Origin of the sequence: Micromonospora sp. DT62 (genome assembly GCF_049847285.1) — a bacterium.
Lineage (GTDB): Bacteria > Actinomycetota > Actinomycetes > Mycobacteriales > Micromonosporaceae > Micromonospora > Micromonospora reichwaldensis.
In genome coordinates this window covers 113,823-168,249 of record NZ_JBNCOB010000007.1, presented here as the reverse complement: position 1 = coordinate 168,249, position 54,427 = coordinate 113,823, and the positions used below count along the sequence as shown (strand labels likewise).

The following is a 54,427-nucleotide window of genomic DNA, read 5'->3' as shown; positions in this document are numbered from 1 at the left end:
TCCGCCGTGGTCTCCATGAGCAACTACCTGGCATCCGCTCTGGTCAAGACGGGGTCCTATCGGCAGGCGTCCGGCTATCTCGCCGCCGCTGTCGGGCTGTGCCGAGACATGAAGGACACCACGCGGCTGGCGAAGATCCGAGCCAACCTGAGCGTCGTCCACTGGTTGAGCGGCAACTTCACACAATCCGCCGCGCTCTCCGTCGAGGGCCTACGCGAGGGCCGCCAAGTGGAGGGATCCATAGCGAACGCGCTGCCGAACCTCGGCCTTGCCCTCACCTCGCTCGGACGGTACGAGGAGGCTCTGCGCTTTCACCGCCGGCACCTCTTCCAGGGTCGGACCGTGGGTGACTACTTCCACATGGCGAACGCGCTGAGCCACCTGGCGTCCGTCAGGGTCCGCACCGGCCAGTGCGAGCAGGCGGTACGCCTGCTGAAATCGTCCCTCATGCTCTACCGGCGCACCGGCCATCGTTACGGTGAAGCCGAAGCACGGAACATCCTCGGCGTGGCCTACCGTGGGTGCGGGCTGTTCGACCAGGCGCGGCACCAGCACGAACTTGCGCTCGAACTGTCGGCCGACTCGGGCGAGAGGCACGCCGAGTGCGGCGCGCTGAACGATCTGGGGCTCACCCTGGCCCGTTCCGGCGACCCGGTCGGAGCCGCCGACGCGCACCAGCGGGCGCTTCGGCTCGCGACCCGCATCGCTCAGCCGTACGAGCAGGCCCGGGCGTTGACCGGCATTGCCGCGCTCCGTGCCGGCAGTGATCTCGCCGAGGCCCGGCGGCACTGGGAACGGGCGTTGGTCCTCTTTCGCCGCATGGACGTACCGGAGTGCAGCGAGGTGGAACGGCGCCTCGCGGAGACCCGGCCGCAGACCGTGGAATGCCACTGAACCACGGAGACGGCTTATCGATTTCTTATCGCCGGTCCCGATAGCGTCCTGCGCGTTCGGCAAGACGGGGGAGGTTCTGGCCCAGGTCAGAACCGGTTCGCCGAGACGCTCGCCGTCGGGTTCCCCCAGTGACTCGACGGCGGGGTGGTGAGGGAGGAGCGGCGCACGGCGAGTCTGCCGGGACGGCCGCACCACGGCCCGGTGGCCCGGCGCCGCTCCTCCCAAGCAGCGGAAGGCCGGCCCGGACGGGGTCGGCGGGTCGGGCTGTGACGGACGTTCGTGCGTACCGGAAAGATAGGCTCGCGAGCGTGACCGATCCCGCGCAGCTCACCCACGTCGATCCGGCGGGCGCGGCCCGCATGGTCGACGTCTCCGCGAAGGCGGTCAGCGGCCGCCTGGCCGTCGCCGCCGGCCGGCTCCGCACCACGCCCGAGGTCGTCGGGCTGCTGCGCCGCGACGGGCTGCCCAAGGGCGACGCGTTGGCGGTCGGCCGCCTCGCCGGCATCATGGGCGCGAAGCGCACCCCCGACCTGATCCCGCTCTGCCATCCCATCGCCCTGCACGGCGTCACGGTCGACCTGACGCTCACCGACGACACCGTCGAGATCACCGCCACCGCGCGGACGGCGGACCGCACCGGCGTGGAGATGGAGGCGCTGACCGCGGTGGCCGTCGCCGGGCTGGCGCTTGTCGACATGGTCAAGGCGGTCGACCCGGCGGCCAGCGTCGACGCGGTCCGGGTGCTGCGCAAGGAGGGCGGCAAGACCGGCCTGTGGGTCCGCCCGCAGGAGCGGCCGTGATCCGGGCCCGGGTGGTCGTGGCGTCCAACCGGGCCGCGGCGGGGGTGTACGCGGACACCAGCGGTCCCCTGCTCGTCGCGGGCCTGCGGGACCTCGGCTGCGAGGTGGACGGGCCGGTGGTGGTGCCCGACGGCGAGCCCGTGGGCGAGGCGCTGCGCGCCGCCCTGGCCGACGGGATCGACGTGGTGCTGACCAGCGGCGGTACGGGGATCAACCCCTCCGACCGCACCCCCGAGGTGACCCGGGCGCTGCTCGATCACGAGATTCCCGGCATCGCCGAGGCGATCCGGGCGCACAGCCGTGACAAGGTTCCCGCCGCCGCGCTCTCCCGGGGGCTAGCCGGTGTCGTCGGCCGGATGCTGGTGGTCAACCTGCCCGGGTCGACCGGCGGGGCCAGGGACGGCCTCGCCGTGCTCGGGCCGATCCTCCGCCACGCGGTCGACCAGCTCCGCGGCGGCGACCACTGACGACGCGGGAGAGCCGCGACCAAGCGGTGGGCGCGGCGCCGCTGACGGCGCGGCCGGCATGCCGCACCGTTAGGCTCGGCCGGTGAGCACGGAAACCGCCCCGGCCGCCGAGCCGGCCACCGCGCCCCCGCCCGCCGGCTGGGAGGAGGCCCGGTCCCGGGTGTACGCGGTCGGCCTGGCCGCCGCGCTCCCCGCCGTCAGCCGGCCACTCGCCGAGATCGACGGGCACACCCTCGCCGAGCCGCTGGCCACCCGTACGGACCTGCCCGCCTTCCCCACCTCCAGCGTCGACGGCTGGGCCGTGCGCGGCGCCGGGCCGTGGCGGCCGGTCGGGCGGGTGCTGGCGGGCGGCACCCCGGCCCCGCTGGCCGACGACGGGACGACCGTCGAGATCGCCACCGGCGCGATGGTGCCGGAGGGCACCACGGCCGTGCTGCGGGTGGAGGAGTCCCGTCGTACGCCGGAGGACCTCGTCGACGGCACGCCGCGGCCGGCGCCGGAGTGGCGCGAGCCGGGCGAGGAGGCGTACGCCGGGGAGGAACTGGTCCCCGCCGGCACGCCGGTGGACCCGGCGCTGATCGGCCTGGCCGCATCCTGCGGGCACGACAGTCTGCTGGTGCGGCGGCAGCCCCGCGCCGCGCTGCTGGTCTTCGGCGACGAGCTGCTGACCGCCGGCCCGCCCGGCGCCGGTCGGGTGCGCGACGCGCTCGGGCCGGCGGTGCCGGCCTGGCTGCGCCGGTACGGCTGCCTGGTCCGCCCGTCGGACGTGGTCGGACCGGTGGCGGACACGCTCCCCGCGCACGTGGCCGCCCTCCGCGCGGCGCTGAGTACCGCCGACCTCGTGTGCACCACCGGCGGCACGATGCACGGGCCGGTCGACCACCTGCATCCCACGCTGGAGGCGCTCGGCGCCGACTACGTGGTCAACACGGTGGCGGTGCGGCCCGGTTTCCCGATGCTGCTGGCGCGGCTGGCCGACGCCGACGGCCGGGTCCGGTTCGTCGCCGGGCTGCCCGGCAACCCGCAGTCCGCCATCGTCGCCCTGGTGTCGCTGGTCGCCCCTCTGCTGGCCGGCCTGGCGGGCCGCCCGATGCCGGTGCTGCCGCACGTCACGCTCGCCGAGCCGGTGCGCGGCCGGGGCGGGTACACCCACCTGGCGCTGGTCCGGTTGGACCGGACCGCCGGCACCGCGCACCCGGTCCGGCACGTCGGCTCGGCGATGCTGCGCGGGCTGGCGGGCGCCGACGGGTTCGCCGTCATCCGCCCCGGCACCTCCGGCGAGCCGGGGGACCGGGTGCCGGTCGTACCGCTGCCGCTGCTGCCCGGGGAGCGTGCCTGGTGACCACGCCGACGACCGACGCGTCGGGCCGGTCCGCGACGTTCGGCGACGTCACCGACCGGCCGCTCGACCTCGCCGCGCACGAGGCGGCGGTCGCCGACCGCCGGGCCGGCGCGGTGGTCTCGTTCCAGGGGGTGGTCCGCGACCACGACCACGGCCGCGCGGTGACCAGCCTGGAGTACGAGGGCCACCCGAGCGCCGGGCGGATCCTGCGCGAGGTCGCGGCCGAGATAGCCGCCGACCCGGACGTGTATGCGGTCGCGGTTTCGCACCGGGTGGGCCCGCTCGCCATCGGCGACGCGGCCCTGGTGGCGGCTGTCAGCACCGCCCACCGGGCCGCCGCGTTCGCGGCCTGCGCCCGACTGGTCGACGAAGTCAAGGCGCGGCTGCCGATCTGGAAGCGGCAGGTCTTCGCCGACGGCACCGAGGAGTGGGTGAACTGCCCCTGAGGGGCGGTCCACCCGGTCAGCGGCGCAGGCTCGGCGCGGCCTGCCGGCCGAACCTGTCGGCGTAGAAGGCCGGCTCGGCGCCGGGGCGCCACGGCAGGGCGGCGACCAGCAGGATCAGGGCCAGTGCCAGCGAGTTCTCCATCAGGGCACCGAAGAGGCCGTCCTGGTAGTGCGACACCTCGGGGAGCTGGTGCTCGTACGGCCAGATCGGGGAGACCAGGAAGAGCAGGTAGAGCCCGACGGCGGCGACGCCGTGCCGGAGCCCGGTCAGCGTCGGGTACCAGATCGGCGGGCGCAGCCCCGTCACCCCCGGCGGCCCGCCGTATCCGCCCTGGCCGGCCCGCTGCGCCAGCCCGCGGCTGGCCTCGCGACGGCGTACGGCGGCGTCGGCCAGCACGATGATCGCCGGGATCACCCAGACCAGGTGGTGCGTCCAGGAGATCGGGCTGATCACGTTGGCGGTGAGGCCGACCAGCGTGAACGCGGTCAGCTCGTCGCCGTCGGCGCGGGCGTTGACGGCGCGGGAGAGGCCGACCGCCAGCATCAGCACCGAGAACGCCAGCCAGAGCAGGCCGGGCGTCTCGATCGAGTCGTACAGCCGGGCGAGCAGCCCGGCCAGCGACTGGTTGGGCGTCATGTCGGCGGCCCCGACGCGCTCGGTCTGCCAGAGCACGCCGCCGAAGTAGGCCCGCGACTCGGTGCCGACGACCGCGAAGGAACCGACGGTCACCGCGATCACGGTGCCGATCGCGGTGGTCGCGGCACGCCACTGCCGCGTGATCATCAGGTAGGCGATGAACAGCGCCGGGGTCAGCTTGACGGCGGTGGCCAGGCCGATGCCCACGCCGGCCCACGCCCCGCTGTAGACGAAGCGCAGCAGCGGGCCGTCGGTCGGGGGGATGTGGGTGCCCCGGCGGGCCCGCCAGCGCAGGCCGATCAGGTCGGCCATGATCAGTGCGAAGAGGAGCAGGTTCACCTGGCCGTAGCCCAGGGTCTCGCGGGCCGGCTCGATGGCGACCGCCAGCGGCGTCGCGATGGCCACGGTGAACCAGAGCGGCCAGCCGAGCCGGTCGACGATCGGGCGGAGCAGCCCGGCCAGCACGACGGCCAGGGCGGCGATGCTGGCGAGCGCGTTGACCGTCCCGGCCAGCTCGACCGGCAGGTGCGCCATGGGCAGCATCACCAGCCCGCCGAACGGCGGGTAGGTGAAGCCCAGGGTGGTGCCGGGTGCGATGAACTCGTAGAGCTCGTGACCGCTCGCCCACCACACCACCGCGCCGTGGTAGATCTTCATGTCGAAGAAGTTGTACGGCCGCCCGAAAGCACCGATGGCGAGCCATGCGGCATAGGCGACGGCGGCCACGATGCCAGCCCGTACGACTGTCCTACGATCGATCCCACGCGTTACGCGACGGACTGGGGCGAGGCGGTCCACCCGTCTTCTGACGGTCGCCGGCATGGCGTGGCCACCCCCGTACCAAGGTCGTCCTACCCGTCCAGGTCCTGCACGGAGCCTAGAACGGCGCCTCACGTTAATGCCTCCCGCGTTATGCGACCGTGTCCGATCCCACACATGTTTTTGACATTTCCACCGCGTTAACGCCTGTCGGGTGGTTCAGGTGATTCGCGGCGTTGACACGTGAAGGCCCGGGAGGGGGTAGGTATCGACGCAGGTCAGCCAGGCAGTCGTCGGGCCGCCGCTGCCGATCGTACGGCGATCCGGGCCTCCCTGCGGGCGGTACGGACGGCTCGCTGCACGGAACGTCGGGAGTGGCCGATCCGGTGACCGGTCCGCCACCGCAGCCCCGGCCTGCCGCCGGTGTCGGCGGCGGCGAGCAGCAGCCCGCCGAAGAGGCCGAGGTTCTTCAGGAAGTGGATCTGGTTGTTGCGCCGCGCCGCCGGGTCGTCGTTGTTCCAGAAGGGATGCCCGGCGAGGGTCACCGGGACCAGCGTGCCGGCCAGGACCAGCGCCGCCGGCCGGGCGAACCGTCCGGTGGCGAGCATCAGCCCGGCGCCGACCTGCACCGCCGAGTTGACGCGGATCAGCGTCTCGGTGTCGGTGGGGATCCGGGGGTCGGTCTTCTCCAGCAGCGGAGTCACCCGGTCCGTCACGGGCTTCGCGGCCGGGACCAGCCGCCCGGGGTTCCGGAGGTTGGTGAACCCGCTGACCACGAAGATGCCGCTCAGCATGGCGCGGGCGAGGGAACGTACGGGTTTCATGGGTCAGTCATACCCCGTCGTCGGCCCGGCTACCCCCGCAACCGCCGATCCGGATCGGTGGACGTGCACCTCGCGCCACGCCGATTCGAGCGACCGTCGCTGATGGACGGCCCGTGAGGGGTAACGTGCCCCGCGTGACGACGCTGCGGCTGCGACCCGAGGACCCGGCCGACACCGGCGCGGTCCGGCGGGTGCTGGCCGGCGCGTTCGCCCGCCCCGACGTGACCACGCCGCCCGAGGTGGGGCTGGTCGAGGAGCTGCGGGACAGTGACGCCTGGCTGCCGGAGCTGGCGATGGTCGCCGAGTACGGCGGCGAGATCGTCGGCTACGCCCTGCTCACCCGGGTCCGGGTGAAGTCCGACGACCACACCGCGCCGGCGCTGGCGCTCGGTCCCGTGGCGGTCGCGCCGCACCGGCGGCGGATCGGGCTCGGCACGGCGGTGGTGCAGGCCGCCATCGAGGCGGCCACGGAGCTGGACGAGCGGCTGGTGGTGGTGCTCGGCGACCCGGGCTACTACCACCGGTTCGGCTTCGGCCGGGCCGACCGGATGGGCCTGACCAGCCCCTGGTCGGGTCTCGGCGATCCCTGGCAGGCGCTGGTGCTGCCGCCGGCCACGAGCGGCGAGGGTCCGCCGCCGCGCGGCGAGGTGCTCTTCCCGCCGCCCTGGTCCAAGGTCTGACACCGCGCCGCCCGTCGCGGCCGGTCAGGCCGGTTGGGTACGCAGGTAGCGGCCGAAGTGCGGGACGGTGAAGGCGACCGTGCCGCGTTCCCCGGAGTAGATCAGCCCCTTCTTGATCAGCGCGTCCCGGGCCGGGGAGAGGCTGGCCGGCTTGCGCCCGAGGGCGCGGGCGATCTCAGCCGTCGGCACGGCGGCGTCCATGTCGTCGCGTCCCCCGCCGTCCGCCTCGCCCTCCACCAGGGACAGCGTGGCCATGGCCCGCATGTACTCGCGTTCGGCCGGGGTGGCCCGTTCGAAGCGGGAGCCGAAGAAGCCCACGGCCAGCTCGGCCTCGGCCTCGGGCGCGGCGACCCGTACGTCGGCGGTGGTGATCGGCGAGCGGGGCGCGTGGTCCCAGGTCGCCTTCCCGTACGCCTGGACGAAGTAGGGGTAGCCGCCGGACTTCTCGTAGAGCAGGTCGAGCGCCTTCTGCTCGTACTCGACCTCCTCGCGCTCAGCCGGCGCGCAGAGCGCCTGGTCGGCGGCGATCCGGTCGAGCCGGTCGATGCGCTGGTAGCGGAAGAGCCGTTCCGAGTACGACTTGGCCGCACTGAGCACGGCCGGCAGGTGCGGCAGCCCGGCGCCGACCACGATCAGCGGCGCGCCGAGCTGGGACAGCTCGTGGCAGGCGGCGCAGAGCGCCGAGACGTCCTCCGGGCCGAGGTCCTGCATCTCGTCGATGAAGATCGCGATGCCGGTGCCGACGTCGGCGGCCACCGTCGCGGCGTCGGTGAGCAGCTCGACCAGGTCGATCTCGATGTCGCCGGAGTCGGCGCGGCCGCTGGCGGCGGGCACGTCGATGCCCGGCTGCCACCGGTCGCGCAGCTTCGGGGCGGCGGTGCCGCGACCGGTCGGCGCGGTCCGCTGGGCGAACGCCTTGAGCACGCCGAGGAAGGCGTCGATCCGGTCGGGCGCGCGGTGCCGGGGCGCCAGTTCCCGGACGGCCATGTGCAGCGCGGCGGCGATCGGGCGGCGTAGCGACTGGTCCGGTCGGGCCTCGATCTTGCCGCTGCCCCAGAGGTGGTTGATCGCCTGGGAGCGGAGGGTGTTGAGCAGCACCGTCTTGCCGACCCCGCGCAGGCCGGTGAGCATCAGGCTGCGTTCCGGCCGGCCCCGGGCGATGCGCTCCAGCACGACGTCGAAGACGTCCAGCTCGCGCCCCCGTCCGGCGAGTTCGGGGGGACGCTGGCCGGCGCCCGGTGCGTACGGGTTGCGGACCGGATCCACGTATCGCACAGTATCGGGCCGTCTAGCTGGGGGACTAGACATCCGTAGATGGGGCAACCGGCGTGTCGGGTCACCTGGATCGGTCTCGACACAAAACTAGGGCTGTCTAGCGTCCATGCTAGACAGCCCTAGTTTTGGTAATCAGCGCTTCTTCAGGCAGAGCACGTAGTCGAGGAAGTCCAGCGAGTTGTCGTGCACGTAGTTCGCGGTCGCCTCCGGGGCCCGGGTCTTGCACCGGTCGCCGTCCGCCGTGCCCGGGATCCGCAGGAGCACCTCGTACGTGTTGGGGCCGCAGGGCACCTTACGCAGCTCGGCCTTGCTGGCCGTGCCGTCGTTGACCACGCAGTCGCCCTTGGCGAACTCCTTCCTGCTGGGGCTCGGTGTGGCGGTGGTCGGCTCCACGCTGGGCTCGCTCGTCGGCTGGCCCGTCGGCTGGCTCGTCGGGCCGGCGGTGGCGTTCCCCGTCGGGGCCGCGATCGGGTCGTCGTCGCCGGCCTGCCAGAATCCCCAGCCGGCGAGGCCGAGGCACGGGCAGAGCAGGAGCACCGCCACCAGGCCGATGATCAGCGCGACCTTGCCACCGCTCTTGTTCGCGGGCGGAGCGGCCGGCGGCATCGCGTACCCGCCGGGCCCCGGCGGCGGGGCGCCCCACTGGTTGCCCGGCGCGGGTGCCGGCCCGGCCGGCGGATACGGTCCCGCCTGCGGGTAGCCCCCCTGGCCCGCCGGCGGCTGCACCCCGGGCGGCGGCGGATAGCCGGCCCCGGAAGAGGGTGGCGGCGGGTATCCGGCCCCGGAGGAGGGTGGCGGGTAGCCCGCCCCGGAGGAGGGCGGCGGGGGGTAGCCCGGTTCCGGGGCCGGCGGCTGCGCGGGCTGGTTCCACGCCGGGTCCTGCTGGCCCCACTGCGGGGTGGCCGGCGCTTCACCCCCGTACGGCGGCTGGCCCCACTGCGGTTCGTTGCCGGGCTGCGGCTGGCCCCACTGCGCAGCGGCCGGCGGTTGCCCCCACTCCGGCAGGGTCGGGTCGATGGGGGGCGGGCCGCCCGGGGTGCCGGGCGGGCGCTGGTAGGGGTCGTCCGGCTGTGCGGGTGATCCGTAGGTCGTCATCTCTTCCTCAGGGGTGCGGTGGCTCAGCGCTGCTTCAGGCAGAGCACGAAGTCGAGGGTGTCCAGCTCGCTGTCGAAGAAGTACCAGTTGGTGTAGCCGCCAACCGTGGCGCACTTCGCCGCAGCGTCCTTCTCGCCGCTGGTCGCCCCGTCGATCCGGCGCAGCACCTCGTACGTCTGCGGCGCGCAGTCGCTGATCAGCAGCTTGGGCTTGCCGCCGGCCGGCCCGTCGTTGCGGACGCACTGGCCGGCCTTGACGAAGCGCGGATCGGTGGAGGACTCGGGGGCGGGTGTGCTCGGCGCGGCGGCCGTCGCGCCCGCCGGGGACTCCGGCGGGTCGGTCCGGGCCGCGGGCGCGGGCCCGCTCGGCGTGGCGACGGGCGTCCTGTCGTCCTGGTCGAGCAGGTAGAGCGCCGCGGCCCCGCCGACCAGCACCAGCAGCATCACCGTGGCCAGCACCGCGACGACCGGGGCCGCCCGCCCGCGCCGGCGTCGCGGTGGCGGGGCGGGACCTTCCGCGTACGGGGAGGGGACGGCGGTGCCGTCGCTCCGGGCGGCGTACGGCACCGGGCCGTGCCCCGGCGGGGTCGGGCCGTACGCGTCCGCCCAGGGTTCCTGCCCCGCGGACCCGGCCGACGGACCGTACGACTCGTCGGGGTGCCGCCCGTGCCACGGGTCCGGGTTCCCGCGACCCGGTGGTCCGTAGTTCGCCATGCACGCCTCCCGTGCGAGTGGTGAGAGGCCGGCCACCAAGCAGGGACGCCGACGCCGACGTCACCGTAGCGTGTCCACCGATGAGCCCACCTCCACCGAGTGCGCAGCCGCCCGTCGACGCAGGTACCCGGTCCGGCCCGCCCGCCGGGGCGGGTCGTCCGGCTGCTGCCGCGCCGGCCCTGCTCTGGACCGCGCTGCTGCTGGTCTACGTCCTGTGGGGCTCCACCTACCTGGGCATCAAGATCGTGGTGGAGTCCATGCCGCCGCTCGGCTCGGCGGCCGCCCGGTTCGCCGCCGCCGGCCTGGTGCTGGCGATCGTGCTGCGGGCGCGGCGGGGGCGGGGCGCGCTGCGGGTGGACCGGCGACAGCTCGCCTCGGCCGCGCTGGTCGGGGTCCTCCTGCTGGCCTGCGGCAACGGGCTGGTGGTGCTCGCCGAGTCCGGTCCGGCGGGGATGGCGGTGCCGTCCGGGGTCGCCGCCCTGCTGGTGGCGACCGTTCCGCTGCTGGTGGTGCTGCTGCGTACGGTCACCGGCGACCGGCCCCGGTCGTGGACGCTGGCGGGGGTGACGCTGGGCTTCGTCGGCCTGGTGCTGCTGGTGCTGCCGACCGGCGGGGCGGACGCCGTGCCGCTCGCCGGGGCGTTGACCGTGGTCGCGGCGGCCACCTGCTGGTCGATCGGCTCCTTCCTCTCCGGTCGGATCCGGATGCCCGCCGATCCGTTCGTCGCCACCGTCTACGAGATGTTCGCCGGGGCGGCGGCGCTGGCCCTCCTCTCGGTGGGCCGTGGCGAGCTGCGCGGCTTCGACCTGGGCGCCGTGACCACCCGGTCGTGGCTCGCGCTCGCGTACCTGATGGTGGCCGGCTCGCTGGTCGCCTTCACCGTGTACGTCTGGCTGCTGCACCACGCCCCGATCTCGCTGGCCTCCACGTACGCCTACGTCAACCCGGTGGTCGCGGTGGCGCTCGGCGCGTTGTTCGCCGCCGAGCCGGTCACCGCGCCGGTGGTGCTCGGCGGCGCGGTCATCGTCGCCGGGGTGGCCCTCGTGGTGAGCACCGAGAGACCGCGACGTCCCGTCCGGGGGGCCGCGCCGGAGCCGTCGCGCCGGTAGCGTCCGCCCGTGTCGACCGGGCTGCTGGCATGCGTGGCGCTGCTCGGCGCCCTGGCCGGCCTCGCCGCGCCCCGGGCCGCCCGCCACTTCACCGCCCCGCGCGCACCGCGCGTCGCCGGCACCGTCCCCCGCGCACCGCGCGTCGCCAGCGCCGCGCCGAACGCGGTGCGGGACGCCGGCACCGCCTCGAACGCGGTGCGGGACGCCGGGTCCATGCCGCGTGTCGTCGAGGCCGCGCCGGGCGTGGTGCGCGTCGCCGGGGCGGTGCCGTCCGCCGGGTGGGGCGCGACGGCGGGTGCGGTCGCGTTCGCCGGGCTCGCGGCGGCCCTGGGGGCGGATCCGGTCCTGCCGGTCCTCCTCGTGCTGGCCGCCGTCGGGCTGGTGCTCGCCCTGGTCGACCTGGCCTGCCTGCGGCTGCCCGACCCGCTGGTCTGTGCCGCCGCGCTGGTCGTCGCCGTCGGGCTGACCGGCGTGGCGGCGACGACCGGTAGCCCCGGGCGACTGGTCGGCGCGGTGGCGGGAGCGGCGCTCTGCTTCGCCTGCCACCTGGTGCTCGCGGTGCTGCCGGGCTCCCGGCTGGGCTTCGGCGACGTGAAGCTCGCCGCCGTCCTGGGCCTGCCGCTCGGCTGGCTCGGCGGGTCGTCCCTGGCGCTCGGCCTGCTCCTGCCGCACCTGCTGCACGGTGTGCTGGTGCTCGGGCTGCTGGTGGCCGGCAGGGTGCGTCGCGACACTCCGCTCCCGCTGGGCCCGGCCCTGCTCACCGGCGCCTGGCTGGCCGCCCTGACAGCCTGAGCCGGTCACCCGCGGCCGGAAGGACCCACAGCCAGCCCGACGGGGTGGCTCAGATCAGGCGGAGCTGGCGGTCGCGGGGGCGGCGGGGTTCGGCCTCGCCGAAGCGCTCGAAGAGGCCCGGGTCGATGACGTCGAGGAACGGCGACGGGACGCACTCGCGTTCCGTTCCGTGCCGGCTGCGGCGGGCGGCGTGGGTCACGTACAGCCGGTCCTGGGCCCGGGTCAGCCCGACGAAGAAGAGCCGCCGCTCCTCGGCGACCGCGTCGGAGTCGGGGGTGCTGCCGGGCCAGCGCATCGGGAGCAGCCCGTCCTCGGCGCCGACCAGGAAGACCACCGGAAACTCCAGCCCCTTGGCGGCGTGCAGGGTGAGCAGGGTGACCGCCTCGGCGCGCGGGTCGAGCGCGTCCACCTCCGCCCCGGTGGCGAGCTGGGAGAGGAACAGCGGCAGGTCGTCGCCGCAGCGGCGGGCCAGCGGGGTGAGCAGGTCGACGGCCGAGCGGACGTCCTCCGGGCGTACCGCGCCGGAGCCGTCCAGCGTGGGCACCGCGAAGCGCTCCGCCAGCACCTGCCCGGCCAGCCGGACGCGGGCGGCCAGCGAGCCGTCGAGCCCGTCGGCGTGGCGCAGCTCGCGGGCGATGGCGGCCACCCCGGGCCGGTCCCGCAGCCGGTCGTGCGAGCGCTTCTGCACCGGGATGTTCGCCCGGGCGAGGGCGTCCACGATCGGCGCGGCCTGCGCGTCGGTGCGGTAGAGCACCGCGATGTCCGAGAACGACAGCGAGGTGGACCGGCCGTCGATCCGTCCCGAGTCCAGCGACCGGTGGGAGAGGCCGCCGACCAGCTCGTCGATGGTGCGTACGACGAAGTCGGCCTCGTCGGCGACGGACGCCGCCGGGTAGCGACCCACCAGCGGGGCCTCCGGGTCGAGCCGGGCCGGGTCGAGCCGGCGGCCACGGACCAGCGACGACGGCGCGATGGCCTGCACGGCGGCGGCCAGGATGGGGGCGGAGGACCGGTAGTTGCGGTTCAGCCGGACCAGCCGGGCGTCGGTGAAGTCCTGCGAGAAACGCAGGAAGTAGCCGACGTCGGCACCCCGGAAGGAGTAGATCGCCTGGTCCGGGTCGCCGATCGCGCAGAGGTTGCCGTCGGCGGGGCTGAGCAGGCGCAGCAGCTCGTACTGCACCTCGTCGACGTCCTGGTACTCGTCGACGAAGATCCAGCGCCAGCGCTCCCGGTAGTGCCGTACCAGCTTCTTGTCGGCCCTCAGCAGCGCGACCGGCAGGGTCAGCAGCTCGTCCAGGTCCACCAGGTCCTGCTTGCGCAGCAGTGCCGCGTAGCTGGCCTCGTCGTCGCCGGCCTCGGCGCGGGCCTCGGCCCGCTGGGCGTCGTCGGCGATCCGGAAGTCCGTCGGCAGGCCGGCGGCGTCGGCGTTCTCCCGCAGGATGGTCAGGCCCAGCGAGTGGAAGGTGCCGACGGTGACGTCCTCGGCGACCGGACCGAGCAGGCCGTCGAGGCGGTGCCGCAGCTCCTCGGCGGCCCGCCGGGTGAACGTGATCGCCAGGCACTGCTCCGGGAAGACGTTCAGTTCCGCGCAGAGGTAGGCGATCCGGTGGGTCAGCGTCCGGGTCTTGCCGGTGCCCGGCCCGGCGACGATGAGCAGCGGCCCGCCCGGCGCGGAGGCGGCCACCCGCTGCATGGCGTCCAGGCGGTCCAGCAGGCCGGTGCCGACCTCCTCCATGCCGGCGAGCATCGGCTCGAACGGCTCGTGCGGCGAGGGCGTCGGCGCGATCGGGGGTGGGGGCGCGGCCGGTGCGGCCTTGCGCTTCGGTTCGGGCTTGGCCGCCGCCGGGCGCTTGGCCCGGGGCTTCGGCGCCGGCTCCGTCGGGGTGCGCTGCGCCGGCACGGGTACGTCGAAGAGCGTCTCCTGGGCCCCGCCGGCGTTGCCGCCCAGCTCGGCCGGGTCGAAGAGGGTGATGACGCCGTACTCGCCGTCGTAGCCGGGGACCCGGCGCACGTCGCCCCGGCGCAGCCGGCCGATGCCCTCGGCGAGCAGTTCCCCGCCGACCCGGCCGATCTCGTCGAGCGGCGTGCTGGTGAGGATCTCCAGCTCCGGGCCGAGGGCGGCGATCAGCTCGTGGAGCTTCCCCTCCACCTTCTTGGACCGGGCGCCCACCTTGTTGATCTCGCCGAGCACCTCGGCCAGCGGCACCAGGTGGGTGACCTTGGGAGCGTGCGCGGGGAGGTGCCCCGACGGCCGGTCGGCCAGCTCCTCGATCCGGCTGAGTACGCCCACGGTCAGCGGCTTGCCACACTCCGGGCAGCGGCCATCGGCGGCCCGGGTCCGCTCGGGCGACCAGTTGATCCCGCAGAGCCGGTGCCCGTCCGCGTGGTACTTGCCCTCCTCGGGGAAGAACTCGATGGTCCCGGCGAGCCCGTCACCGGTACGCAGGGCGTCCCGGATCCCGAAGTAGTCGCGGGCGGTGGCGAAGACGGTGGCCTCCCGGGCCAGCGCCGGCGGCGAGTGCGCGTCGGAGTTCGACACCAGCCGGTAGCCGTCCAGGCTGCCGACGCGCCAGTTCATCTCGGGGTCAGAGGAGAGGCCGGTCTCCACGGCGAAGATGTGCTCGGCCAGGTCGGCGTAGCAGTCGGCGATCGCGTCGAAGCCGGACTTGGAGCCCAGCGCGGAGAACCACGGCGTCCAGATGTGCGCCGGCACGAGGTAGCCGTCGGCGCTGGCCTCCAGGGTGATCTCCAGCAGGTCCCGGGAGTCCAGGCCGAGGATCGGCCGGCCGTCCGAGCCGAGGTTGCCGATCCGCCCGAGCGCCGTGTTGAACCGGGCCACCGCGTCCAGGTCGGGCAGGTAGATCAGGTGGTGCACCTTGCGGGTGCGGTCGTCCCGCTTGTAGATCGTGGAGATCTCCACGCTGAGCATGAACCGGACCGGATCCGCCTCCGCCTCGCTCGCCAGCCGGGGCGGCAGCCGTCGGGCGATGTCCCGCTCCGCCTCCGGGCTGAGCCGGTGCAGGCCGGGCTCGGCCGGGTGCAGCGTCTCGCGGAGATGGTCGTACCAGGCGGGGTGGGTGAAGTCGCCGGTGCCGAGTACACCGATGCCCTTGCGCCGCGCCCACCAGCCGAGGTTGGGCAGGGTGAGGTCGCGGCTGCACGCGCGCGAGTACTTCGAGTGGATGTGCAGATCCGCGACGAACGGCGGGACGCCGCCGGGGGGTGCGGGACTGAACGGAGGCACGCCGCATCCTGTCACGCCCGCGCCATTACCCACCCGTCGCCACGCACACCCGTGACCTGAGCATCCGGTGCTGGACAACGCCGGCCGCCCGCGCTATGGGTCAGCGGGAGCGCAGCTCCACCAGCGTGATCTGCGGCTCGGCGCCGACGCGGACCGGCGGGCCCCAGAAGCCGGCGCCGTTGGTGACGTAGACCTTGGTGCCGTCGACCTCGCCGAGACCGGAGACCACCGGCTGCTGGAGCTTCACCAGCAGGTTGAAGGGGACCATCTGGCCGCCGTGGGTGTGCCCGGAGAGCTGGAGGTCGACGCCGAACTTCGCCGCCTCCGTCGCCGCGACCGGCTGGTGGGCGAGCAGCACCACCGGGCGGTTCGGGTCGCGGTCGCCGAGCGCCGCCGCGTAGTCCGCCGGGGCCGCCAGACCGGTGCCGGCGGCGGTGACGTCGTTCACCCCGGCCAGGTCGAGCACGCCGCCCCGGGCCTGGATCTCCGTCCGCTCGTTCTGCATGACCCGCAGGCCGAGCCGGTCCAGCTCCTGCACCCACTCCTCGACACCGGAGTAGTACTCGTGGTTGCCGGTGACGAAGTAGCTGCCGTGCCGGGACCGCAGGCCGCGCAGCGGCTCGGCCGCCTCGCCCAGCTCGGCCACCGAGCCGTCGACCAGGTCGCCGACGACGGCGACGATGTCGGCGTCGAGGCGGTTGATCGCGGCGACGATCCGCTCGGTGTGCGCCCGTCCGCGCAGCGGACCGAGATGGATGTCGGAGACCGTGGCGATCCGCAGTCCGTCCATGCTGCGGGGGAGCTTGGCCAGCGGGATCTGCACCCGGTCGAGCTGCGGCGGGCCGAGGGCGGTGCGGATGCCGTACCCGGTGAGGCCCGTGGCGGTGAGCCCGGCGAAGATCGCCGTCCCGCGGGCGAGCAGCAACCGGCGGGAAGGGTCGTGGTCGGGCTGCGCGACGGCGTCGGCGGCCGGCGGGTCCGCCGGCCCGGCCGCGCCCACCATGGCGGGCTCGGGCGCGGCGGCGGTGGGCTCCGCGGCGGCGACCCGGCGCCGCAGCACGAGCTTCGCCACCGCCATCGGCACTTCCAACGCCACGAGCAGGACCAGCAGGTAGAACATGACCGCGAGCCAGAGGTAGCCCGGCCACGCGAGCCAGTAGAGGCCCGCCTGGGTGCCGGCCATGGTCGCCGGTACGAGCAGCGCGAGCACCAGGGCGGTGATCCCGCCGATCCGCCGCCACCGGCCCGGGGCGGTGGTGTCCCGCACCAGGCGCTTCCACAGGTAGAGGTGGATCAGGCCGGTGACCAGCGCGATGGTGGCGACGAACGCCAGTGCCGCCAGCATGTGTGCGCCTCCCTCAGCCGCCCGCGAAGGGCGGCAGGACGTCGATCGTGGCCCCGGCCGTCAGCGGTGCCCGCCGATCATGACAGGTCACGCCGTCGACCAGGAAACTCGCCACCTTCAGGACGACGGCGAGCCGCTCACCGTGCCGGTCGGTCAGCTCCACGACGAGTTCGTCCAGGGACCGCCCGGCGGATGCAATCTCCTCGGTCCGGCCGGCGGCGGCCCGCGCCCCGGCGAAGTAGCGGACGGTCACCGGCGCTCCGGCGTCGGCGTCCCGGGCGGGCGGCCCGGTGTCAGCCAGGCGTGCCTGGGCGGGCGGCCCGGTGCCAGCCGGGCGCCTCGGTTCTGCCACGGTCAGCCTCCGATCGCGGACATCGGCCGGGCGGGCTGGAGGAAGGCCGGGTCGTCGATGCCGTGCCCGGCCCGCTTGCCCCACATCGCGGCCCGCCAGCGCCGGGCCAGCTCGTCGTCGTCCGCCCCGGCCCGCAGGGCCCCGCGCAGGTCGGACTCCTCGGTGGCGAAGAGGCAGGCACGCACCTGCCCGTCGGCGGTGAGCCGGGTGCGGTCGCAGTCGCCGCAGAACGGCCGGGTGACGCTGGCGATCACGCCGACCCGGGCGGGGCCGCCGTCGACCAGCCAGGTCTCGGCCGGTGCCGCGCCACGCTCCGCCGGGTCGGGGACCAGGTCGAACTCGCCGCGCAGGGCGGTCAGGATCCCGTCGGCGGTGACCATGGTCCGCCGGTCCCAGCCGTGCTGGGCGTCCAGCGGCATCTGCTCGATGAACCGCAACTCGTAGCCGTGGTCGAGGGCGAAGCGGAGCAGTCGGGGCGCCTCGTCGTCGTTGACGCCCCGCATCAGCACCGAATTGATCTTCACGGGGGTGAGCCCGGCGTCGGCGGCCCCGGCCAGCCCGGCCAGCACGTCCGCCAGGCGTGGGCGCCGCGTCAGCCGGGCGAACCGCTCCGGATCCAGCGTGTCCAGCGACACGTTCACCCGGTCCAGCCCGGCGGCGCGCAGCGTGGGGGCGAGCCGGTCCAGCCCGATGCCGTTGGTGGTGAGCGAGATGCGGGGGCGCGGCTCCAGCGCCGCCACGGCGGCCACGATGTCGGCCAGGCCGGGCCGGATCAGCGGCTCCCCGCCGGTGAACCGGACCTCGGTCACGCCGAGCAGGCGCACCGCGACCCCGACCAGCCGGACGATCTCGTCGTCGCCGAGCAGTTGCGGGCCGGGCAGCCAGGCCAGCCCCTCGGCCGGCATGCAGTAGGTGCAGCGCAGATTGCACTTGTCGGTGAGGGAGACCCGCAGGTCCCGGGCGACGCGGCCGTACCGGTCGGCGAGGACGCCGTCGGTCGGCGGGGCGGCGGTCACCCGTCGACGGTAGCGCGCCCGAGCCCGGCCAGGGCCGACCGGGCGGTACGGGCGACCGCATCCCGGTACGCCGCGCCGAACAGTGCGGTGTGCACCAGCATCAGGTGGAGCTGGTGCAGCGGCACCCGATCCCGCCAGCCGTCGGCCAGTGGCCACTCCTCCGCGTACGCGGCGAGGATCCGGTCCAGGTGCGGCGCGCCGCCGAAGAGGGCCAACTGCGCCAGGTCGGTCTCGCGGTGACCGCCGTGCGCCGCCGGATCGACCAGCCAGACCCGGTCGTCCGCGCCCCAGAGGGCGTTGCCCGGCCAGAGGTCCCCGTGGATCCGGGCCGGCGGCTCGTCACCGCCGAACTCGTCGATCCGCTCGACGACCTGCTCGACCAGGCCGGCCTCGGCGCCGGTGAGCGCGCCGCCGTCGACCGACATCCGGAGGTACGGAACGAGCCGGGCCCGCGCGAACCAATTCGACCAGGGGCCGTCATCGGGCGTGTTGTTTGCCGGCAGCGCCCCGATGAAGCCGTTCCACCCGGCCCCGAAGGCCGACGCCCCGGCCCGGTGCAGCCCGGCCAGCCCCCGACCGAACCGCTCGGCCACCTCGGGCGTCGGCTCGCCGGGCTCGATCCACTCCAGCGCCAGCAGCCCGGGCAGCGCCACCACCACCTCCGGTACGGCGACCGTCCCGGCCTCGCGCAGCCAGCGCAGGCCGGCCGCCTCGGCGGCGAAGAAGCCCTCCGGCGCGGGCCTTCCGGCGGTCTCCGGCCAGGTCTTGGCGAACATCGAGTGCCCGTCGTCCAGCGTCAGCCGGGACGCGGCACAGATGTCGCCGCCGGCGACCGGCGTCTCCCGGATCCGCTGGTGGGTCAGGAAGGTCGGCAGGTGCTCCGGGTGCGCCCGCAGGTACGCCAGATCCATCTGCGCAAGGTAACCCCTCCCACCGCCGTACGGGTGCCGGCCGCACGGTGTCGGCGGCTCAGCCCGCCGGCTGCACCGGCCGCACCTGGTCGGGTGGCACCGTCGTCACCGCACGTGTCGCGTTCCCGCACCGTCGGGAAACGGCGTGAGCTGCGACGATACTCTCCGTGTCTGTGGACAACCCGCGTGTCGTCCACAGGGGCCGGCGGCCGCCTCGCCCCCGCCGCAGGCTGCCAGCCATGACCCCGACCGACCGCCCCCGGCTCGCCGTCCGTTCCCCCGCCGACCTCATCGCCGCCGTGCCCTTCCTGCTCGGCTTCCACCCGACCGACAGCGTCGTCGTGGTGGCGATGCGGGGCCGCCGGATCACCTTCGCCGCCCGCGCGGACCTGCCCGACCTCGCCGATCCGCGCGACCCCGCCGGGCACCTCGCCGGCGTCATCGCCCGGCAGCACGCCGAGACCACCACGGTCCTCGGCTACGGCCCGGCGCCGCTGGTCACCCCCGCGGTCGACGCCGTGCGCGCCGCGCTCACCGCCGCCGGGCTCCCCGTGCTCGACGCGCTGCGCGTCACCGACGGCCGTTACTGGTCGTACCTCTGCACCGAGCCGGCGTGCTGCCCGCCCGACGGCACCCCCTACGACGTCGGCGCCAGCGAGGTCAGCGCGGCGGCCGTCTTCGCCGGCCAGGTCGCCCTGCCCGACCGGGCCGCCCTGGTCGCGCAGGTCGCCCCGGTGACCGGTCAGGCCCGTTCGGCCGTACGCCGGGCCACCGCCCGCGCCGAGCGACGCCTCGCGGACCTGCTCGACCGCGCGCCCGCGACCGACCCGAGCGGCGAGCGGACGCTGCGCTCCGCGGGAGCGGCGGCGGTACGCACCACGCTGCGTCGGCACCGGCGGGGTCAGCGGCTCACCGACGACGAGGTCGCCTGGCTGAGCGTGCTGCTGACCCACGTGCCGGTACGCGACCACGCCTGGGAGCGCACCGACGGGCGGGACGAGGACATCGCGCTCTGGACCGACGTGCTGCGCCGGGCCGAGCCGGAGCTGATCGCCGTGCCGGCCGCGCTGCTGGCGTTCGCGGCCTGGCGGGCGGGGCAGGGCGCGCTGGCGGCCGTGGCCCTGGAACGGGCCCTGGCCGAGCATCCCGGCCACTCGATGGCGCTGCTCCTCGACGACCTGCTGCGCCGGGGCGTGCCGCCGTCCGCGCTGGACGGCTGGCCGGCGGTGGGAACCCCCGGAGTGCTACGCCGCCGGCGCCGCCGACGCGGCCCCCGCTGACCCCCGTCAGAGCATCCCGAGCGCGGCGCCGATGACGGCCTGAGCGGTACGGCTGAGCTCCTCACCCTTGGCGTCTGTCCCGGTGATCGAGTACGCCGTCCGGAACCGGCCGTCGCGGGTGGCCGCCACGCCGGTCAGGTAGCCGAAGCGGGAGCCCGTCTTGATCCACAGGACTTCGCCTCCGGGCAGCGGGAACGCGGTGAGCCCGGCGCTGTACCGGGCCGGACCACCGGCGACGTCGGGGACCCCGGGCAGGGTGAACATCTCGGCCAGCTGGGCCGGCGGTACGACCCGGCCGGCGAAGAGCGCGGCGACGAACGTGTCCAGGTCGGCGAGGCTGGAGATGACGTTGCCGGAGGCCGGGGTGAAGGTCTGGCTCCACGTCGTGGCGTCCACCAGTTCGGTGGCCCCGTCGCGCACGACGGCCTGGTATCCGTGTGCGTGCGGACCGAGGATGCGCGGGTCGTCGCCGGGGGCGTACGTGTCCCGCAGGTGGAGCGGGCGGGCGATCCGCCGGTCCAGCTCCCGCGCGTACGGGTGGCCGGTGACCTTCTCCACCAGCAGGCCGGCGACGATGTAGCCCATGTTGGTGTAGTGCTGCTTCGTCCCGGGCTCGAACTCCCGGGGGTTACGCAGGCCGAGTCGCACGATCTGCTCCGGGGTCCACCGGTCGTACCGGTGGGCGAGCTGCCACTCGATGCCGTCCGGCATGGTCGGGCTGGGGATGCCGTTGGTGTGGTCGAGCAACTGGCGGACGGTGACGGTCGGGTAGTCGGCGGGCAGCAGCCCGGGCAGGTGCCGCTGCACCGGGTCGGCCAGGTCGATGCGGCCCTCGGCGACCAGTTGCAGCACCAGTGCGGCGGTGAAGACCTTGGTGACGCTGCCGATCCGGAAGCGTGCGTGCGGCGGCACGGGGGCCTGACCGCGCAGGTCCCGGACGCCGGTGGCGCCGGTCCAGCAGCCGTCCGGGGTGGCGATCCGGACCTGGGCACTGGTGGCGTCGGAGTTGGGTAATCCGGCGATCGCCTGCCGGAGTGGGCCGGGGTCGAGGGTGCCGGGGCGGCAGTCGGCGGCGGAGCGGGCCGGGGGTGCGGCGGCGACCGCGCCGGGGGCCACGACGGTCAGCACGGTGGCGAGCGCCGTCGCCACGAGGGCGGTCCGGCTGTTCAGGATTGTCATGACATCGAGCCTTGTCTCCCGGTGCCGGCCGGGCATCGGGGAGATTCCCCTGGCGCACCCGGATCGGACGACCGGGGAGAACCCGGTCATCCGTCCTGTCGCACCCCGCCGTCCTCGCTCGCGACCCGCTGCCGGTAGCTGCTCAGGGAGAGGCCGAGGACCGACCGGAACTCGTTGGCGAGGTGGGCGTGATCGCTGTAGCCGAGGTCGGCGGCGACAGCGGCCAGGGTCGTGTCCGGGTCGGTACGCAGGCGTTCGGCCGCCTCCTGTAGCCGACGCCGACGGATCATCGTCGACGGCGGCAGCCCGACGTACCGTCCTGCGAGCCGCTGCAACGAGCGGACGGACAGGCGCACGCGTACGGCGGCATCCTCGACCGTCCGGATCGCCGGATCCGTGTCGATGGCCTCGGCCATCGCGTTGGCCAGCAGCGCCTCGTCGTTCGGCGGTGGGGTCGCCTCGCTGAGCCACCCCGCGAAGGCGTCGACGGCCCGGCGGTGCCGGCTCTGCCGGTCGCCCGGCCCGGTCATCTCGCGGTGCACCCGCTCATGCAGGTCGGGCAGGTCCACGGCCTCGTAGCGGTCCCGCAGGGCTGCCGGGTCCGCGACGAGATGGGGTACGGCCGCCGGCCGCAGCAGGGCGCCGACGGCCCAGCCCGTTCCGGTGAGGTCACGGTGCGAACTGCCGGTCGTCGGCCCGGAGATGCCGACCGCGTCCGGTTCGACGACGAGGTTGCAGGCGGGGAAGGCGATCAGCTGCTGCCGGGAGGACCGCCCCGGCTGGATCTGCCACTCCGGGATCCAGAACCACCGCACCAGCTGGCGCACCGCGTCCGGCGGCGGGAGCCGGTCGAACGTGGGCAGCCGCGCCGGGTAGAGGACACCCCGTGGGCTCGCCGCACCCGGGGCGGGCACCTGGCGCGAATCTTCAAGCCGGCCCACGCCCGCCGTTCCTACGATCGGTCACATGACTGCAACGATCCGAGCCGCCGACGGTGAGCACACCACGAACGGTACGCCGCACGGCGCCACCAGCCTGACCCCCTTCCTGGCGATCCCCGACGCACGCGGCGCCATCGACTTCTACCGGGAGATCTTCGGTGCGCGGGTGGTCGACGTGACCGAGATGGGCGGAGTCGTGGCCCACGCCGTCCTCGACTTCGGACACGGGCTGCTGCAACTCGGCGAGCCGATGCCCGACTACGGGCTCGTCGCGGCCCCCGAGGGGGACCAGGACTGCTACTCGATGGGCCTCTACTGCCCCGACGTGGACGCCGTCGTCGCCCGGGCCGAGGCGGCCGGCGCCGTCGTCCGTGAGGCGCCGTCCACGTTCGTGTCCGGCGACCGGTTCGCCAGCATCCGGGACCCCTTCGGCGTACGGTGGTCGGTCATGACCCGGGTGGAGGACCTCTCCGAGAAGGAGAGCGCGCGCCGGGTCGCCGAATGGGCCGAGCAGCAGAACCAGGCGAGCTGACACGGGGGCACGGCATTCAGGCTGCGGCGGCAGAACCGGTGCTGTGCGTGGCGGCTCGGCCACCACGAAGTCAGTCCGCCATCACCGGTTCCGCTGCCTCCGGCTCCGCCGCCGGCGTGGGCCGGGTGGGTAGCAGCACGGCGGCGAGCACCGCGCTGGCTGCCAACACGCCGATCACGAGCCAGACCGTGGTGGTGAGGGGCAGTTGTTGTCCGGCGACACTGCCCGCCGACGCGCCGACGACGGTTGCGGCCATCTCGGCGGCCGTGAAGGCGGATCCGACCCGACCGAGTTGGCGGTCCGGGGTCTGACGTTGGACCTGGACCTGGACCAGCATCAGCAGCGCGCCACCGGGCAGACCGGCCAGGGCGATGAAGACCAATGCGGCGACGAAGTGGTGGATGAGGAAGAGCCCGGCGAAGCAGAGGGTGATCACCGCCAGGCAACCGGTGAACGACAGCCGGAGAAGCCCGCTGCGGGACAGCACGTTGCCGACGTATGCGCTGGCCAGGAAGCCGCCGCCGAGTGCCGCCATCAGGATGCCCACGTCGCCGGCGTCGCCGCCGAGGACATCGATGACATACGGCACCAGAAGCACGTTCAGAGCGGCGTTGGCCAACAGGAAGAGGCTGGAGACGAGGAGCGTCGCGCGGAGGACGGAGTGCCTGAACAGGAAGGCCAGGCCCTCCTGGACCTGCCCCCAGAAGGCGGCCAGCCAGGAGGACGTTTGCGGCTGGCGCCCATTGTCGGCCACCCGCAGCGGGCCCATCCCGAAGATCAGCACGGCGGAGAGCAGATACGTCGCGGAGTCGATCAGCACCAGACCGTCGAAACCCACGAGGGCGTAGAGCGCGCCGCCCAGGGGTGCGCCGGCGAGGCGGACGAGGCCGCTCGCAACCGTGTTCCAGGCGTTCGCCGCTTCCAGGTCACCGCCCCGACCGACGACTGCGGGCACCGCCGCCCGGGCCGCCGGCTGGAAGAAGTGCCCGATCGCGCTCTCGAAGAACATCGCCGTGTAGAGCAGCCACAGCATGCCCGGATCGTCGACCACGAGCAGTGCCAGCACGATGACCATGCGCAGCAGGTCCGCTCCGACCATGACCGCTCGCCGGTCCCACCGGTCGGCCAGCACCCCGGCCAGGGGCGCGAAGGCGATCGCGGGCAGGGTCTGCGCGACGAAGGCGAGACCACTGCTGAACGTCGACCCGGTCATCGTGTAGACGTAGACCGGCACCGCGACGATCATCAGCCAGTTGCCCAAGTTGGACAGCAGCGTGCTGGTCCAGAGCAGGCCGAAACGCCGGTTCCTGATGACGATCACCGTTCTCCTTGCTCCTCGGTGCCCCGGCCGCTGGTGCCCCACGTCAGTGGCGACGTCGGACGACGCGGCGTCTGGCATGCCAGACGGCAGTGCGGTACGAGTCAGATCGTGGCGGTGGCAGAAGCCGCTCGCGTGATGCCCGGCCGTCCGCGGCTGCGTGGACGGAGGTCACTTCCTGAGCGTGCGCACCGCGGTCGAGGACACCGCGGCCAGTTCGGGCTGCGCAGGCAGGAACACCGTGGGAACACCGAGCGACTCGTTCATCGCGGCGAGCCGGTACTCGCTCTGCAGGTCGCTGGTGTTCCGCAAGCCTCGGACGATCACTCCTGCTTCGTGGCGACGGCAGTAGGCGGAGGTCAACCCGCTCCAGGCCGCAACGCTCACGGAGGTCCACCCGACCGGCAGAACGGCCCGGACAGCGGCCGCTCGATCCTCTTCGTCGGTGCCCGGATTCTTGAGGCTGTTGACCGCGACGAGCACGACCACTTCGTCGAAGAGGCGGCGCGCCCGGTCCACCACATCCAGATGCCCGGGAGTGAAGGGATCGAAGCTGCCGGGGTAGACCGCCCGCACGCCTCTGCCGGTGCTCATGGCCCGACTGTAGGTATCGGCTGTCGGATCCGCTGGCCCCTCGCTGTGGGCAATACGTCACAGCCACCGGGACTCGCTGTGCCCCGCGCAAGCAGCGGCACCCTGGCCATGCCCTGAGCAGAATCGCTCGCTTTCCGATCTGCGGCGCGGGCAGGCTGTCGGGATGAAAGCGAGCTTCAGCGGTGAGGTGGCGACGTACTACGCGAGGCACCGGCGTGGTTACCCGCCCGAGGTGCTCGACGCCCTCGTCGAAGCGTTCGGCCTCGGCGCCGAGGACACGGTGGTCGACCTCGGCTGCGGCACCGGCCAGTTGAGCCTCCCGCTCGCCGCCCGGGTCGGGACCGTCATCGGCGTGGACCCGGAGCCGGACATGCTGGTTCTGGCCCGCCAGGCCGCCGTCGACGCCGCGACGGTCAACGCCATGTGGATGCTCGGCACTGACAACGACCTGCCCGCACTCGGTCGGCTACTCGGCGAACGGACGATCGGCGCGCTGACCGCCGCCGTCGCCATCCACTTCATGGACCGCGACGCGCTGTTCAGGGCCGCCCGGCCGCTGCTGCGTCCCGGCGGTGGCGTCGCCGTCGTCACCAACGGAGCGCCGCTGTGGCTCCAGGACGCCGACTGGTCCAGGGCACTGCGCGATTGCCTGGAACGGCTGCTCGGGCACCCCGTCACAGCTGCCTGCCAAACCGACGACGCCGGCCGCCTACGCAACCAGGACGCCCTCGTTCGCGCCGGCTACCGGTACGCGGAGTCGTCGGTGCGGTACGACGCACCGCTCACCGTCGATGACATGGTTGGCGGCGTCTTCTCCGCCCTGTCGGCCGACCAGCTGCCTTCCACGCAGGGACGAGCCACGTTTGCCGCAGAGGTGCGCGACGCCCTCGGCGGACGCGACGAGGTCACCGAGCGGGTCCGCGTCTGGCTCCAGTTCGGTACGCCCGACTGAGAGCCGCACCTCGCCCAGCCAGGCCTTCCATCTCCAGGGCCCGCCGGCATCGGAGCGCGCCCCGGATGGTCAGGCCCGCTCGGCCAGGTCGGCGACGAACGCGCGCCACGCCGCCGGCGCGAAAGCGAGCGCCGTCGGTTCGCCGGCGCTCTGCCTACCGCTGTTCGAGTGCACGCAGGAAGCGATGCATCCCCGAGGACGGATTGTCGTCAGGGAAGGCGGTGCCGTTGCGCGAGTGGGACTGCTCGAGACGTTCGGCTCGACGAGCGGCCTGCTTCCGTAGCGGCATGTAGACGTTGCTGTCGATGCTCTTCCCAGCCCGCCCGTCGAGCTTGCGACTCATGCTTTCCGCCTCGGCGGTGCTGACGAACCTCGTGAACTCGCGATGGTGCAGGATGAGCCAGAGTTCGAAGCACGGGTTCGAGATGACCAGACCGATGCCTTTGGCCTGTGCAAGCTGCCTGGCGTCGAACAGGTTCGGATGGTTCTTCGGCCACTCCGTGTCGAAGATGCACCAGCACTCGTCCACCTCCGGGTCGGCCAGTCGGTCGGCTGCCATCCGTACCAGAGTGAGGGGCACCCCTTGCTCAGGGTGGAGTTCCAGGTTCAGAGCGGTGTTGTCCGTTATCTCGGGCAACCTCTTCAAACCGTTGATGTAGTCGGGCTCGGAGTTCTTGCCTTCGCAGAACACGACGACCGTACGTAGTTCTCGGCGACTGGCGATCGTGCGCTTGAGGGACTTCGTCTCGCGGCGGCGTTGTCTCATCGTCGGTCAGCCGATCAGCCCGAGCGCTCGTAGGAACTCTGCCTGGTCGACCTGGGGAAGGGCGCCGAACCGTCCATGGAGGTAGGCGTTCTCCAGGTTCTGTGACCTGCGTACCCGCTCGCCGGCGAACTCGGCGAGCGCGCCGAGCCGGGTGGACCCGTCGAGCCGTTTCTCGGTGAGCCAGACCTCGTCCCGGTTGAGATGATTGAGCAGGCTGGTGTCGTGGGAGGTGAAGACGAGCTGCGCTCCGTACGGATTCGTGACCGGGCTCCGGAAGACTCGAAGCAGCTCTGCGGACAGGGTCGGGTGCAGACTGGCGTCCAACTCGTCGAAGACGACGATCGACCCGGACTGCAGTGCCATCAGCACGGGGCCGATCAGCCCGAACCACGTCCTCGTTCCCTCTGACTCCGCCGAGAAGTCAAGCGGAGCGGAGTTGTCGCCGGACCGGTGGACAAGACGTAGTCGACGTTGGGTCCGGGTCTCTCCGGAGCCGGAGTAGACGACTTCCTGTTCGTCGATGACGACATCTTCGATGCCCAGGTCAGCAAGGCGTAGCAGCGCCAGCGCCTGTTCGCGCCTGCTCAGGGTGGGCCATCTTCCCACCTCGTTGACGGAGGAAAGGGAGGGCTGGTCGTTGTCCTGTCCATCGAACCAGTGGGTCGTGTCCGCCCTGCCGAAGAAGCGCTGCATCGATCGCCAAGTGGGGAAGATCCCTCCAGGAAGGGTTCGTCGCGACACTTGGCCGAGCACTTGAATGCGCAGCAGAGCATTGGCGAACCCCGACACAAGAGGTTCCTCGAAACGTCGTGCGACAGAAAGTGCCAGCGTCCGCTCGGTGAGGAGCTCCCGGGTGCCAGACAATGCTCCGAGGCCGCGCTGAAGCTTCAACTCGGAGCCCTCACGCTCGAAGATCCTGCGGCGTTTCCTCTCCGGATAGTGGAAGAGGCCCTCATACAGGACCTGAGTGGCGTCGATCTCCAAGACGTACTCGAAGCGCACGCCGTCGACCGTCATCTCGATGACGAATTCGCTGGACTTCGCCGGCCCGCTCCCGAAGGCGAAGGGCTCCAGCGGAATCTCGTCCTCCCAGAAGCGGACCGAGTCTTCCACCGCGTCGCGCAGCCAGGCGAGGGCGCCGACGACGTTCGACTTGCCGGATGCGTTAGGTCCGTAGACGGCAGCCAGCGTCAGGAGGCTCTCGCCGAGACGGGGCTGCTCCCGAGCTGCTTCGCGATCGCGGTCCACAGCCACCATCGAAAGCTCGACACCCTCGGTGATCGACCGGTAGTTGCTGGCCTCGAACCTGATCAGCACGGGATCACGCTACCCCACCGCGAAGCGTCGACACCGTCGACGCTTCGTCGATTCTTTACGAAATCCAGCCGTAAGCTGCAGCAAGGGCGAGGACACGTGGGTCATACCGCCGCGCCAGCCTGCCGCTTGGCAGCAGCGACGGGCGCAGAGAGCTGCCGGTGGACCAGCGACACCCGTGTTGGCTCGGCTATGTGGTCGGGCAGGAGACCTGCCGGTTCAGCCAGGCGAGCAGGATCTGTGCGTACTGCGGGCTGATGCCGGCCAGGTTCTCGGCCTCGTGCAGGGTGGGTGCGTGGTCGCAGCCGGCCAGCCGGGCGATGGTCAGCTCTGCCGCAACGGCCGCCCGGCGCCACACCGTCAGGCTCTCCTCGATCGGGATCCAGGCGTCGGTGTCGCCGTAGCAGAGCAGCACCGGGCAGGTCAGCGCCGCGAATACCGGTTCCGGATCGAAGTCCATGTCGGCCCAGGCATCGGGCTCCGGCACCTCGCGCGGCAGGAACGCCAGCGGGAACCAGGGCCGCTCGACGGCGGCGTCCAACTCCGCCTGGGCGACCGCCCGGGACAGCCCGCCGCGAAGGTACGCCTCTGCGACGCCACGCAGCCGGTCCAGTTCGGCGAGGTCGGCGTCGCCGTACCCGTGGCGGCGAAGTTGCTCGGCGGTGCCGTACCGCATCTGCCGGGCGGGGCTGACCCCGCTGCACCCGACGAGCACGAGGAGGTCGACCGGGTGGCGGCTGGCGGTCAGCGCCGCCGCCCAGGCCCCCTGGCTGAATCCCCACAGCCCGACCGGGACGTCACCGACCTGCCGGCGCAGCACGTCCAGGGCCGCCGCCGCGTCGTCGGCCTGGGCGTTCATCGGCACGTCGCGTCCGTCGATCCGGGGGCGCCGGTCGTAGCGCAGCACCGCGATGCCGGCAGGCGGCAGCAGCCGGGCCAAATGCTCATAGAGGAAGTACGACCGGTTGTCGGCGTGGGAGCCGTGCAGCACGGCGAGGGCGCCCCGGGCGGGCCCGGCCGGCAGGTTCAGGGTGGCGGGGAGTTGCTGCTCGCCGACGCTCAGCTCCATGCCGGGCAGTCAAGCACCGACCGGCCGTCTCCGTCTCCCCCGGTGGAGGAACTGGCGGCGCGCCGATGCGGTCCACCGCCAGGATCGGGCGGCCCTTGCGGCTCGCGTGGGACTGTCGAGCTGATGTCGCAGACGATTCACCGCCATCTGGTGTCGCAGCGAACCAGGCACCGCGTGATGTCACAGACGACTCAGCTCGACAGCGTCGCGCGACCTGTTCGCCCGCGGGCAGACTCCGCCACCGCCGCACAAGGCGCGAATCACCCGGTCGAGGCTGCGTGACGAGTCACCGGCTCGACTGCTGGCGGTCACGAGCCGTCTCCCGCGCGGCGCTCGGGTTTGGCTGGGTGTCCGCGATCCTGCTCGCCCGCGCCGGGCCCGACGTGCGCTTCGGACGTCAGGCCCGCTCGGCCAGTTCGGCGACGAACGCGCGCCACGCCGCCGGTGCGAAGGTGAGCGCCGGGCCGGCCGGGTCCTTCGAGTCGCGGACGCCGACGACGCCGGGAAGACACCGCCACCGGAAGCACCGCGATCGGGAGCACCGCCACGGCGGGCACCGGCAGGCTGGTCTCCGTCGAAAGATGTAGTGGACGTTCGTTCCGTAGGGCGAGTCGACAGGATCGACGCCGGCACAGAATGGTTCCGTGCCCCAACCCACCGCAAGCACCGCATGAGCGTCGGACTGCTGCTGTCGCTCGCCGGCCTGGCCCTGGTCGACAGCACGAGCATCGGCACGCTCTTCATCCCCGTCTGGCTGCTGCTCGCTCCCGGTCAGGTCAACGCCCGCCGGATCCTCGTCTACCTCGGCACGATCGTCGTCTTCTACTTCGGCGTCGGGCTGCTGCTCGCCCTCGGCGGCAGCCGGCTGGCCGACGCCCTCGGCGGGGCGATGGACAACCGGCCGGTGCTCTGGGCGCAGCTCGTCCTCGGGGTCGGGCTGTTCCTGCTCAGCTTTCGCTACGACAGCAAGCGGCGTCCGCGCAGCGGCGGGGTGCTGCGCTGGCGGGACCGGGCCACCGCCGGCGACTCCTCGGCGCGGTGGCTGGTGGGGCTGGCGCTGCTCGCCGCGCTCGCGGAGGTGGCGACGATGCTGCCGTACCTCGGCGCGGTCGGCCTGCTGACCACCTCGGGTCTCGGCGCGGCCGAGATGGTGGGGCTGCTCGCCGGCTACTGCCTGGTCATGGTCCTGCCGGCGGTGCTGCTGCTGGCGGCCCGGATGGCGCTGCCGAGGCTGGTCGAGCCGGTGCTGGCCCGGCTCAACGCCTGGATCATGCGAACCTCGGGCAGCATGCTCGGCTGGATCCTCGGCATCGCCGGCTTCCTGGTGGCCCGCGACGCCGCGTTCCGGCTCGGGCTGTTCGGCTAGCGGGCGGATCAGGTGGTGATCCGGTCGGGGCGGGCGTAGACGTTCATCGTGGAGCCGCGCAGGAAGCCGACCAGGGTCAGCCCGGCCTCCTCGGCCAGCTCCACCGCCAGGGTGCTCGGCGCGGAGACCGCCGCAAGCAGCGGCACCCCCGCCATCCACGCCTTCTGGGTCAGCTCGAAGCTCGCCCGCCCGGAGACCAGCAGGACGTGCCCGGCGAGCGGCAGCCGCCGTTCACGGACCGCCCAGCCGACCACCTTGTCGACGGCGTTGTGCCGGCCCACGTCCTCGCGCAGCACCACCAGGTCGCCGTCGGCGGTGAACAGGCCCGCCGCGTGCAGGCCGCCCGTGCGGTCGAAGCCGCGCTGCGCCGCGCGCAGCCGGTCCGGCAGCGCGGTCAGGACCGCCGCCGGCACGGTCAGCGGGTCGTCGCCCACCGAGAAGACCGATCGGGTACGCACGGCGTCGATGCTCGCCTTGCCGCACACCCCGCAGGAGCTGGTGGTGAAGAAGTTCCGGGCCGGATCGACGGCGGGTTCGGGCACGCCGGGCGCCAGCACCACGTCCACCACGTTGTACGTGTTGGGTGTCTCCGCGCCGGCGCAGAGCTGCGCGGTGCGCACGTCGTCGGTGGAGCGGATCAGCCCCTCGGTCAGCAGGAAGCCGATCGCCAGGTCGAGGTCGTCACCCGGCGTACGCATGGTCACCGCGAGCGGCCGTCGCCGGCCGGGGCCGGCCGCGCCGACCCGGATCTCCAGCGGTTCCTCCACGGCGAGGCTGTCCTGCCGGCGTACCGAGGCGCGGCCCGTGTCCGCCGCGTCGAGGTCGATGCGGAGCACACCGCGCCGGTCAGTCGCCCGTCCCATCCCGCCATCCTGCACCCCGCGTCCGGGACGCCGCGCGGCGACGGCCGTCCGTCGACCCGCTGCGTGGCGTCGAACGCCGGTGTTCGACTCCGAGCAGGCGGCCTCGACCCGCCGCCACACCGCCCGGCCGAGGCGTCGCGCGGCTACCGTGACCGGATGGACGCGTACGCGGCGGTGGTGCTGGCGGGTGGGGCCGCGCGTCGGATGGGGGGCGTCGACAAACCCGCCCGGACGGTCGGCGGTCTGTCCATGCGGGACCGGGTGCTCGCCGCGGTCGCCGACGCCGCGCCGCGCATCCTGGTCGGCCCGGCCGGTCCGGTGCCCGCCGGGGTGCGGCTGACCCGGGAGGAACCGCCGGGCGGCGGCCCCGTCGCCGCCGCAGCAGCCGGGCTGGCCCTGCTCGACCCCGGTACGCCGGTGGTCGCCCTGCTCGCCGCCGACCTGCCCCTGCTCACCCGCGCGGCGGTCGGGGAGTTGCTCGACCACCTCGACGCCGGTCACGACGGCGCCTGCCACGTCGACGGCGACGGGCGGCGGCAGACCCTCTGCGGCGTGTGGCGGGTGGCTCCGCTGCGCGCCGCCCTGGACCGCCTCGCCGCCGAGCGCGCCGCCGGGCAGCCCGACGGGTCCGCCGCGCCGCTGGCGGGGGCACCGATGAGGGCGCTGCTCGCCGGGCTGCGGGTACGCGAGGTGCCGTGGGTCGGTGCCGGCCCGCCGCCCTGGTTCGACTGCGACACTGACGAGGACGTACGCCGGGCGGAGGAGTGGGCGCGATGACGGTCATGGACGACTGGGTGACGGCGGCCTGTGCCGAGCTGGACCTGGACCCCGCCCAGGTGCCGGTGCCGGCCGTGCTCGACCTGGCCAAGGACGTGGCGCACCAGGTGCTGCGGCCGGGCGCGCCCGTCACCGCGTACCTGCTGGGGCTGGCGGTCGGGCGGGGCGCGGACCCGGCCGGCGCCGCGGCCCGGCTCAGCGCGCTGGCCGCCGACTGGCCGGTCGGGCTCGGCGCCGAACGCCCGGGTGGGACACCCGCCTGACCTCCGCTGTCCGATCACGGTCGGGCTGATTCGTCTCCCCCGTTGCGTGGGTAGGGTGACCGTGACGGACGGAGGCGATCATGACGGCAGACCACCCCTCGGCGCCGGGCGGCGACTCGCCCGGCACCCTGCCGGCGCACCACGAGCCGATCCTGCTCGACGAGCCCAGCACGGCCGACCTGCGGGCCAAGGTCACTCAGGCGTGGCACGAGTTCGCCCGGGCACTCGCCGAGCGGTTGGCTGCGCTGCCCACGGGGACGCACGTGGAGCTGACGCTCGACCCGACCGCCTCCGGCACCGGCGACGCGGTCTACTCGGTCAGCATCGACGTCGGTGAGGAGGGCCGGCTGGCCGCCCGCGCGGTCGGCAACGCCACCCTGCCGGAGGGCTACCGGCTGGACCGGGCCGCCGTGGCGGACATGATCGCGCTCGGCTGGTCGCCGCCCGGCGTGGTGCCGGGCTCCGGCGAGCACTTCGGGCTGGACAGCGGCACCGCCGAGGCCACCCGGCTGGCCGCCCTGCTCACCCGGACGCTGCGCGACGTCTACGGCGCCCCGCACCCCGCCTTCCTCGTCTACCTCATCCACGACGCCAAGGGCGAAGCGCTGCCGGCGGAGCCGCTGGGCACCGCGCGCAGCGAGTTCGGCCCCGACCGCAACGTGGAGGCCGACCTGGACGAGGCGCTCGCGGCGGCCGCCGCCGCCCAGGCGCCCGAGCACGACACGGCGGCGCTCGCCGAGCAGGTCCGCACCGTCGTCTCGACCATGCTCAAGTCGGAGCCGGACCGGTTGCAGGTCGACTCCGACGGCGACATCAACATCCGCGCCGGTTCGGCGATGGTCTTCGTCCGGGTCCGCGACAACCCGCCGCTGGTGGACGTCTTCTCGCCGGTGCTGACCGAGGTCGAGCCGACCGAGCGGCTCTACGTGAAGCTCTCCGAGCTGACCAACCGGATGCCGATCGGCCGGCTCTACTGCGCCGACGACACCGTGTGGGCGTCCATCCCCGTCTTCGGCCGCAACTTCCAGGCCACCCACCTCATGCTCGCGGTCCAGGTGATGACCGGGCTCGCGGACGAGCTGGACGACCGCCTGCACGGCGAGTTCGGCGGGAAGCGGTTCTTCGGCGAGGGCGACAAGCCCGTCAAGCGGGACCAGGAGGAACACCGCACCGGCATGTACCTCTGATCCACGCCCCACCCGTGGTGGTGGCGGGTGGAGCCCGGAAACCCCGAGAAACCGGGCCCCACCCGCCGGGGAGGGAGGATCAGGTCACAGGGAGCCAGTCGAGGCTCCGGGCGGTGGTCGGATCGGTGGCCCGCAGGCCGGCGGCGGAGACGGTCCAGAGCACGTCCCCGACCAGCAGCGACCGCAGGACCGGGCTCGCCGGGCCGGCGTGGGAGACCGTGCCGACCTCGCCGATGTCGGTCCCGGACACCCGCAGCAGGCGTACGTCGTCGCCGACCGGCAGCGCCACCAGGCCCGTCTCCGGGTGGTGCAGGAACGCGTGCGTGTCGTGCTCCAGCGCGGAGTACGCCTTCGGCACGTGCCACTGGTCGAGCCGGCTCGGCCGGGCCGGGTCGCGTACGTCGAACAGCGAGACCTGGAGCCCCTGCGCCCGCCCCCGCCGGTCGGCCTCCTGGCCCACCCCGAGCAGCCGGCCCTCCGGCAACGGGTGCAGGTACGCCGAGTATCCGGTGATCTTCAGCTCCCCGGTGACCCGGGGCGCGGTCGGGTCGGTCAGGTCGACCGCGTAGAGCGGATCGGTGAGCCGGAACGTGATCACGTACGCGGAGCCGCCGAGGAAGCGCACAGAGTAGATCCGCTCGCCGGGGCCGAGGCCGGTGACCGCGCCCGTCCGGACCAGCGTCTCCCCGTCGGGACGCAGCACGTGGACGGCGGACTCCGAGTCCGGCCGGGTGCCCCAGGCGTCGCCCGTGGTGGTGGCCACCCGCAGGTGCCCCTGCCACTCCGAGAGGGCGTACTGGTTGACGAGCGTGCCGGGCACCGAACCGGAGGCCACGTAGCGGGGGCGACCGGGCGCGCCGGTGTCGAACCGGTGGATCTCGGTGACCTGCGGGTCCGGCCGCCGGACGTCCCCACGGAACGAGCCGGGCCGGGGCGGCACCGGCCGTTCCCCGGCGAGGTAGAGACTGCTCCCGGTGCCGTAGACGGTGGTGGCGTCGGCGGCGACGCTGACCGGGTCGCCGTCGCCGAGGCGGTCGCCGGCGAGGTCGAAGCTGAGTACGGTCAGCATCGACGTGCCGGACCAGGCGGGCGGCCGGCTCAACCGGTCGCAGCCGACCCGGCCGGTGTGCCGTTCCGCCCCGGCCGTCCACTCGTACGCCGGCAGCCACGCCTCCACCCCGGCGGCGGCGATCACCGCGCGGTTGGCGGCGGTCCGCGTCGCGTCGGTGCCCCGTTCGGCGTACGGGAAGACCAGTTGGGGGCGGCTGCGGACCACGACCCGCGCGGTGGTCCCCGTCTGCCGGGCGTCGACGAGGCTGCCGTCCATCCGGTAGGTGCCGAGCACCCGCGGCGTGCCCGCGAGGTCGACCAGGATCAGGCGCGGCGCGGTGCGGGCCCGCGCGGCGCGGGTCGTCGACTGGAGTTCCGCGCCGATCTGGGTCAGCACCAGCGCCCGGTCGCCGTGCAACAGCAGGGTCGCCTGCTCACCTCGCGCCAACTCCGGCAGCGTCCGTGTGAGGTCGAGGCGGCCGGTCTCCCGGCGGGCGGCCGGGTCCACGACCCGCAGCACGCCCCGGGTGACGGTCACGATCCGCCGCCCGTCGGTCTTGACCAGGTCGGGTTCGTCCGCGCCGGCCTCGTGCACGTTGGTCGTGGAGTGCTCCTGGGCGGGCTGGGCGGACTGGGCTGACGCCCGGGACCCGGACGCGTCCTTGGCCACGTCGCCGAAGGCGGCCCCGGTGCGCCAGCCGTTGCCGAAGCCCCACGGGCCGACGGACGCCTCGGCGGCGGCGCGGAGCCCGCCCAGCGCCTGGGCGCAGGAGTCGTAGGAGACCAGTACGGGCGCGGCCGTCGGCTGCCTCGGGCCCGGTGGGTCTGGCGGCGCCGCCGGGATCGCGCTGCCGCCGAGCAGGGTGAGCGCGGCCAGCGTGCCGACCGCGAAGATGTGGGCTCCCCGTGTCATGGCCGGTTCGACGCGCCCGGCCGGCGGGTGGTTCCGGCCCTCCGCCGACCTTCCGCGCCGCGTTTCCCGCCGCGCCCGCCCGGGTCAGCGGGGCGAGGGGCCGACGCCGGGGGAGTCCACGAGCCGGGAGAGCACGATGGTGCTCCGGGTCGAGGTCACGAAGGACTCGGCCCGCAGCCGTTCCAGCGCCGCCTCCAGGTGCCCGATGTCGGCGGCCCGCAGGTGTACGAGGGCGTCGGCCTCGCCCGAGACGGTGTACGCGCCGACCACCTCGGGGTGCCGGCGGGTGGCGACCCCGATCTGGGCCGGGGTGGTCCGACCGGCGCAGAACAGCTCGACGAACGCCTCGGTGGTCCAGCCGACGGCGGCGGGGTCGACGACGGCGGTGAAGCCCCGGATCACGCCGGCCGCCCGCAGCCGGTCCACCCGCCGTTTGACCGCCGGAGCGGAGAGCGACACCCGCTGACCGATGTCGGCGTACGAGGCGCGGGCGTCCGCGACGAGCAACGCAATGATCCGCTGGTCCACGTCATCTATCTGCAACGTTCCGCCTCTGGGAAGCAACGGTTGTGGCTGTTACCAAAGTTCGAGGGTACCTACCCTTGGTCATCGTGAACCAGCAGCGAGTCGCGCGAAAGCGGACATATCTCATGTGCTCGCCCGAGCACTTCGCGGTCGAGTACGCGATCAATCCGTGGATGGACGTGACCACCCCGGTCGACTCGGAGCTTGCGGTCAAGCAGTGGGACCGGCTGCGGGAGAGCCTGGTCGGTCTCGGCCACGAGGTGCACCTGCTGACCCCCGAGCAGGGCCTGCCCGACATGGTCTACGCGGCCAACGGGGCGTTCGTGGTCGACGGCACGGTCTACGGCGCGCAGTTCAAGCACGAGCAGCGGGCCGCCGAGGCCGCCGCGCACCGGGCGTTCTACGAGTCGCACGGCTGGCGGTTCATCGCGCCGATCGAGACCAACGAGGGCGAGGGAGACTTCGCGTACCTGCCGGAGGCGCACGGTGGGCTGATCCTCGCCGGGCACGGCTTCCGCACCGAGCTGCCGGCGCACGCCGAGGCGCAGGAGGCGCTCGGCCGGCCCGTGGTGTCGCTGCGCCTGGTCGACCCGCGCTTCTACCACCTGGACGTCGCGCTCGCCTCGATCGACGACGAGAACGTCGTCTACTACCCGGGTGCCTTCTCCGCCGCCAGCCAGCGGGTGCTCACGCAGCTCTTCCCCGACGCGGTGGTCGCCGACGCCGAGGACGCCCTGGCCTTCGGCCTCAACCTGGTCAGCGACGGGCTCAACGTCGTGCTGAACAGCGAGGCGACCCGTCTGGCCGGGAAGCTGAAGGCAGCCGGCTACCACTCCGTCCCGGTCGAGCTGGCCGAGCTGAAGAAGGGCGGCGGCAGCGTGAAGTGCTGCATCGCCGAACTCCGCCACTGACCCGCCGCCCCGCCGCCACGGGACCCGTGGGGTGGGGCGGGCTGGTGGTTCAGCCGAGGGTGGCCAGCTCGGTCACCAGGACGTTGGACAGCACCTGGCCGTCGAGCTGGACCTCGCGCAGGTACCACCTCTGCTGCGGCGTACGGGGCTGGTTGAACTGCCACACCCCGCGCGGGCTGTCGATCTGGCCGATCTTGCCGAGGGCCAGGTTGACCTGCTGCGGGGTGGGTGACCCGCCGGCGATCCGGATCGCCTGGTCGAGCACCTGCGCGGCGTCGTACGAGGCCATCGCGTAGGTGGTCGGCGAGGTGCCGTGCTTCTTGCGGTACGCCGAGGCGAACCGGCGGTTGGCCGTGTTGTTCAGGTCGGACGAGTAGTTGAGCGCCGTCTGGATGCCCAGCGCGTCCTCGGCCTTGACGCTGCTCAGCACGGTGCCCTCGGTGAGGAAGCCGGGGGCGTAGACCTTGCCGGTGAACCCCTCGATGCGCAACTGCTTGATGAACTCGACGGCGGCCGGCCCGGCGAAGAAGCAGAACACCGCCGTCGGGTTCCGGCCCAGCGCCTTGCGGATGTCGGCCCGGTACGCGGACTTCGACGGGTTGGTGAAGACCTCCGTCGAGACCACCGCGTCCTTGATCCGGGGGTCGGACTCGCCGAACTCCTGCCGGAAGCCCCGCACCACGTCCTGGCTGCCGACGCTGTCCGGCGCGATGATCGCCAGCCGCGCCGACGATTCCAGCTGTTCGCGCAGGTAGCGGCCCAGCGCCCGGCCGGCCTCGTCGAGCACGTACGACGTCCGCCAGATGTAGACGACGCTCTGAAGGCTGGACGGCGAGGCGTTGGACCCGATGAGGGGCACCCGGGCCTGTTCGACGGTGTCCCGGATGCCGGACATGACGTTCGCGTCGACCACGCCAGTGAGGGCGAGCACGCCCTGCTTCAGCAGCCCCTCGACGGCGGCCTTGCCGGTCTTGACGCTCTCGCCCTCGTCGGCGGTGAGCAGGGTGGTGGGGTGCCCGCCCAGCAGCTTGTCGTTGAGCTCGAGGAAGAGCTGGAAGCCGTTGGTGATCTCGTCGCCGATCGCCTTGAGGCCGCCACTGGTCGGCGCCACGAGGCCGATCTTGATCGGGCTTCCCGTACCCGCCGCCTCGCCGTCGGCGTCGTCGGTGCCGCACCCGGCGACCAGTCCGGCCGTACCGAGAGCGGCCAGCAGTTGGAGGGCCCGCCTGCGGTTCATCTGCGACACCGAGTTCCTTCCGGGGAGCGTTGCAGGGCGGATCACGCCCCCTCGGCGTTCTACCCGGTCAGCGACGCTGCGTCAATGCTTAGCGATCTTTCCGCAGCGATCGGAAAGCAGCCGTGATCTGTGGCCACGCGGCGGACTCCGGATCGATGAGCCCGAAATGCTCGCATTCCGGCAGCTCAACGAGGTGAACGTCGCCGCCCGCCGCCCGGCCTGCGGCGACGAACTCCCGACTCATCCCGACCGGAACCTGCTCATCCAGCGAGCCATGCGCGACTACCGTACGTGTCGGGATGGGCACCAATGAACGTGGATCCGCTTCGGCGTACCGCTCGGGGTGGTCCGCCGGGCCGCCGCCCAGCAGCGCGGCCACCGCCCCCTCGTCCAGATCCAGCCGGTACGCCTCCGCGAGGTTCGACACCGGGGCCAGCGCCAGTACGCCGCCGACGGCGTCCGGGGCGGTCGCGGCCACGTACAACGCCAGGTGTCCCCCCGCCGAGTGGCCCACCAGCAGCGGCGGCCCGGCGGCGACCCGGCCGGGCAGCGCCTCGGCCGCGAGCCGGGGCAGCTCCGTCACGCCGGCCAGCACGTCGGTCAGCGTCGCGGGCCAGCCGCCACCCGGCTGCCCCGTCCGGCGGTACTCCACCTGCGCCACCGGGTGGCCCAGCCCGGTCAGCGCGGCGGCCAGTGGGTCGGTGTGCCGCCGGTCGTACTCGGCCCGCCAGAAGCCGCCGTGCACCACGATCACCAGCCGCCGGGGCGGGCCCGACCCGGCCGGTACGCGCAGGTCGGCGAGCTGGTCCGGGTGGTCGCCGTAGGAGACGGTGACGTCGGGAGCCGGAGCGGGCCGGCTGAGCACGTCGCGGGGGTCGGCGGGCATGGCGCGACCGTAGCGCGGATCACGCGCGGATCCGCCGTCGGGATCGGTCCCCGGGCGCATGGGCGCTCGCGGCTGGGTAAAGATGGGTCCCATGACCGAAGCGCACTCCGCTGGACAGAACGACGAGCCGGGCCAGGATGGCACCGGTCACTCCGGAACGGTGGTGGTGGTCGGCCCGGACGGGCGGCCCGTCGGCACCGTGCAGACCGACGAGGTACACGGCGAGGACCCGACCCGACTGGTCGAGCAGCCGGCCAAGGTCATGCGGATCGGCAGCATGATCAAGCAGCTGCTCGAGGAGGTCAAGGCCGCCCCGCTCGACGACGCCAGCCGGCACCGGATGCGGGAGATCCACCAGCGGTCGATCGTCGAGCTGAAGGAGGGGCTCGCCCCCGAGCTGCGCGAGGAGCTGGAACGCATCTCGCTGCCCTTCACCGAGGAGAAGGCGCCCAGCGAGGGCGAGCTGCGCATCGCGCACGCCCAGCTCGTCGGCTGGCTGGAGGGCCTGTTCCACGGCATCCAGGCGGCCCTGGTCGCACAGCAGATGGCCGCCCGGGTGCAGCTGGAGCAGATGCGCTCCGGCCGGCAGGCGCTGCCCAGCGGCCCCGGCGCCGGCATGCTGCCGGGCATGCCGGGGATGGGCCAGCCGCCGCAGGGCGGCGAGGGACACAGCACCGGCCAGTACCTCTGACCGCGCGGCCGGCCGGGGACGCCGGCCGGCCGCTCACCCCACCCCGAAGACCTTCTCCAGGTACGCCGCCACGCCGTCCGCCGAGTTCGCCGCCGTGACCTCGTCGGCGATCTCCAGGACGGCGCGGTGCGCGTTCGCCACCGCCACTCCCCGCCCGGCCCAGGTTAGCATCGGCACGTCGTTCGGCATGTCGCCGAAGGCGAGCACGTCCCGGGCGTCGATGCCGAGCCGCGCGCAGTACCACGCCAGCCCGGCCGCCTTGGTCACGCCGGCGGCGGAGATCTCCACCAGCCCCGAGTACGACGAGTGGGTCGCCTCGGCCAGCCCGTCGAGGGCCGCGGCCACCAGCGCGACGAACGCGTCCGGATCCTGCTCGGCGGACCGGGCCAACAGCTTCACCGCCGGTGCCGCCAGCAGCTCCTCGGGAGTCTCGACCGCCCGGATCGCCTCGTGGTCGGCGTCCCAGCGCAGCGGGTAGTGCGCCTCGTGCCGCATCTGCCGGCTGTCGACGATCTCCACCGCGAAGCTGATCTCCGGCACCTCGGCGCGCAGCCGCCGGGCGACCTCGGCGAGCAGCTCCGGGGCGAGCGGGTCGGCCCGCACCACCTCGTCCGCGACCGGGTCGTAGACCACCGCGCCGTTGGCGCAGATCGCCGGCAGCGGCTCGGCGAGCTGCTCGTACACCATCTTCAGCCACCGGATGGGACGGCCGGTGACCAGCACGACCGGCGTGCCCCGCGCGGACAGCCGGGCCAGCACCTCGGCGGTGTGCGGGCTGAGCGTGCGGTCGTCCCGGAGCAGGGTGCCGTCGATGTCGGTGGCGATCAGCCGTGGTGCCTCTCCCATCAGCGGGACAGTAGCCGATCGAGGTACACCGCCACCCCGTCGTCGTCGTTGCGCAGGGTCACCTCGTCCGCGGCGGCGCGGACCACCGGGTGGGCGTTGGAGACCGCGACCCGGGCCCAGCCGGCCCACTCGAACATCGGCAGGTCGTTGGGCATGTCGCCGAAGACCAGGACATCGGCCGGGTCGACGCCGAGACGCTGCGCCACCACGGTCAGCCCGGTGGACTTGTCGACCCCCGGCGGGCAGATCTCGACGAAGCCCAGCCCCGCCTGGGTGAGCGTGGCGACCTCCGGCGGGACGATCCGCCGGGCGACCGCGAGCAGTTCGTCGACGTGGTGGTCGGCGGTCCGGACGAACGCCTTGATCACGTCGCAGGAGAGGCACTCGGCGCGGCTGCGCGCCTCGAACTCGTGCTGGTAGGGCCAGCTCGGGTGGTAGTCGCCCCAGAGCGGGGCGCCGTGCTCGTCCGACGCCTCGACCATCACGGTCAGCGGCCCGACGGCCGCCTCCAGGTCGGCCAGCAGCGCGGTCAGCACCTCGGCGGAGAGGCGCTCGTCGCGCAGCACCACCGGCCCGGCCGGGTCGCTCTGGTCGACGACCCGGCCACCGCCGGCCATCACCAGGAAGTCGGCGGCCCGGATGTCGTTGCGGGTCATTCCGGCCAGCCGCGGCCCGCGACCGGTAGCGCCGACCACCGGGATACCGGCGGCCCGCACCCGGTCGAGCACCGCGTGGGTGTACGCCGAGACGGTGTCGTCGCTGCGGACGAGCGTCCCGTCGAGATCCGTGGCGATCAGCTTGGGCAGGCCCGGGCGGGTCATCGTTCCTCCTTCGCCCGCCGCCGTCGCAGCCAGCCGTCTCGATCCTCGGTGCCTCGACCCTGAGTGACGGCGGGCAGCAAACGTACCTCGCGGAACGGGCCCCCACCATGGCGTTGCGGCGAATGCCGTGCCAACGGTCGCCGGCCCGCCGGTGTCCCCGTCCGGGGCCGTGCTGGGGGCCGTAGGGTGGGACGGGTGGGAGAGCGGGACTGGCCGGTGGCGGAGGCCGTCGACACCGAGCGGCTACTGCTGGAGCCGCTCCGCGTCGACCACGCCGAGGAACTCGCCCCCCTCCTGGACGATCCGGCCCTGCACGAGTACATCGGGGGCAGCCCGGCCACGCCGGAGCAGCTCCGGGAGCGGTACCGCCGGCAGACGGCCGGGCGGTCGCCGGACGGCCGGGAGGGCTGGCTCAACTGGGTCGTCCGGCACCGGGACAGCGGCGACGCGGTCGGCACCGTGCAGGCCACCGTGCGGCTCGACGGTGACCGGCCGGTCGCCGAGCTGGCCTGGGTCGTCCTGACGCCGCACCAGGGCCGCGGCTACGCGGGCGAGGCCGCCGCCGGCCTGGTCGGCTGGCTGGCGGAGCGCGACATCCGGGCGTTGGTCGCGCACGTGCACCCCGACCACCGGGCCTCCGCCCGGGTGGCCGAGCGGCTCGGCCTGCGGGCCACCGACGAGCGAGCGGACGGCGAGGTCCGCTGGGTGGCCCCCTGAGGGCTGCCGCCTTCGGCGATCGGGTACGGGCGGTGCCGAGGTCGTCCTCGTCGAGCCGCGGGCTGACGTTCGTCACCCCGGTCGTCGGCGAACTGGCCCCCGGGACCGCCTCAGTCCGTGAGTTCGGGGCGGGCGAAGGGGGCGGCCGGCCCGACGGTGAGGTCGGCCGGCGCGGGCGGCAACCCGTCGTCCGTGAGGTCCCGCGACCTGCGACGGCGCCAGCCCACCGGCTCCGCCCCGGCTCCGCCGTCCGCCTCGCTGCCGGCGCCCGCCTCGGTCCTGCCGTCCGCCTCGGTCCCGCCGTCGGCCTTTCCGGCGAGCCGGGCCGCGCCGGCCGGGGCCAGCTTCAGCGCCGCCGCGAAGAGCGCACAGGCCAGGAACGCCGTCACCAGGCCCCGGCCGTACTCGACCTGGAACCCGTCGTCCGTGGAGTAGAAGAAGACGCGTTGGGCGGCCTCGTCGAGCGAGGCGGTGGCCGCGACCAGCAGCCCCAGCAGCGCCCCGGCCACGGCCAGCCCGGCGAGCCGGGCGTTCGGACGCACCGCGGGAGTGCCGCGCAGCGCGAGCACCACCGCGCAGACCAGGGCGAACAGCCCGACCAGGTAGCCCACCCCGAACCCGCCGACGTCGGACACCCCGCCCGGCACCCGCAGCGGCGTGTTGCCCTGCGGTCCGCCGTTGGGGATGGTCATCACCTGCCACTCGCCGAGCATCGAGGCGAGGGCGGCCACCGCGCCGAGCGCCGCGAGCAGCACGGGGAGCCGGGGGTCCCGGCCCAGGCCGGAGAACGTACGCCCGAACCGCCCCGGCCTGTCCGGCTGGGCGGTGCCCCACTCCAGGACGGCGGCACCGTCGGACCGGTGTTCCTGCCGGGGAATGGGGGAACTCTGGGACATCGGCCACCCTTCCGCGTTCGCGGGCCTGCCCCGAATCATGACACAGTACGCACCCGGTGACGCGGAGCGTGAACGGTCGCCGGAGGGTGCCCGTTGGGCTAGCGTCGGGTGCATGCCTATCCGTACCGCTTCCGCACAATGGCAGGGCAACCTCACCGAGGGGTCCGGCACGATCCGCACCGGCAAGGGCGGGCTGGAGGGGAACTACTCCTTCAAGTCCCGTTTCGAGGAGGGTGAGGGCACCAACCCCGAGGAGCTGATCGGTGCGGCCCACGCCGGCTGCTTCTCGATGGCGTTCTCCAAGGCACTCGCCGAGGCCGGCTCGCCGCCCACCTCCGTGGAGACCACCGCCAAGGTCCACCTCGACAAGACCGACGCCGGAATGGCGGTGACCCGGATCGAGCTGGACACCGTCGGCCAGGTGCCCGGCATCGACGAGGCGCAGTTCACCAAGCTCGCGGAGACCGCCAAGGAGAACTGCCCGATCTCCCGCCTGCTCGCCCCGGGCGCCCAGATCAGCCTGACCGCGCGCCTCGCCTCCTGACCGTCCCCGTCGTCGGCGTCGACCGCCACGGGGACCACGCTCCCCGTGGCGGCCAGCCGAGCCGGACCGGCGGGCGCGGTCGGCCGCAGGCTTCGACCGGCCCCGGCGGTCGAGCCGGCCCCGGCGGTCGAGCCGGCCCCGGCGGTCGAGCCGGCCCCGGCGGTCGAGCCGGCCCCGAGCCGGACCGAGGCGGCCCGGCGCTCGGATCGGGCGGGCCCGACCGGCGCGGGTGGGCCGTGTCGTCGGGCAGAATGGGCGGGGTGCCGGTGGAGATGAGTCGCGAGCGCTTCGAGGAGCTGGTCGGCGACGCGCTCGACGAGGTGCCCGAGGAACTCCTCGCCCTGATGAGCAACGTCGTGATCCTGGTGGAGGACGACCCGCCCCCCGGCGAGGACCTGCTCGGCCTCTACGAGGGGCACGCCCTCACCGACCGCGGCTGGGACTACGCCGGCGTGCTGCCGGACCGCATCCTGATCTACCGCAACCCCATCCTGCGCATCTGCGACGACGACGAGGACGTCGTCGACGAGGTCGCGGTGACGGTGGTGCACGAGATCGCCCACCACTTCGGCATCGACGACGCCCGCCTGCACGAGCTGGGCTGGGGCTGACGGGCGGCGGTTGCCCCGGTCGCCTACCGTCGGTCCAGGTACCGCGAACTCAGGAGGCACTTCCAATGCGCAGCGAGCTGTTCTCGGCGGAGAACCTTGAGAAGGAGTCCGCGCAGCCGGGCATGCGGCTGCAGAACTCCAAGATGTTGAAGGTCGAACTCAACGGCGAGATGATGGCCCGGGTCGGGTCGATGGTCGCCTACCAGGGGCAGGTGCAGTTCCAGGCGCTCGGCTCCGGCGGGCTCGGCAAGTTCCTCAAGCAGAAGCTGACCGGCGAGGGCGTCCCGCTGATGAAGGTCTCCGGCCGGGGTGACGTGTTCCTCGCCGACTTCGCCAAGGACGTGCACATCATCGACCTGGAGCCCGGCGACGCGCTCTCCATCAACGGCTCCAGCGTGCTGGCCTTCGACTCCACCCTCCAGTACGACATCCGGATGGTCGGCGGGGCCGGCATGGCGTCCTCGTCGGGGCTGTTCAACTGCGTCTTCAGCGGTTACGGCCGGATCGCCATCACCACCAAGGGCACTCCGGTGGTGCTCAGCGTCGACGCCCCCACCTACGTCGACCCGCAGGCGGCGGTCTGCTGGTCGGCCAACCTCCAGACCGGCTACCACCGCGCCGAGCAGCTCGGCCTCGGCACGCTGCTGGGCCGGACCACCGGCGAGGCGTTCACGATGAGCTTCGCCGGCCAGGGCTTCGTCGTCGTCCAGCCCTCCGAGGAGCCGCCCGTCATGGGCAGCGGCTCCCAGGAGCAGCAGGGCGGGCTCCTCGGCGGCCTGCTCAGCTGAGGCACGCCCCGCACCACCTCGCACCGCCCCCGCCCGCGTCGACCGGCCCCGCCGGATCCGACGCCGGTCGGGGGCGGTGCCGTTGCGGGGGGCCGCGGTCGGCTCCGGGGCGGTCCCGGGTCTGCCGTCAGCCGAGGTCGCCGGCGCGCAGGCGGGCCAGCCAGGCGGCGGCGTCGGCGTAGTCGGCGTCCGAGAGGCCGGGCGGGGCCGGGATCGGGCGGTCGCCCGTCCCGGGGAACCGGTGCCGGGGGTACGAGCCCAGGAAGCGCACGTCGGCGCAGACCCGGCGCAGCCCCTGCAACGCCTCGCCCAGGCGTACGTCCGCCACGTGCCCGGCGCAGTCGAGGAAGAAGACGTACCGGCCGAGGGCCTCCCCGGTCGGGCGGGACTCGATCCGGCTCATGTTGATCCCGCGGACGGCCAACTCCATCAGCACCGACAGCAGCGCGCCCACCCGGTCGTGCGCGATGTAGACCGCCAGGGACGTCACGTCGTCGCCCGTCGGCGGTGGCGGCGGCCCGGGGCGGGACACCAGCGCGAAGCGGGTCACCGCGTCCGGGTGGTCGGCGATCTTGTCGGCGAGCACGTCGAGCCGGTGCCGGCCGGCCCCGATCGGGGCGCAGATCGCCGCGTCGTACTCGCCGGCGGCGGCTCCGGCGGCGGCCGCGCCGTTGGAGAGCACGTCCACCACGACCGCGTCGGGCAGGTGCGCGCGCAGCCAACCCCGGCACTGGGTGGACGCCTGCGGGTGGGCGGCGACGCTGCGCACGTGCGGGAGCGTCGTGCCGGGCCGCGCGGCGAGCACGAACTCGACCGGCAGGATCACCTCACGGGTGATCACCAGGGGGTCGCCCTCGGCGAGTTCGTCGAGGGTCACCCCGACCGCGCCGCCGATCGAGTTCTCCAGCGGCACCAGGGCCGAGTCCGCCTCCCCGGTCCGTACGCCCTCCAGCGCCTCGGGGACGCTGCGGGCCGGCGTACGGCTGCCCCGCTCGGCGGCGGGGATGCTCTTCAACGCCTGCTCGGCGAAGGTGCCCTCCGGCCCGAGGTAGACGAAGCGCGTCGGCGGTGTTCCCGGCATGGCGACAGCCTACGCACCCGGTACGCCGAGCGACCCGCCCTCGCAGACGCGCGTCCGGATGCCGGGCGGCCCGGCAGCGCGGACCTCGGCGGTGCAGACGTCGGTGCCGGCGGTGACCAGTCGCGGGGCGCCCGGCCGGCCCTGGGTGATCACCTGGAGCGTCTCGTGCCCGGTGACGTCGAGCACCGTGTAGTGCCACTCGCCGGCGCAGAGCGGCCCGGTCCGCACCCGGACCCGGACGCCGTTCGGCAGCACGCCACCCCGGCCCCGCACCAGGTCGACGATCCGCGCTCCCGAGGGGCCGTCCGGGCACGGGACCGCGACCAGGCCGGGGTCGACCGTGGGGGTGATCCCGCCGGCGCCGGGCGGGCCGGTGGTGGGCGGGGGCGTCGGCGCGGCGCTGGGCGTGGCGGGGAGCGCGGTGCGGGTCGGGGCGGTGGTCGGGGCGGGGCGGCGCAGCTCCGGTGGGGTGCCGCAGCCGGCGAGGGGCAGCGCGGCCAGCAGCACGACGGCTGCGAGGCGGCGGGCGTACGGCGGCGGGGCCGGGCGGGACGAGGCCCGTACGGGCGGCAGGGGCGGAGCCGCCGGCCGGTTGGTCCGGGCGCACGGGCGAACCGCTCCGGGCCGGGCCGGGGGGCCGGGCGGTCGGGCGGGCGTGGCGTGGCGCGAGGGGGTGGGCGGCACGGCCGATCCTCGGGACATCGGGAAGCGTCACTGCGGCCGGGAGGCCGAGCCCATCCTAGGAGGAACCGGCGGGCGGGTGAAGATCAGCCGAGGACGCGATGGCCGGCACGCTCCAGCGCGGCGGTCGCCTCGCGGAGCCGCACGGCGGGAACCAGCAGGTAGTCAGTGTCGTAGGTGGAGAAGGCGACCACGCTGACGCGGGCTGCGGCGAGGGGGTCCACCAGCGCGGCGAGGGTGCCGCTGACCGCCAGGTCGAGGGGTTCGGCGACCCGCAGGCAGCGCCAGGCGGTCTCGCCGACGGCCTGTTCGGGCGCCCGGTCGGCCGGGCAGATCAGCGAGATCCCGTCGGCCGTCCAGCTCACCGTTACGACGTCGCCGTTGCTCAGCCCGCCCGACAACTCGGGCGGCAGGGCGGAGCCGGCGGCCAGGCGGCACACGGCGTACTTCCCCGGCAGCAGAGCGATATCGAGCATGAGGGCACCTTACGGCCTCGGTGCGGGCCCGCCCCAAATTCGCCGCGTGCGGCGAACGCCACATCCCGCCGCTGGTCAGACCGGGGAGAAGAACGTGAGCGAACCGGCGACCGTCCCGCTGGTGAACACCGGGGTGGAGATCGCGTCGACGGTCGAGTCCGGCGCGTCGGTCGACGCGGCCTGGACCCGGAGCAGCCCTCGGGCCAGGCGCCCGGAGGAGAGCGCCAGCAGCGGCGGGATCTTGTCGATCTCGGGTTCGGTCAGCTCGCAGCGGTTGGCGGTGAAGTCGAGCAGCCGTAGCCCGCCGTCGAGCAGCGGCAGCCCGGTCACGTCCTCCGGGTCGCCCAGGAAGAGCAGCTCGCAGCCGGCGACGGAGACGGCGACGACCCTCGTCCCGGCGTCGATGAGCAGGCACGGCTCGTCGGCGTGGGAGACGGTCGACGACCACCGACCGAGGTTGTCGAACTCCTGCCCTGTCGGTGTTCCCGCCGCCGGCACGAACACGTCAGAGAGCGAGAGTTCGACGTGGGCCACCGCGCCTCCTATGTACACCGACGGTCCGTCCACGCTAGCCGGTCGTCGCGGGTGACGCCGACCGCGCGTGGTCACCGGGCCGCCGGTGGGTGAGGGAGTGCCCTGGCCAGGCGGCCGACGACGGCGCGACCGACGGGTGCCGACCGGCACCCGGGTGCGTGGCGTCGCCGGTGACGTTACCGTCGGTTGGCCGGCTTGTCAGCGGCCGTTCGGCCGCCCTCGTACCACCGGTAGTCCGCGGCCGGCCGGTACGAGCCGTTCACCCAGGTCTCCGGGTGCTGCGCGACCTGCGAGAGTTTCTCGGCCGTGGCCGGACTGATCCGGCTGCCCCCGGCGACGAGCAGGCGGTCCAGCTCGCGGTGGGTGGCCATGAGGCAGTCCTTCGGCAGGCCGTAGACGCTGATGACGCCGGAGCCGACGAAGGTCAGCACCGGCGTCACCGGGATCGGCAGCCTCACGGCGTCGGAGAGCGCCTTGCTGGCCCGCTTGGCGTCGCGGCGGGCCTCGGCCACGTAGGGCGGGCGCTTGCCGTTGATCTGGACCACGTCGCCGGCCACCAGCACCCGGGCCCGGCCGTGGTCGGCGATGGTGACCGCGAAGAGCCCGCTCGGCCCGATGGCGAGGAAGCCGGCGCGTTCGTCGCGCTCGTGGTCGAGCAGGAGATCGGTGGCGTCCGTGCGGGGCCACTCGATGACGTGCCACGCGGGCCCGAGATGGTCGAGCCGGCCGAGCGCCCGTGCCCCGGCCGCCTCCAGCCGCCGGGCGCCCCGCTCCGCCCTGCGGCGGCGGGCCCACTCCAACGGGGACGGACGGACGGGTGCGAGCACCCCCGGCGACTCCACGCGGGGGTGTGGCACCGCCGCGGGCGGCAGTGCCCGGGCGGACGGTACGGCTTGACGAGCGGGAAAGACAGTCATCGCGACCTCCGGCAAAAGGTCCCTCGAAGTTATGTCCTCACTACCCTACGTTGCCAGTCCCCTGTGTCGGCAAGTTGGAACGCCGGAGTGAGTGCGGATGAATGCCATATTCATCCACCCCTGTTTTATCGGATGCCGCCAAACCCTGCCCTACGCTGCGAGGGTGACCCACTACGTGGACAGCGAAGTCGGTCGGCTCGGGACGGTGCTGCTGCACCGCCCCGGTCCTGAGTTGGCCCGGCTCACCCCCCGGAACAACGACTCGCTCCTCTTCGACGCCATCCCGTGGGTCGGACGGGCCCAGGAGGAGCACGACGCCTTCGCCGCCGCCCTGCGCGAGCGCGGCGTCGAGGTGCTCTACCTTGCCACCCTCCTCGCCGAGACGCTCGCCGTCGCCGACGCGCGGGCCGAGCTGACCGGGGAGGTGCTCCGTTCGCCCAGGCTCGGCGACTCGCTGCGCGCCCGGGTCGCCGACCACCTCGCGTATCTCGATCCCGTCGCGCTCGCCGACGTGCTCATCGCCGGGCTGGCCCACGAGGAGCTCCGGGTCAGCCGGGAGCGGCCGGGCGGCCTCGTCTACACCCTGATGGACCGGCACGACTTCGTCATCGACCCGCTGCCGAACCTGCTGTTCACCCGGGACTCCTCGTTCTGGGTCGGCGACCGGGTCGGGGTGACCAGCCTGGCGATGCCGGCGCGGCGACGGGAGACCACGCTGACCGACGCCATCTACCGGCACCACCCGCGCTTCGCCGGCACCGAGCTCGTCTACCAGCCCGGCCTGGAGCACCTGGAGGGCGGCGACGTGCTGCTGCTCGCGCCGGGGGTGCTGGCCGTCGGGGTGGGCGAGCGGACCACGCCCGCCGGCGCGGAACGCCTCGCCCGGCAGGTCTTCGCCGCCGGGCTCGCGCACACCATCCTCGTCGTCCCGATCGCCCAGGAACGGGCGACCATGCACCTCGACACCGTCTGCACGATGGTGGACGTCGACGCCGTGCTGATGTACCCGAACATCGCCCACACGCTGTCGGCGTACACCGTCATCGCCGGGGTGGACGGCGAGGACCCGCGGGTGGACGGCCCGGCGCCGTTCCTGCGGGCCGCCGCCGACGCCATGGACCTGCCGCAGCTCCGGGTCATCGACACCGGCCTGGACCCGGTCACCGCGGAACGCGAGCAGTGGGACGACGGCAACAACACCCTGGCCCTCGCGCCCCGGCTCTGCGTGGGCTACGAGCGCAACACGGAGACCAACGCGCAACTCGAGCGGGCCGGCATCGAGGTGATCCCGATCGCCAGCTCCGAGCTGGGCTCGGGCCGGGGCGGCCCGCGCTGCATGTCGTGCCCGCTGGTCCGCGAGCCGCTGGGCGCACCGGGGGAAGGAAGGGTCCCTTCCTGACGTGTTCGGTCCAGGAAGGCGCCCTTCCTCACGTCGCAGCCGCCGCGCGGGCGGCTGCGACGTGAGGGCGGAAGGTGAGCGGGGTGTCCGGCTCAGCGCAGGGTGAGTTGGCGGCCGAGCAGGCCGTGGCGGGCCCGCCGGCCGGCGGCGTCCAGCGGGGCGGGCTCGGCGAGCGCCTCCGCGTACCGCTTGGCGAAGTCGGCGACCGGCTGCTCCCAGTCGGCGGCCGGGACGTCCTCCGGCAGGTCCCAGACGGGCACCAGTCGGCCGTGGGCCCGGAACATGCCCGCGAAGCGGGTGTTCTCGCCGAGCACCAGCGTGCCGGCGACGCTCAGCCGGGACAGCGCGTCCAGCGCGGCGTCCTCGTCGTCGGGCAGCACCCAGCGCACGTGCGCCTTCTCCGGCACCTGGCACCAGTACGCGGCCCGGGCGGCGGCGAGCCGTACGGTGGGGTAGATCGCGGCGTTCGCCCGCTCCAGGGACGCCTGCACGTTCGGGTCGTCGCCGGCCCCCGGGTCGAGCCAGAACTCGAACCCGTCGTGCATGCTGACCTCCAGCGGGCCGTCGGCGAGGACGTCCTGCAACCGGGGGCCGGGGCCGGGCAGCGGCGGCACGGGCACCGGGCGGCCCGGCTCGGCCCGCAGCGCGCAGAGCAGCGCCTCGGCCAGGTCCCGGGAGACGTCACCCGACTGGAGGTGACGCTGGAGCCCGATGAGGACCCGCCCGTCCGGCTTGGTCATGGCCGGGGTGGCCATCGGCAGCACGGTGGCCAGGGTGACCTCCCGGTCGCCGAACTCCTCGACCAGGGCGGGGGCCAGTCGCAGCGGCGCCGAGGCGGCCGGCACCAGTTCCCGCAGGGCGATCCACTCCGGCTCGTCGGTCAGCCCCTCGAACGGTCGGGGCACGAAGATGTCCCGTACCTTCTCCCGCTTGGGGGTGGCTTCGGCGGCCCGCTGGCTCTTTCGACGCTTGCTCACGGCGACACAGCCTAGAGGCCCCGGCGGCCGGGCGGGGCAGGACCCGCCCTCGCGGTCGGTCAGCCGGCCACGGCAAGGTCCGACCGGGTGACGTCGGCAGGGTCGAACTCGGCCCACACGCTCTGGCCCAGGCCGTCCCGCTCGACGCCCCAGCGGTCGGCCAGCCCCGAGACGATGTGCAGCCCCCGGCCGTCGACCGCGTCGGTGTCGGCGAGCCGCATCGTGGGGCCCGCGGCGGCGCCGCCGTCGGTCACCCGGAGCTGCACCTGCTGGCCGCCGGACGAGTCGCGCAGCCGCCAGGCCACCCGGACCACTCCGCCGGGCAGCGGGTCGGCGTGCCGGACCGCGTTGCCGACCAGCTCGGCGAGGACCGCGACGAGGTCGGCCAGGAGCGGCGGGGCTACGACGTCGGCCAGTTCCTCGGCGAGGCGTCGCCGCGCCACCCGTGCCCCCGCGGCGTGGTGGGGGACCACCACGCACCATGCCCGATCGGCAGCTCCCGTCGACACCTTCGTCCCTTCACGCCCCCGTTGTCCGTCGCCGGTCACCCGCAGGGCAGCCGCACCTCTGCGACCGTACCGCCACCGGCCCTCGGCCGTAGGGATACCCATCCATTCTGCTGTTCAACGATCCGACGGACGAGATAGAGGCCGAGTCCGGCCCCGGCGTAGCGGCGGCGGTCGCCCGACTCGCCCTGCCAGAACCGGTCGAAGGCCCGCTCCACGTGCTCCGGCCGGATGCCGATGCCCCGGTCGTGTACCTGGAAGGAGATCGTCGACCCGTCCGCGTCGGCGGTGATCTCGATGAGCGAGCCGGGCTCGGAGTACTTGCCGGCGTTCGTGCACAGCTCCGTGAGCACGGTGGCGAGGCTCAGCCGGTGGCCGAGCGCCTTGGGCAGGTCCGCGGGGATGCGGAGGACGAGCCGCTGCCGCAGCTCCGCAGGGAGGTCGACCGCCGCCGCGCGCAGCGCGTCACCGAGGTCGTACGGGGCGGGGGGCTGGTCGCCCGGCCCCGCCTCGGCGGCGGAGGAGAGCAGCCGGTCCACCAGCCGGGCCAGCTCGTTGGCGCGTTGCCCGATGACGCGGGCGGCCTGCCGCCGATCGGTCTCGGTCAGCGACTCCCAGTGGTCGGTGAGCGTGTCCGCATAGCCCTTGATCACGGTCACCGGCGTACGCAGCTCGTGGCTGGTCACCGCCACGAAGAGATCCCGGTCGTGGTCGCGGCGCTGCTGGTCGGTGCTGTCCCGGAAGGTGACCACCCGCAGGGTGCCGGGGCCGGGCAGCTCGCCGGAGGTGATCGTGAGCCAGCGGCCGTCCGGCATCCGGTGGTCGCGCACCTGCCCGGACGGGGGCAGCGGGAAGGGCATCGGCCGGTTGAGCGCCTGGGCCACGGAACGGCCGGTGACCCGGGCGGCGGCCGGGTTCCAGAGCCGGACGTGGTTGTCCCGGTCGACGACGGCCAGGCCGTCCGCCAGCGCCGCCACCACCGGCCCGTCGCCGTGCACGGGCAGCCCGGTCTGGTCGCCGTACATGTGGGCGATGCAGGAGGCCAGGTAGCCCGCGACGGCGTGCTGCTCGGCGTCGGGCGGGTCGTCGCCGTCGGGGTAGAGCACGTGCAGGCTGCCGACCGTCAGCCCGCCGATCTCCGCGCGGGAGACCAGCATCCGGAGCAGGCCCCGTTCGGCGAGCTCAGCGGAGAGCCTGCCGGTCAGCTCGTCCGTGCGGACCTGGCGCACCCGCGCGCCGGAGAGCAGGCAGACGGTGGCGGGGTCGTCGGCCGGCACGGGGTGGCCGACGGCCCACTCGGCGGCGCCGGTCGCGGCGATCACCCGGCCGCCGGTCGGCGCGAACTCGACGAACGCCGTGCCCGCCGCGCCGAGCGCCGACCGGGCCACGCGGAGCAGGTGGGTGAGCACCGGAAGACCGGTGCCGCCCGAGTTGATCATTTCGATCACCGTGGTGTGGCCGGCGATGAGAGCGGAGAGGTCGGTGCGCTCCGGCATCCTCCGAGTGTGCCCCGCCGGTCAGTCCGGGGACACCCCTGCCCCACCGGGGCTCCGCGCGCTGCCACCCCGGTCAGCGGCCCAGGCTGGCCAGCGTGCGCGCCGGCCGGTCGGTGATGATGCCGTCCACCCCGGCGGCCAGGACGAGGTCGAGGTCCGCCGGCTCGTTCACGGTCCACACGAAGACCTGGTTGCCCGCCGCCCGCAGGGCGGGCACCAGCTGCGGGCGGGCGCGCACCAGGGCGACGCCGGGGCCGGCGATCCGGATGCCGAACGGCAGCCGCCCCGGCCGCACCCAGCGCGGCAGCACATCCAGCAGCAGCACCGTGGGCAGCGCGGGAGCCAGCCCCCGGACCCGGCGTACGGCCAGCGGCGAGAACGACATGACGGTGACCCGTACCGGATCGTCCGGTTTCGGCTCGGTCAGCCCGTACCGGCGCAGCATCGCGACGAGCCGGCGCTCGACGTTCCCGCCGTGGCGGGAGGGGTGCTTGGTCTCCACCAGCAGCCGCACCGGCCTGCCCGCGGCCAGCACCGCGTCCAGCAGCCGCTCCAGGGTCAGCAGGCGCGTGTGCGACTCGTCGAGCACCTCGTCGCCGTCGGCGGGCGCGCAGCCGGGGTGCCAGGAGCCGAAGTCCAGCGCCTCCAGCTCCGCGAGGGTACGGGCGCTGACCAGTCCCTGTCCGTTGCTGGTGCGGTCGAGCCGGCGGTCGTGCACGCAGACCAGGTGGCCGTCCCGGGTCAGCCGGACGTCGCACTCCAGCCCGTCCGCGCCCTCGTCGAGGGCCCGCAGGTAGGCCGCGAGGGTGTGCTCGGGCAGGTCGTGGGAGGAACCGCGGTGCGCGATGACGAGAGGGGCGTCCATTCCGATCGTCCTAGAGGACCCGGCCCGGCTGCCCGTCCTCGCGGACCACTCCTCGCCCGGCGGCGGCCCACTCGCCCATCCCGCCCTCGACGTTGCGCACCTGGTCCCAGCCGTTGCGCATCAGGTAGGTGACGACCTGTGCGGAGCGCCCGCCGGAGCGGCAGATGACGGCGACGTCGCGGTCGGTCGGCACCTCGGCGATCCGGGCCGGCAGTTCCATCATCGGCAGGTGGTGCGCGCCGGGGGCGTGGCCGGCGTTCCACTCGTCGTCCTCCCGGACGTCGAGCAGGTACGCGTCGTCGGCGATCTCGGTCACGGTCACGGTGGGAACCTGGGATCCGAACACGGGCCAAGCCTAGATCCTCGCCCGGGCGGCCGGTGGCGGGCCGTCCCCCGGCGTCACAGCCGGGTGACCCACCGCGGATTGGCCCGCGCCCAGTCCGGCACGCGGGTGCCGCGTACCGCCTCGAAGAGGCCGTTCCCGCCGTTGTCGAGCACCACGTACGACACCTGGTCGATGGTCTGGGGGTGGGAGGGGACCTGCACGCCGCGCAGCGCGTCCGCCGGCAGGTCGCGCAGCGCGAGGACCAGGTCCTCCAGCCGTACGCCGTTGGTGTCCACGGTCAACGAGCCGCCCACGGCGCGGATCACCTGGTCCAGCTTGACCGGGTTGGTCCGCAGCGACGTCTCGCTCGTGCGCTCCAGCACCGCCCGGAGCAGTTGTTGCTGGTGGGTCTGCCGGTCGTAGTCGCCGCCCGGCAGGTCGTAGCGTTGGCGGACGTAGTCCAGCGCCTGGCCGCCGTCCATCTGCTGGCAGCCGGGCGGGAAGACGCGGTCGGTGTGGATCGAGCGGACCTCGGTGTCCACGCACATGCGTACGCCGCCGAGCAGGTCGATGACCTTGCGGAAGCCGGAGAAGTCGATCAGGGCCGCGCCGTCGAAGCGGATGCCGGTCAA

The 54,427-nt window shown here is 73.8% G+C and carries 59 protein-coding genes (2 of these 59 only partly in view); 22 read left to right on the top strand and 37 right to left on the bottom strand.

Annotated elements, in window-relative coordinates; translation table 11 throughout:
• From ACPXCB_RS13395 to ACPXCB_RS13375, 5 genes are all read left to right on the top strand, one after another.
• Positions 1-894, top strand: the 3' end of a protein-coding gene (locus ACPXCB_RS13395) for a BTAD domain-containing putative transcriptional regulator (protein ID WP_425875280.1). The gene continues 2,181 nt to the left of window position 1, outside the view; 894 of the gene's 3,075 nt are visible here — the last part of the coding sequence; its start codon lies beyond the left edge, outside the window; it ends in the stop codon at positions 892-894.
• A 308-nt stretch (positions 895-1,202) separates the two neighbouring features.
• Positions 1,203-1,694 carry a cyclic pyranopterin monophosphate synthase MoaC gene (gene moaC / locus ACPXCB_RS13390; protein WP_425875279.1) on the top strand — a complete coding sequence of 164 codons (492 nt, stop codon included), beginning with the start codon at positions 1,203-1,205 and terminating at the stop codon, positions 1,692-1,694.
• Complete coding sequence (locus ACPXCB_RS13385; protein ID WP_121399159.1) at positions 1,691-2,161, top strand: MogA/MoaB family molybdenum cofactor biosynthesis protein; 471 nt, start codon at positions 1,691-1,693, stop codon at positions 2,159-2,161. Before moaC ends, ACPXCB_RS13385 begins: the two co-directional genes overlap by 4 nt.
• Before the next feature lie 82 nt (positions 2,162-2,243).
• A complete protein-coding gene (locus ACPXCB_RS13380) occupies positions 2,244-3,503 on the top strand; it encodes a molybdopterin molybdotransferase MoeA (RefSeq protein ID WP_425875277.1) in 1,260 nt (419 codons plus the stop codon).
• Complete coding sequence (locus tag ACPXCB_RS13375; protein WP_425875275.1) at positions 3,500-3,949, top strand: molybdenum cofactor biosynthesis protein MoaE; 450 nt, start codon at positions 3,500-3,502, stop codon at positions 3,947-3,949. Before ACPXCB_RS13380 ends, ACPXCB_RS13375 begins: the two co-directional genes overlap by 4 nt.
• A 16-nt stretch (positions 3,950-3,965) precedes the next feature.
• Here the strand turns inward: ACPXCB_RS13375 and ACPXCB_RS13370 are convergent, their stop codons facing one another.
• Positions 3,966-5,408, bottom strand: a complete 1,443-nt coding sequence (locus ACPXCB_RS13370) for a glycosyltransferase 87 family protein (protein WP_425875273.1) — start codon at positions 5,406-5,408, stop codon at positions 3,966-3,968.
• Positions 5,409-5,623: 215 nt separating this feature from the next.
• Positions 5,624-6,169 (bottom strand): DoxX family protein, encoded by a 546-nt coding sequence (locus tag ACPXCB_RS13365; RefSeq protein WP_425875272.1) that lies wholly within the window; start codon positions 6,167-6,169, stop codon positions 5,624-5,626.
• 125 nt (positions 6,170-6,294) lie between these two features.
• Between ACPXCB_RS13365 and ACPXCB_RS13360 the strand changes: the two genes are divergently transcribed.
• A complete protein-coding gene (locus ACPXCB_RS13360) occupies positions 6,295-6,849 on the top strand; it encodes a GNAT family N-acetyltransferase (protein ID WP_425875487.1) in 555 nt (184 codons plus the stop codon).
• A gap of 24 nt (positions 6,850-6,873) precedes the next feature.
• Here ACPXCB_RS13360 and ACPXCB_RS13355 read toward each other — a convergent pair whose 3' ends face one another.
• The 3 genes from ACPXCB_RS13355 to ACPXCB_RS13345 all read right to left on the bottom strand — a co-directional run bounded on the left by ACPXCB_RS13355 (position 6,874) and on the right by ACPXCB_RS13345 (position 9,785).
• Positions 6,874-8,115, bottom strand: a complete 1,242-nt coding sequence (locus tag ACPXCB_RS13355) for an AAA family ATPase (protein ID WP_425875271.1) — start codon at positions 8,113-8,115, stop codon at positions 6,874-6,876.
• A 141-nt stretch (positions 8,116-8,256) separates the two neighbouring features.
• Complete coding sequence (locus ACPXCB_RS13350) at positions 8,257-8,730, bottom strand: LppU/SCO3897 family protein (protein WP_425875485.1); 474 nt, start codon at positions 8,728-8,730, stop codon at positions 8,257-8,259.
• 512 nt (positions 8,731-9,242) lie between these two features.
• Positions 9,243-9,785, bottom strand: a complete 543-nt coding sequence (locus tag ACPXCB_RS13345; RefSeq protein ID WP_425875483.1) for an LppU/SCO3897 family protein — start codon at positions 9,783-9,785, stop codon at positions 9,243-9,245.
• A 227-nt stretch (positions 9,786-10,012) separates the two neighbouring features.
• On the opposite strand from ACPXCB_RS13345, the gene ACPXCB_RS13340 reads away from it, so the two are divergent.
• Positions 10,013-11,041, top strand: coding sequence for an EamA family transporter (locus tag ACPXCB_RS13340; protein ID WP_425875269.1), 1,029 nt, complete (start codon positions 10,013-10,015; stop codon positions 11,039-11,041).
• A 9-nt stretch (positions 11,042-11,050) separates the two neighbouring features.
• The gene (locus ACPXCB_RS13335; RefSeq protein ID WP_425875267.1) at positions 11,051-11,833 is read left to right on the top strand and encodes a prepilin peptidase; all 783 of its coding nucleotides are present in this window, start codon (positions 11,051-11,053) and stop codon (positions 11,831-11,833) included.
• A gap of 49 nt (positions 11,834-11,882) precedes the next feature.
• Here ACPXCB_RS13335 and ACPXCB_RS13330 read toward each other — a convergent pair whose 3' ends face one another.
• The 5 genes from ACPXCB_RS13330 to ACPXCB_RS13310 form a co-directional block, all read right to left on the bottom strand.
• Positions 11,883-15,077, bottom strand: a complete 3,195-nt coding sequence (locus ACPXCB_RS13330) for a UvrD-helicase domain-containing protein (RefSeq protein WP_425875265.1) — start codon at positions 15,075-15,077, stop codon at positions 11,883-11,885.
• 100 nt (positions 15,078-15,177) lie between these two features.
• A complete protein-coding gene (locus tag ACPXCB_RS13325; protein ID WP_132235534.1) occupies positions 15,178-16,422 on the bottom strand; it encodes a metallophosphoesterase in 1,245 nt (414 codons plus the stop codon).
• A gap of 13 nt (positions 16,423-16,435) precedes the next feature.
• The gene (locus tag ACPXCB_RS13320; protein ID WP_425875481.1) at positions 16,436-16,723 is read right to left on the bottom strand and encodes a MoaD/ThiS family protein; all 288 of its coding nucleotides are present in this window, start codon (positions 16,721-16,723) and stop codon (positions 16,436-16,438) included.
• A 53-nt stretch (positions 16,724-16,776) separates the two neighbouring features.
• Complete coding sequence (gene moaA, locus ACPXCB_RS13315; RefSeq protein ID WP_425875263.1) at positions 16,777-17,790, bottom strand: GTP 3',8-cyclase MoaA; 1,014 nt, start codon at positions 17,788-17,790, stop codon at positions 16,777-16,779.
• Positions 17,787-18,701 carry a fructosamine kinase family protein gene (locus tag ACPXCB_RS13310; RefSeq protein ID WP_425875261.1) on the bottom strand — a complete coding sequence of 305 codons (915 nt, stop codon included), beginning with the start codon at positions 18,699-18,701 and terminating at the stop codon, positions 17,787-17,789. Before ACPXCB_RS13310 ends, moaA begins: the two co-directional genes overlap by 4 nt.
• A gap of 239 nt (positions 18,702-18,940) precedes the next feature.
• On the opposite strand from ACPXCB_RS13310, the gene ACPXCB_RS13305 reads away from it, so the two are divergent.
• Positions 18,941-19,981 (top strand): DUF4192 domain-containing protein, encoded by a 1,041-nt coding sequence (locus tag ACPXCB_RS13305; RefSeq protein WP_425875259.1) that lies wholly within the window; start codon positions 18,941-18,943, stop codon positions 19,979-19,981.
• A 6-nt stretch (positions 19,982-19,987) separates the two neighbouring features.
• On the opposite strand, the gene ACPXCB_RS13300 is transcribed toward ACPXCB_RS13305, so the two are convergent.
• The gene (locus ACPXCB_RS13300; RefSeq protein WP_425875257.1) at positions 19,988-21,160 is read right to left on the bottom strand and encodes a serine hydrolase domain-containing protein; all 1,173 of its coding nucleotides are present in this window, start codon (positions 21,158-21,160) and stop codon (positions 19,988-19,990) included.
• Between the two features lie 86 nt (positions 21,161-21,246).
• Positions 21,247-22,101 carry a helix-turn-helix domain-containing protein gene (locus ACPXCB_RS13295; protein ID WP_425875256.1) on the bottom strand — a complete coding sequence of 285 codons (855 nt, stop codon included), beginning with the start codon at positions 22,099-22,101 and terminating at the stop codon, positions 21,247-21,249.
• Between the two features lie 25 nt (positions 22,102-22,126).
• Here ACPXCB_RS13295 and ACPXCB_RS13290 point away from each other — a divergent pair, with 25 nt between their 5' ends.
• Positions 22,127-22,633: a VOC family protein gene (locus tag ACPXCB_RS13290; protein WP_425875254.1), complete on the top strand. Its 507-nt coding sequence runs from the start codon at positions 22,127-22,129 to the stop codon at positions 22,631-22,633.
• 70 nt (positions 22,634-22,703) lie between these two features.
• Here ACPXCB_RS13290 and ACPXCB_RS13285 read toward each other — a convergent pair whose 3' ends face one another.
• Entirely contained in the window at positions 22,704-23,954 is a 1,251-nt protein-coding gene (locus ACPXCB_RS13285; RefSeq protein WP_425875252.1) for an MFS transporter, read from the bottom strand.
• 168 nt (positions 23,955-24,122) lie between these two features.
• Entirely contained in the window at positions 24,123-24,545 is a 423-nt protein-coding gene (gene coaD, locus ACPXCB_RS13280) for a pantetheine-phosphate adenylyltransferase (protein WP_425875250.1), read from the bottom strand.
• A 163-nt stretch (positions 24,546-24,708) separates the two neighbouring features.
• Here coaD and ACPXCB_RS13275 point away from each other — a divergent pair, with 163 nt between their 5' ends.
• Positions 24,709-25,497, top strand: a complete 789-nt coding sequence (locus ACPXCB_RS13275) for a class I SAM-dependent methyltransferase (RefSeq protein WP_425875248.1) — start codon at positions 24,709-24,711, stop codon at positions 25,495-25,497.
• Between the two features lie 154 nt (positions 25,498-25,651).
• On the opposite strand, the gene ACPXCB_RS13270 is transcribed toward ACPXCB_RS13275, so the two are convergent.
• The 4 genes from ACPXCB_RS13270 to ACPXCB_RS13255 all read right to left on the bottom strand — a co-directional run bounded on the left by ACPXCB_RS13270 (position 25,652) and on the right by ACPXCB_RS13255 (position 29,229).
• Positions 25,652-26,263, bottom strand: coding sequence for an RloB family protein (locus ACPXCB_RS13270; RefSeq protein ID WP_425875246.1), 612 nt, complete (start codon positions 26,261-26,263; stop codon positions 25,652-25,654).
• 6 nt (positions 26,264-26,269) lie between these two features.
• Complete coding sequence (locus tag ACPXCB_RS13265) at positions 26,270-27,580, bottom strand: AAA family ATPase (protein WP_425875244.1); 1,311 nt, start codon at positions 27,578-27,580, stop codon at positions 26,270-26,272.
• Between the two features lie 187 nt (positions 27,581-27,767).
• The gene (locus ACPXCB_RS13260) at positions 27,768-28,646 is read right to left on the bottom strand and encodes an alpha/beta hydrolase (RefSeq protein WP_425875242.1); all 879 of its coding nucleotides are present in this window, start codon (positions 28,644-28,646) and stop codon (positions 27,768-27,770) included.
• Between the two features lie 397 nt (positions 28,647-29,043).
• Positions 29,044-29,229, bottom strand: a complete 186-nt coding sequence (locus ACPXCB_RS13255) for a DUF397 domain-containing protein (RefSeq protein ID WP_425875479.1) — start codon at positions 29,227-29,229, stop codon at positions 29,044-29,046.
• Between the two features lie 87 nt (positions 29,230-29,316).
• Between ACPXCB_RS13255 and ACPXCB_RS13250 the strand changes: the two genes are divergently transcribed.
• On the top strand, positions 29,317-30,012 hold the full coding sequence (locus ACPXCB_RS13250) for a GAP family protein (protein ID WP_425875240.1): 696 nt from the start codon (positions 29,317-29,319) through the stop codon (positions 30,010-30,012).
• Positions 30,013-30,020: 8 nt separating this feature from the next.
• On the opposite strand, the gene fdhD is transcribed toward ACPXCB_RS13250, so the two are convergent.
• On the bottom strand, positions 30,021-30,875 hold the full coding sequence (gene fdhD / locus ACPXCB_RS13245; RefSeq protein WP_425875238.1) for a formate dehydrogenase accessory sulfurtransferase FdhD: 855 nt from the start codon (positions 30,873-30,875) through the stop codon (positions 30,021-30,023).
• A gap of 156 nt (positions 30,876-31,031) precedes the next feature.
• Between fdhD and mobA the strand changes: the two genes are divergently transcribed.
• The 3 genes from mobA (at position 31,032) to ACPXCB_RS13230 (ending at position 33,102) form a co-directional block, all read left to right on the top strand.
• Positions 31,032-31,652 (top strand): molybdenum cofactor guanylyltransferase, encoded by a 621-nt coding sequence (gene mobA, locus ACPXCB_RS13240; protein WP_425875236.1) that lies wholly within the window; start codon positions 31,032-31,034, stop codon positions 31,650-31,652.
• Positions 31,649-31,915: a DUF6457 domain-containing protein gene (locus ACPXCB_RS13235; RefSeq protein ID WP_151453989.1), complete on the top strand. Its 267-nt coding sequence runs from the start codon at positions 31,649-31,651 to the stop codon at positions 31,913-31,915. The genes mobA and ACPXCB_RS13235 overlap by 4 nt, the downstream gene beginning before the upstream one ends.
• 80 nt (positions 31,916-31,995) lie before the next feature.
• Complete coding sequence (locus tag ACPXCB_RS13230; RefSeq protein WP_425875234.1) at positions 31,996-33,102, top strand: T3SS (YopN, CesT) and YbjN peptide-binding chaperone 1; 1,107 nt, start codon at positions 31,996-31,998, stop codon at positions 33,100-33,102.
• 79 nt (positions 33,103-33,181) lie between these two features.
• Here the strand turns inward: ACPXCB_RS13230 and ACPXCB_RS13225 are convergent, their stop codons facing one another.
• Positions 33,182-35,065, bottom strand: coding sequence for a beta-propeller domain-containing protein (locus ACPXCB_RS13225; protein WP_425875232.1), 1,884 nt, complete (start codon positions 35,063-35,065; stop codon positions 33,182-33,184).
• An 84-nt stretch (positions 35,066-35,149) separates the two neighbouring features.
• The gene (locus tag ACPXCB_RS13220; protein ID WP_132240496.1) at positions 35,150-35,608 is read right to left on the bottom strand and encodes an Lrp/AsnC family transcriptional regulator; all 459 of its coding nucleotides are present in this window, start codon (positions 35,606-35,608) and stop codon (positions 35,150-35,152) included.
• A 59-nt stretch (positions 35,609-35,667) separates the two neighbouring features.
• Between ACPXCB_RS13220 and ddaH the strand changes: the two genes are divergently transcribed.
• Positions 35,668-36,501: a dimethylargininase gene (gene ddaH / locus ACPXCB_RS13215; RefSeq protein ID WP_425875229.1), complete on the top strand. Its 834-nt coding sequence runs from the start codon at positions 35,668-35,670 to the stop codon at positions 36,499-36,501.
• Positions 36,502-36,550: 49 nt separating this feature from the next.
• On the opposite strand, the gene ACPXCB_RS13210 is transcribed toward ddaH, so the two are convergent.
• On the bottom strand, positions 36,551-37,747 hold the full coding sequence (locus ACPXCB_RS13210) for an ABC transporter substrate-binding protein (protein WP_425875227.1): 1,197 nt from the start codon (positions 37,745-37,747) through the stop codon (positions 36,551-36,553).
• A 79-nt stretch (positions 37,748-37,826) separates the two neighbouring features.
• Complete coding sequence (locus ACPXCB_RS13205) at positions 37,827-38,624, bottom strand: alpha/beta hydrolase family protein (RefSeq protein WP_425875225.1); 798 nt, start codon at positions 38,622-38,624, stop codon at positions 37,827-37,829.
• Between the two features lie 82 nt (positions 38,625-38,706).
• On the opposite strand from ACPXCB_RS13205, the gene ACPXCB_RS13200 reads away from it, so the two are divergent.
• Entirely contained in the window at positions 38,707-39,315 is a 609-nt protein-coding gene (locus ACPXCB_RS13200; protein WP_425875223.1) for a bacterial proteasome activator family protein, read from the top strand.
• 33 nt (positions 39,316-39,348) lie between these two features.
• On the opposite strand, the gene ACPXCB_RS13195 is transcribed toward ACPXCB_RS13200, so the two are convergent.
• Both ACPXCB_RS13195 and ACPXCB_RS13190 read right to left on the bottom strand, forming a co-directional pair.
• Positions 39,349-40,161, bottom strand: coding sequence for an HAD family hydrolase (locus ACPXCB_RS13195; RefSeq protein WP_425875221.1), 813 nt, complete (start codon positions 40,159-40,161; stop codon positions 39,349-39,351).
• Positions 40,161-40,982 (bottom strand): HAD family hydrolase, encoded by an 822-nt coding sequence (locus ACPXCB_RS13190; RefSeq protein ID WP_425875219.1) that lies wholly within the window; start codon positions 40,980-40,982, stop codon positions 40,161-40,163. Before ACPXCB_RS13190 ends, ACPXCB_RS13195 begins: the two co-directional genes overlap by 1 nt.
• 195 nt (positions 40,983-41,177) lie before the next feature.
• Between ACPXCB_RS13190 and ACPXCB_RS13185 the strand changes: the two genes are divergently transcribed.
• Positions 41,178-41,699: a GNAT family N-acetyltransferase gene (locus ACPXCB_RS13185; RefSeq protein WP_425875217.1), complete on the top strand. Its 522-nt coding sequence runs from the start codon at positions 41,178-41,180 to the stop codon at positions 41,697-41,699.
• 110 nt (positions 41,700-41,809) lie between these two features.
• Here the strand turns inward: ACPXCB_RS13185 and ACPXCB_RS13180 are convergent, their stop codons facing one another.
• On the bottom strand, positions 41,810-42,595 hold the full coding sequence (locus ACPXCB_RS13180; protein ID WP_425875215.1) for a hypothetical protein: 786 nt from the start codon (positions 42,593-42,595) through the stop codon (positions 41,810-41,812).
• Positions 42,596-42,707: 112 nt separating this feature from the next.
• Here ACPXCB_RS13180 and ACPXCB_RS13175 point away from each other — a divergent pair, with 112 nt between their 5' ends.
• From ACPXCB_RS13175 to ACPXCB_RS13165, 3 genes are all read left to right on the top strand, one after another.
• On the top strand, positions 42,708-43,139 hold the full coding sequence (locus tag ACPXCB_RS13175; protein ID WP_132240504.1) for an OsmC family protein: 432 nt from the start codon (positions 42,708-42,710) through the stop codon (positions 43,137-43,139).
• A 266-nt stretch (positions 43,140-43,405) separates the two neighbouring features.
• Positions 43,406-43,750, top strand: a complete 345-nt coding sequence (locus tag ACPXCB_RS13170) for a metallopeptidase family protein (protein ID WP_192581591.1) — start codon at positions 43,406-43,408, stop codon at positions 43,748-43,750.
• A gap of 65 nt (positions 43,751-43,815) precedes the next feature.
• Positions 43,816-44,538, top strand: coding sequence for an AIM24 family protein (locus tag ACPXCB_RS13165; RefSeq protein WP_425875213.1), 723 nt, complete (start codon positions 43,816-43,818; stop codon positions 44,536-44,538).
• 127 nt (positions 44,539-44,665) lie between these two features.
• Here the strand turns inward: ACPXCB_RS13165 and pheA are convergent, their stop codons facing one another.
• The 5 genes from pheA to ACPXCB_RS13140 all read right to left on the bottom strand — a co-directional run bounded on the left by pheA (position 44,666) and on the right by ACPXCB_RS13140 (position 48,227).
• Positions 44,666-45,619 (bottom strand): prephenate dehydratase, encoded by a 954-nt coding sequence (gene pheA, locus ACPXCB_RS13160; RefSeq protein WP_425875211.1) that lies wholly within the window; start codon positions 45,617-45,619, stop codon positions 44,666-44,668.
• A gap of 9 nt (positions 45,620-45,628) precedes the next feature.
• On the bottom strand, positions 45,629-46,126 hold the full coding sequence (locus ACPXCB_RS13155; protein ID WP_425875477.1) for a hypothetical protein: 498 nt from the start codon (positions 46,124-46,126) through the stop codon (positions 45,629-45,631).
• 260 nt (positions 46,127-46,386) lie between these two features.
• Positions 46,387-46,776, bottom strand: coding sequence for an ACT domain-containing protein (locus tag ACPXCB_RS13150; protein WP_121397477.1), 390 nt, complete (start codon positions 46,774-46,776; stop codon positions 46,387-46,389).
• Between the two features lie 75 nt (positions 46,777-46,851).
• Positions 46,852-47,310 (bottom strand): hypothetical protein, encoded by a 459-nt coding sequence (locus ACPXCB_RS13145; RefSeq protein ID WP_327029994.1) that lies wholly within the window; start codon positions 47,308-47,310, stop codon positions 46,852-46,854.
• Positions 47,311-47,486: 176 nt separating this feature from the next.
• Positions 47,487-48,227 carry a hypothetical protein gene (locus ACPXCB_RS13140; RefSeq protein WP_425875209.1) on the bottom strand — a complete coding sequence of 247 codons (741 nt, stop codon included), beginning with the start codon at positions 48,225-48,227 and terminating at the stop codon, positions 47,487-47,489.
• Between the two features lie 163 nt (positions 48,228-48,390).
• Here ACPXCB_RS13140 and ACPXCB_RS13135 point away from each other — a divergent pair, with 163 nt between their 5' ends.
• Positions 48,391-49,626, top strand: coding sequence for an arginine deiminase (locus ACPXCB_RS13135; protein WP_425875207.1), 1,236 nt, complete (start codon positions 48,391-48,393; stop codon positions 49,624-49,626).
• Between the two features lie 92 nt (positions 49,627-49,718).
• Here the strand turns inward: ACPXCB_RS13135 and ACPXCB_RS13130 are convergent, their stop codons facing one another.
• From ACPXCB_RS13130 to ACPXCB_RS13105, 6 genes are all read right to left on the bottom strand, one after another.
• Positions 49,719-50,603: a DUF5926 family protein gene (locus ACPXCB_RS13130; RefSeq protein WP_132240511.1), complete on the bottom strand. Its 885-nt coding sequence runs from the start codon at positions 50,601-50,603 to the stop codon at positions 49,719-49,721.
• 59 nt (positions 50,604-50,662) lie between these two features.
• The gene (locus tag ACPXCB_RS13125; RefSeq protein WP_425875205.1) at positions 50,663-51,079 is read right to left on the bottom strand and encodes an ATP-binding protein; all 417 of its coding nucleotides are present in this window, start codon (positions 51,077-51,079) and stop codon (positions 50,663-50,665) included.
• Between the two features lie 68 nt (positions 51,080-51,147).
• Positions 51,148-52,605, bottom strand: coding sequence for a PAS domain-containing sensor histidine kinase (locus ACPXCB_RS13120; RefSeq protein WP_425875203.1), 1,458 nt, complete (start codon positions 52,603-52,605; stop codon positions 51,148-51,150).
• A 73-nt stretch (positions 52,606-52,678) separates the two neighbouring features.
• Positions 52,679-53,470 carry a glycerophosphodiester phosphodiesterase gene (locus ACPXCB_RS13115; RefSeq protein ID WP_425875201.1) on the bottom strand — a complete coding sequence of 264 codons (792 nt, stop codon included), beginning with the start codon at positions 53,468-53,470 and terminating at the stop codon, positions 52,679-52,681.
• A 10-nt stretch (positions 53,471-53,480) separates the two neighbouring features.
• A complete protein-coding gene (locus ACPXCB_RS13110) occupies positions 53,481-53,816 on the bottom strand; it encodes a rhodanese-like domain-containing protein (protein ID WP_425875199.1) in 336 nt (111 codons plus the stop codon).
• 53 nt (positions 53,817-53,869) lie between these two features.
• Positions 53,870-54,427, bottom strand: the 3' portion of a protein-coding gene (locus tag ACPXCB_RS13105) for an LCP family protein (RefSeq protein ID WP_425875197.1). The gene runs 381 nt beyond the window's last position; the window shows 558 of its 939 coding nt (coding positions 382-939); the start codon falls outside the window, past its right edge; it ends in the stop codon at positions 53,870-53,872.

What these genes read in the sequence shown, in the direction of transcription:
- ACPXCB_RS13190 (WP_425875219.1), bottom strand. Translation starts at nt 40,982, where the DNA reads ATGACCCGCCCGGGCCTGCCCAAGCTGATCGCCACGGATCTCGACGGG.
- ACPXCB_RS13305 (WP_425875259.1), top strand. Translation starts at nt 18,941, where the DNA reads ATGACCCCGACCGACCGCCCCCGGCTCGCCGTCCGTTCCCCCGCCGAC.
- ACPXCB_RS13290 (WP_425875254.1), top strand. Translation starts at nt 22,127, where the DNA reads ATGACTGCAACGATCCGAGCCGCCGACGGTGAGCACACCACGAACGGT.
- ACPXCB_RS13270 (WP_425875246.1), bottom strand. Translation starts at nt 26,263, where the DNA reads ATGAGACAACGCCGCCGCGAGACGAAGTCCCTCAAGCGCACGATCGCC.
- ACPXCB_RS13150 (WP_121397477.1), bottom strand. Translation starts at nt 46,776, where the DNA reads ATGCTCGATATCGCTCTGCTGCCGGGGAAGTACGCCGTGTGCCGCCTG.
- ACPXCB_RS13365 (WP_425875272.1), bottom strand. Translation starts at nt 6,169, where the DNA reads ATGAAACCCGTACGTTCCCTCGCCCGCGCCATGCTGAGCGGCATCTTC.
- ACPXCB_RS13175 (WP_132240504.1), top strand. Translation starts at nt 42,708, where the DNA reads ATGCCTATCCGTACCGCTTCCGCACAATGGCAGGGCAACCTCACCGAG.
- ACPXCB_RS13235 (WP_151453989.1), top strand. Translation starts at nt 31,649, where the DNA reads ATGACGGTCATGGACGACTGGGTGACGGCGGCCTGTGCCGAGCTGGAC.
- pheA (WP_425875211.1), bottom strand. Translation starts at nt 45,619, where the DNA reads ATGCCGGGAACACCGCCGACGCGCTTCGTCTACCTCGGGCCGGAGGGC.
- ACPXCB_RS13370 (WP_425875273.1), bottom strand. Translation starts at nt 5,408, where the DNA reads ATGCCGGCGACCGTCAGAAGACGGGTGGACCGCCTCGCCCCAGTCCGT.
- ACPXCB_RS13120 (WP_425875203.1), bottom strand. Translation starts at nt 52,605, where the DNA reads ATGCCGGAGCGCACCGACCTCTCCGCTCTCATCGCCGGCCACACCACG.
- ACPXCB_RS13165 (WP_425875213.1), top strand. Translation starts at nt 43,816, where the DNA reads ATGCGCAGCGAGCTGTTCTCGGCGGAGAACCTTGAGAAGGAGTCCGCG.
- ACPXCB_RS13340 (WP_425875269.1), top strand. Translation starts at nt 10,013, where the DNA reads ATGAGCCCACCTCCACCGAGTGCGCAGCCGCCCGTCGACGCAGGTACC.
- ACPXCB_RS13300 (WP_425875257.1), bottom strand. Translation starts at nt 21,160, where the DNA reads ATGACAATCCTGAACAGCCGGACCGCCCTCGTGGCGACGGCGCTCGCC.
- ACPXCB_RS13350 (WP_425875485.1), bottom strand. Translation starts at nt 8,730, where the DNA reads ATGCCGCCGGCCGCTCCGCCCGCGAACAAGAGCGGTGGCAAGGTCGCG.
- ACPXCB_RS13115 (WP_425875201.1), bottom strand. Translation starts at nt 53,470, where the DNA reads ATGGACGCCCCTCTCGTCATCGCGCACCGCGGTTCCTCCCACGACCTG.
- ACPXCB_RS13260 (WP_425875242.1), bottom strand. Translation starts at nt 28,646, where the DNA reads ATGGAGCTGAGCGTCGGCGAGCAGCAACTCCCCGCCACCCTGAACCTG.
- coaD (WP_425875250.1), bottom strand. Translation starts at nt 24,545, where the DNA reads ATGAGCACCGGCAGAGGCGTGCGGGCGGTCTACCCCGGCAGCTTCGAT.
- ACPXCB_RS13310 (WP_425875261.1), bottom strand. Translation starts at nt 18,701, where the DNA reads ATGGATCTGGCGTACCTGCGGGCGCACCCGGAGCACCTGCCGACCTTC.
- mobA (WP_425875236.1), top strand. Translation starts at nt 31,032, where the DNA reads ATGGACGCGTACGCGGCGGTGGTGCTGGCGGGTGGGGCCGCGCGTCGG.
- ACPXCB_RS13140 (WP_425875209.1), bottom strand. Translation starts at nt 48,227, where the DNA reads ATGACTGTCTTTCCCGCTCGTCAAGCCGTACCGTCCGCCCGGGCACTG.
- ACPXCB_RS13180 (WP_425875215.1), bottom strand. Translation starts at nt 42,595, where the DNA reads ATGTCCCAGAGTTCCCCCATTCCCCGGCAGGAACACCGGTCCGACGGT.
- ACPXCB_RS13200 (WP_425875223.1), top strand. Translation starts at nt 38,707, where the DNA reads ATGGGTCCCATGACCGAAGCGCACTCCGCTGGACAGAACGACGAGCCG.
- ACPXCB_RS13325 (WP_132235534.1), bottom strand. Translation starts at nt 16,422, where the DNA reads ATGCTGGCGGCACTGGCGTTCGTCGCCACCATCGCGCTGGTCACCGGC.
- ACPXCB_RS13250 (WP_425875240.1), top strand. Translation starts at nt 29,317, where the DNA reads ATGAGCGTCGGACTGCTGCTGTCGCTCGCCGGCCTGGCCCTGGTCGAC.
- ACPXCB_RS13205 (WP_425875225.1), bottom strand. Translation starts at nt 38,624, where the DNA reads ATGCCCGCCGACCCCCGCGACGTGCTCAGCCGGCCCGCTCCGGCTCCC.
- ACPXCB_RS13195 (WP_425875221.1), bottom strand. Translation starts at nt 40,161, where the DNA reads ATGGGAGAGGCACCACGGCTGATCGCCACCGACATCGACGGCACCCTG.
- ACPXCB_RS13275 (WP_425875248.1), top strand. Translation starts at nt 24,709, where the DNA reads ATGAAAGCGAGCTTCAGCGGTGAGGTGGCGACGTACTACGCGAGGCAC.
- ACPXCB_RS13225 (WP_425875232.1), bottom strand. Translation starts at nt 35,065, where the DNA reads ATGACACGGGGAGCCCACATCTTCGCGGTCGGCACGCTGGCCGCGCTC.
- ACPXCB_RS13230 (WP_425875234.1), top strand. Translation starts at nt 31,996, where the DNA reads ATGACGGCAGACCACCCCTCGGCGCCGGGCGGCGACTCGCCCGGCACC.
- fdhD (WP_425875238.1), bottom strand. Translation starts at nt 30,875, where the DNA reads ATGGGACGGGCGACTGACCGGCGCGGTGTGCTCCGCATCGACCTCGAC.